Raw genomic sequence first — 57,671 nt, 5'->3', positions numbered from 1 at the left:
GACGGGTGATGACCGGATCGAGGTGCACTAGGGCGGCGATTTCACCCTTCTTGACGGCTGCCACAGCGCTGGCGCCGCCGCCGACACCGATGATTGACGCGTCATCAGCCGCCAGGCCGTTCTTAATCAATGCATATTGCAGGAACAGCGAGGTTGAAGACCCTGGTGCGGTCACCCCGACATTCTGTCCTTTGAGGTCGGCAATGGTTTTGATGTCGTTGGCGAGGTCCTTGCGCACCGCGATGCAGATGCCGGGAAACTGGCCAAGTTCGCAGATTGCCTTGATATCCTGGCCGCGATTTTGCATGCGAATTGTGTGTTCATAGGCGCCGGTAACCACATCGACCGAGCCACCGATCAGAGCCTGCAGTGATTTTGCACCGCCGCCAAAATCATTGACGGTGACCGAAAGCCCTTCCTCCTTGAAGAAGCCCTTGCGCTCGGCAATGGTCAGCGGCAGGTAGTAGAACAGCGGCTTGCCGCCGACGCCAAACATCAGTTCCGGCTTTTCCGGGGTTGCCGATGCGTCCTGGGCATAGGCGGGCAGACGGGTTGCGAGATTGGCTATTCCCATCGCTGCTGCGCCGAGCAACAGATCTCTGCGGGTAAAATTCATGGCCTTCCTCCTTAAAATATGTTGAAGCGCCCGATCTCAGGCGCCGTTCGCGCTGGCGGTCTTGGGCCGCCAGATGAGCAATCGTTCCTCGACCAGGGAAACCACCCAGTCGATCAACAACACAAAGGCCGTTAGCACGAACATGCCGGCAAAGACGCCGGTGACATCGAACACGCCTTCAGCCTGATGAATAAGGTAGCCCAGACCTGCCGAGGAGCCGAGATATTCACCGACCACCGCACCGACCACTGCAAATCCAACGGCTGTGTGCAGGCTGGAGAACATCCAGGACAGCGCGGAGGGCAAATAGACATTGCGCAACAGCTGACGTTCATTCATGCCGAGCATGCGCGCGTTCGACAAGACGGTCTGGTTCACTTCCTTGACGCCCTGATAGACATTGAAGAACACGATGAAGAATACCAGAGACACGCCAAGCGCGACCTTCGACCAGATGCCAAGGCCTAGCCACAGCGCAAAAATAGGTGCAAGAACCACGCGTGGCAGGGAATTGGCGGCCTTCACATAGGGGTCAAAGATGGCAGCCAGCACCGGTTTGCGGGCGAACCAGAAGCCAATCAGCACACCGCCGGCTGAACCGATAAAAAATGCCAGCATCGCTTCAAGCAAGGTGATGCCGAGATGATACCAGATGGTGCCTTCGACAAACCATTTATAGATGCGCGCGGCGACATCGACGGGCGTTGAAAAGAAGAACTGGCTTTTTGCAGGGTTACCCAACAGATGGGTTGCGGTAAACACGTGCCAGACCAGCAGCAGAATGACCGCAACGCTCAGCTGAGCCAGGAATAGTGCCGGCTTTTTCATGCTCTTGCTCCGCTTGTCTGCTGATAGGCTTTAAGCACTTCGTCCTTCAGAGCGTTCCAGATTTCGCGATGGATGTCATGGAACGCGTCGAGCAGGCGAATTTCCGAGATTTCGCGCGGGCGCTCGAGCGGGATCCTATATTCGGCCATGATGCGGGCACGCGGACCGGCCGACATGATGACGACCCGATCGGCCAGCGCGATGGCTTCCTCAAGATCATGGGTGACAAACATCACCGCCTTCTTGTCCTGCGACCACAGATCCAGCAGAAGATCGCCCATGATGACGCGGGTTTGCGCATCGAGCGGTCCGAAGGGTTCATCCATCAGCAGATATTTGGGATTGCGGATCAGCACCTGCGCCAAGCCAACGCGTTTGCGCTGGCCGCCGGACAACATGTGCGGATAGCGATCCCCGAAATTCGCAAGTCCGACCTTGGTTAACCATTGCTCGGCCTTAGCGCGCGCATCGGCCTTCGCCGTCCCGGCGACTTCGAGGCCGATCGCCACATTTTCGAGCACGGTTTTCCATGGCATCAGTGCATCTTGCTGAAACAGATAGCCGGCCTTGCGATTAAGACAGCGCAGCGGCTGGCCTTCGATTTCGACGCGGCCACTGGCCGGCACCAGCAGACCTGCAACGGCATTGAGCAAGGTTGACTTGCCACAGCCGGTCGGTCCGACAATGGCGACAAACTCATGATCGGCAACCTGCAGATTGCTTTCCGCGACTGCGTCGAAGCGCTGGCCATTGGCGAGGGCGAAGGAGATCTGCACATTGTTGAGATTGATCGCTGGTAAGGGCAGGATGGTTTGCTGGCTCGCAGAAGAACTCTTAACCATGGTGGCATGGGCCTGGCTGGATATTGGCGCGGCTGGGATTTTCTCTCATAAACACTCCTCCAGGCGCGCGAAGCGGGGGGACTGCAGGACCGTCATTGCTCCTTTGCCATTGTCGCGCGCACGGCATTGATCAAAGGCCTACCTATACTGATCCGGCAATAAACTGCAATGCATTGCAGGCGGAGCTTTTTACTTTTTCTCAAAAGTGACGTGGATGCGACACAAAATTGCGTAGCTGCTTCTTGCCCATGAGCGCTGGATGATGGTCCGGGCAGCAATGGAGGACCGCGGGCGTGTCGAAAAGAAGGTGAGGTTGGGACCGTTTAAAAACAGCCGCAGATCCGGTGCGATGGCAGGAGGGCTCGCTTGCGCGCTGCGGCATGGCGCAGTTGCGACGTGGAACCCTTTGTGGTTTGCGCAAGCGGGTCGATCGCTTCGCATTTTCAGCGGTCGGGTGCCGCTTGATCATGGTCGTTGAAAGGGCTTGAACGAAGGTTTTATCCTGCGATTGGAGAAAGCTGGCGGCAGAGCGGGCGAGGCGGTAAAAGCAAGCCGCATGTCAATCCGGGATCCGGAGCGCAGATTTTTTGCGCAGCAACCGGCTTGAAAGCAAAAGCGTCATCGCAAGGTTTCGCCTCGCCCGATCAGCAAGGATCGGGCGAGGCGTGATGAGGGCGCTGTGATGGTGCGGCGCGCTTAGTAGTGAACCGAAAGGGCGTCGAGCGGAGTGGTTTTTGGCGGCGCGAACTTTGTCAGATCGATGCCTTCGACTGCTGCCTTATATTCCTCGGCACTTGGGGTTCGACCGAGAATGGCCGAGAGCACCACGACCGGGGTCGAAGCAAGCAGAGACTCTCCCTTCTTTTCGGCAGAATCTTCAACGACGCGGCCCTGAAACAGGCGGGTTGAGGTCGCAAGAACGGTATCCCCCTTCTCAGCCTTTTCCTGATTGCCCATACAGAGATTGCAGCCTGGACGCTCAAGATAGAGAATATTTTCATATTCGGTGCGCGCGGCATTTTTTGGCATCAGGTCGTCAAATTCGAAGCCAGAATAGCGCTGGAGGATTTCCCAGTCGCCCTCTGCTTTGAGTTCGTCGATGATGTTGTAGGTCGGTGCGGCGACGACAAGCGGGGCCTTGAACGACACCTTGCCTTCGTTTTTCTCAATGTTCTTGAGCATTTGCGCGACGATCTTCATATCGCCCTTATGCACCATGCACGAACCGACAAAGCCAAGATCAACCTTTTTGGTGCCGCCGTAATAGGATACCGGACGAATGGTATCATGCGTATAGCGTTTGGAGACATCGGCATTGTTGACGTCGGGATCGGCGATCATCGGTTCATCGATCAGATCGAGATCGACGACCACCTCAGCGAAATAATGTGCATTGGCATCGGGAGCCAGGGCAGGTTTTTCGCCTGAACGGATTTCGGCAATGCGCGCATCCGCCTTGGCGATCAGGCCACGCAGCGTTCCGGCGGCGTTTTCCATGCCTTTTTCGATCATGATCTGAATGCGGGACTTGGCGATCTCGAGTGACTGGATCAGCGTCTCGTCCTCGGAGATGCAGATCGATGCCTTGGCCTTCATTTCAGCTGTCCAGTCGGTGAAGGTGAAAGCCTGGTCGGCAAGCAATGTGCCAATATGGACTTCGATGATCCGGCCCTGGAAGACGTTGTCACCGCATTGCTTGAGCATCTGCGCCTGGGTTGCGTGCACGACATCACGGAAGTCCATATGCGGCTGCATACTGCCCTTGAACGTCACCTTGACAGATTGCGGGATTGGCATCGTGGCTTCGCCGGTTGCCAGCGCCAGAGCGACCGTGCCCGAATCCGCGCCAAAGGCCACGCCTTTCGACATGCGGGTATGGCTGTCGCCGCCAATGATAATCGCCCAGTCATCGACGGTAATATCGTTGAGCACCTTATGGATGACGTCGGTCATGGAATGATAGACGCCTTTAGGATCACGGGCGGTGATGAGCCCGAAATTATTCATGAAACTCATCAGCTTGGGGATATTGGCCTGGGCTTTCTTGTCCCAGACCGAAGCCGTGTGGCAGCCCGACTGGTAGGCGCCATCCACTAAAGGCGAGATCACCGTCGCCGCCATGGCTTCGAGTTCCTGAGCGGTCATCAGGCCGGTTGTGTCCTGCGAGCCGACAATATTGACCTTGACGCGGACGTCGGAGCCAGCGTGCAGAACCTTGCCTGGGGTTACACCGACAGCATTGCGATTGAAGATTTTTTCAACGGCGGTCAGGCCCTGACCTTCAACCGTGATTTCCTTGTTGGCAGCAAATACCGGAGTGACTTCGACGCCAAGGGTCTGGGCAGCAAATGTCTGCAGTTTCTTGCCAAACACGATCGCGTAGGAACTGCCTGCTTTCATGAACTCCATTTTTTGCGGTGTGAAGGCCGAGGCGACATCCACCAGAACATTGCCTTGCTCGTCACAGAGCTGCTTGTTCTTGACATTTATCTTCAGCACCGTTCCGGTTTCGACCGAGAATTGCTGTTCGAGGATCGGATTGCCGTCATTATTGAGGATCGGCTTTCCATCGTCACCGGTCTTCTTGGTCCAGTTTTTCAGATTGATACCGATACCGCCCGTCACATCGACGGTGGTCGCGAAAATCGGCGAAATACCGTTGGTTCCGGCGACGATTGGGGCAAAATTGACAAAGGGCACATAGGGGCTTGCCTGTTTGCCGGTCCAAAGGGCGACATTGTTGACGCCGGACATACGCGACGAGCCGACGCCCATGGTTCCCTTTTCGGCGATCATCATCACCCGCTTGTCAGGGTGCTGCTTCTGGAGCGCAACGATTTCCTGCTGTGCTTCGGGCGTGATCATGCATTGGCCGTGCAGCTGACGATCCGAGCGCGAATGGGCCTGGTTACCCGGCGAAAGCAGATCGGTGGAAATATCACCCTCGGCAGCGATGAATGTCACCACCTTGATCTCGTCATCCACTTCGGGGAGCTTGGTGAAGAACTCGGCCTTCGCGTAGCTCTCAAGGACGTCTTTTGCAATGGCGTTGCCGGCTTGGAAGGCGTCGCGCAAGCGGAACATGTCGGCGTCGTAGAGAAAGACCTGCGTCTTGAGGACTTCGCCCGCCTTGACGGCCAGGACGGCATCATCGCCCAGAGTGATGTCGAGCAGCACTCGGATCGATGGGCCGCCCTTCATGTGGGAGAGCAGTTCAAGCGCGAAGTCCGGAGAAATCTCCGCAACGTTCTTTTCACCCTGAATGATCTGTTTGAGAAACGCTGCCTTGACCGCGGCTGCGGCCGTGGTTCCGGGTAGCGTATTGTAAATGAAGAATTTCAGGGCGTCGGCGCGCAGCGGGTTTTCGGTATCTTCGATCAGAGCAATGATTTCCGCAACGAGCCCGCCATCATCGATCGGCTTCGGATCAAGACCTTGCGGTTGTCTGCTTTTGATCTCAGCCAGGTAATCCATGTAAAGGGTCATTGTGATCTCGACGCTCTATTTGAAGGGGCGCGAAAAGACTGCGCACCGCGTGATTGTTGCAGGTTTGCGGTTTTCATAAGGCTTTGAGCCTTGGCAATCAACATTGTTGTTGTGCACAGCCATCGTAGCCATAGCGGTTGTGTTGTCGCAGCTGGCCCATTGCTGGCTCTGGCGACGGCCCGTTCGACGGGCGCGCGCAGGGAGCATGATCGAAAGGAAATCGATGTGCAGATTCAAAGAGGATAGGGGAAAGCTGATATGGGTCTTGATACGGCACTGCTGTTGCTAAGTGCGGGGAATATTGCAGTTGTGCGCTTGCAATCGGGGGTTCCGCGCCCTGCAAGGAATCCGTTCTGTCAGTTCCAATCCGGGAACGAAGGCAATCGAGGTTAAATGCACTGGCTGGCGCGATTGAGGCAAAGGGACCGGAGATTTTGTGGCGGTTCGTGAGGACAATGGCTGGATCATCCTGGCACAATGCGGTGCCACGGCCGTCGGCGGCGACGAAGGTCAAGTATAATGAAGTGTCGTCGAAATTCTGGAATGGGGTCCACAGAACGCTTTCTGGACAGGGAACGGCTGCGGAGAATCTCGAAATGCTTGAGGTCGAACTGACGGAACTCGAAGGATCCGGCTGGTAGCGACGCATCAAGCGGCGTTCGGGTTCCCCAAGCGATCCGAACGTTTTAATCGAGGAGCAAGCAGAGCCGGAGGACGAGAATGGCAGAGACTTCGATTGATGTTTCACCCGCACGCGCAATCGGCCCGCGGCATTCTGATTTGAAGCGGGCGCGCATCCGCGCGGCCTGGCTGTTCCTGGCGCCGACCTTGCTTGTGCTTGCGTTGGTGGCGGGCTGGCCGCTCATGAGAACCATTTGCTTCAGCTTCACGAATGCATCGCTGACCAATCTCGCGGGCGCGGAATTTGTCGGCTTCAAGAATTACCTGTCCTGGGTAACGCTGAAGAGCGGGCGCACGGTCTATCGCGGACTTCTGGCGGATCCGGCGTGGTGGGGTGCGGTGTGGAACACCATCAGTTTTACCTTTATTTCGGTTAGTCTCGAAACCATTTTCGGCTTGATCGTGGCGCTGGTTCTCAATGCGCGTTTTCCGGGACGCGGGCTTGTAAGGGCAGCTATTCTGATCCCCTGGGCGATACCGACCATCGTCTCGGGAAAAATGTGGGCATGGATGCTCAATGATCAGTTCGGCATCCTGAACCATATTCTGCTCGGCCTGGGTCTGATCAGTCAGAAAATCGCCTGGACCGCCAATCCGGACACTGCAATTATTGCCATTCTCATCGTGGATGTCTGGAAGACAACACCGTTCATGGCGCTGTTGATCCTTGCCGGTCTGCAGATGGTTCCATCCGATATTTATGAGGCAGCACGGGTCGATGGCGTGCATCCAATCAAGGTCTTCTGGCGCGTGACACTGCCGCTGATCCGGCCGGCCTTGATGGTTGCTGTGATCTTCCGGATGCTCGATGCCCTGCGGATTTTCGATTTAATCTATGTTCTGACCACCAACAATGCACAGACCAAGACAATGTCGGTGTTTGCGCGCGAAAATCTTTTCGACTTTGACACATTCGCCTATGGCGCGACGGCATCGACGATGTTGTTTGTGATCATCGCGGCCATCACCCTCATCTACATGTTTTTCGGGCGTGTAAGTATTGCCAGTCGGGGGGAATGAGGATGCGAGCGGTGAAGTTCCTGGGGTTTTATCTGGCTGTGGCGGTCATCATCGTGATCGCTGTGTTTCCATTTTATTACGCAATCCTGACCAGTTTCAAATCCGGCACCGCGCTTTTCGTGGTTGATTTCTGGCCTGGACATTTTTCGCTTCATAATTATGCAGCGGTGCTGGCAAAGGGTGGCTTCCTGCGCAGTCTGGCAAACTCGCTGCTGGTGGCGACAGTGTTGGTGGTCTTGTCGCTGCTGCTGGCTGTTTCAGCCGCCTATGCGCTGGCGCGGGTGCGTTTTCGCGGGCGTGGACTGTTATTGCTCACCATTCTGTCGGTCTCGATGTTTCCGCAGATTGCGGTTCTGGCCGGCTTGTTCGAGTTGATCCGCTTTCTGGGTATCTTCAACACGCCACTGGCGCTCATTTTCTCCTATATGATCTTTACGCTTCCCTTCACCGTCTGGGTCTTAACGACTTTCATGCGCGATTTGCCGGTGGAAATCGAGGAGGCAGCGATTGTTGACGGCGCGACACCGTTTGTCATCATTACAAGAGTGTTCATGCCGCTGATGTGGCCAGCGCTTGTGACAACAGGGCTGCTTGCGTTCATCTCCGCCTGGAATGAATTCCTGTTCGCGTTGACCTTCACGGCCTCTGCCGAGCAGCGCACGGTTCCGGTCGCGATTGCCTTGTTGTCGGGCAGTTCGCAGTTCGAAATCCCCTGGGGCAATATCATGGCGGCATCGGTGATTGTGACTGTGCCGCTTGTCATCCTTGTTCTCATCTTTCAGCGGCGGATCGTATCGGGTCTGACGGCCGGTGGCGTGAAAGTATAGGAAATTACTATGGCTGATCTGCAACTGCGCAATCTGCGCAAGTCATTCGGGACATTCGAGGTCATCAAAGGCGTGGACATGGATATCCGTGCTGGCGAATTCATGGTGTTCGTCGGTCCGTCGGGATGTGGCAAGTCGACCCTTTTGCGGTTGATCGCCGGGCTTGAAGATATCACCTCTGGCAGCCTTTTGATGGATGGTGTCGAGGTCAATGGCCTGAGCCCATCCAAACGCGGTGTCGCGATGGTGTTTCAATCCTATGCGCTTTATCCCCATATGACGGTCTATCAAAACATGGCGTTCGGAATGCAGCTTGCCGGCAGCAGCAGACAGGCTTGCAAGCATCGTATTGAGCAGGCTGCCGAGATGTTGCAGCTGACCCCCTATCTTGGCCGGTTGCCGCGCCAGCTTTCCGGTGGCCAAAGACAGCGGGTTGCAATCGGTCGCGCGATTGTCCGCGACCCGAAACTGTTTCTGTTTGATGAGCCGCTCTCCAATCTGGACGCCGGCTTGCGGGTTGCGACGCGGCTCGAAATCGCAAAGCTGCACCAGAGCATGACGGGAACCACGATGATCTATGTGACCCATGATCAGGTCGAGGCGATGACATTGGCCGACCGGATCTGTGTTTTGCGTGATGGGCGGGTTGAACAGATCGGAACGCCGCTTGAGCTCTATCAATATCCCAATTCGATCTTTGTCGCATCCTTCATTGGTTCGCCAAAGATGAACTTGCTCTCTGGCAAGCATGCAGCGCCGTTCGGAGCGCCGACGGTTGGGATAAGGCCCGAGCACTTGGTGTTTGTCGGGGAGGACGGTTGTTGGAGTGGTCGGGTCATTCATTCGGAAATTCTGGGTTCCGACAGCTTCGTCTATGTTGAGCTGGGGCTTGATGAGCCGGTTGTGGTTCGTGAAAGCGGCGTTTCGCAGCGAATGCCTGGAATGGCGGTGTCGATCAAACCAATGGCCGCGCATATGCACCGGTTTGATCAGGACGGCCGCGCCCTTGCCAATGCTGATGCACCGATGAATGAAAAAATTCAGGAACAATCCGCAGCAGGATTGGGTTTTCCTGTCTGAAGTCTTCTCCCGAACTCAAACGAAACGGCGACGATGGCGTCGCGATAAAAGGAGAAATCACGTGTCGATAAGGACGATCGTCTGGGGCGAGAATATACACGAGCAGGTCAATGAAACCGTGCGTCAACTTTATCCTGACGGGATGCATCACACGATCGCTGCGGCGTTGAATGAAGACAGCGCCATTGCGGCCTCGACTGCCACATTGCAGGAGGCGGACCATGGCTTAAGCGAAGAGCGGCTTGCTGAAACGGACGTTCTGGTCTGGTGGGGCCATCAGGACCATGGCGGTGTCAGGGATGATGTGGTGGAACGCGTCGCCCGCCGGGTTTTTGAAGGTATGGGGCTGATCGTGCTGCATTCCGGACATTTTTCGAAGATCTTCAAGCGTCTGATGGGGACGCCCTGCGCGCTGAAATGGCGGGAAGCCGGTGAGCGCGAGCGAGTGTGGGTGGTTAATAAAGGTCATCCGATCGCTCAGGGGCTTGACGACAATTTCGTGCTGGAAAACGAGGAAATGTATGGCGAGCAGTTTTCGGTTCCCGAGCCGCTGGAGACGGTGTTCATTTCCTGGTTCGCAGGCGGCGAAGTGTTCCGCTCCGGCATGACCTGGCGTCGGGGGGCGGGCAATGTGTTTTATTTCCGGCCCGGGCATGAAACCTACCCGACTTATCATGATGGCAATGTCCGACTGGTGCTGCGCAACGCCGTCAAATGGGCCTTCAACCCGCAGCCCGCTTTCACGGCCATTCATACTGCTCCAAATGTCGCGATCGAACAGGCTCTGGAACCAATCGTCGAGCGCGGGCCCAAGCTGCATAAGCCGGGCGAAGCCGGCTATCGTTGAGGTGAAGCATGCGTCTTCTCATTCTTGGAACAGGCGGGATGGCAAAAAACCATGTCGAGGCCTTTGCGGCGATCGATGGGGTTGAAGTTGTTGCGGCCTGCGATGTGTCGGCGGAGCGCGTCGATGCTTTCTCGGAAAATCACGGTATTCATAATCGTTTCACCCGGCTTGAAGATGCGCTTGACTGGGATCGATTTGACGCGGTCGCCAATGTCACGCCCGATGCCATCCATCACCCGACATCTATGGCGCTAACCGGCGCGGGAAAGCATATTTTCTGCGAGAAGCCGCTGGCGGAAAGCTATCAAAAGGCTGCGGAAATGGCGGATGCGGCCGAACAGGCATCCATCGTGAATATGGTTAACCTGACCTATCGCAACGTGGCGCCGTTGCAGAAGGCGCGACAACTCGTGATGGCGGGCGAGATCGGCCAGGTTCGCCATTTCGAAGCCTCTTATTTGCAAAGCTGGCTGGTCTCCAAGACGTGGGGAGACTGGAAGTCGGAAAGCAAATGGCTCTGGCGTCTTTCCACCCGGCATGGCTCCAATGGCGTGCTGGGTGATGTCGGCATCCATATCCTGGATTTCGCGTCCTATGCCATCGGTAGTGACGTTGAACGTGCCTCCGCGCGGCTGAAGACCTTTGACAAGGCGGAGAATGACCATATCGGTGAATATGTGCTCGATGCCAATGACAGCTTCGTCATGATGGCGGAATATGGCAATGGCGCGCTCGGTGTCATTCACGCCAGCCGCTGGGCGACCGGCCATCTCAATGAATTGCGGCTGCGCATCCATGGGGACAAGGGAGCACTGGAAGTCATTCACACCCCAATTGGCTCAAGCCTGCGCGGCTCGATCGGCGCTGATATTGAAATTCCATCCTGGCGCGCAATAGATGCGGAACCGGTGGAGACAAATTATCAGCGCTTTGCCCGCGCCGTCGCGGATGGTGTGGGATTGGAGCCGAATTTCCGGCATGCCGCCAATCTGCAGCGTGTGCTGGATCACGCTATGAGCCGAGATGCACCCTTGCCGACGGTTGCAGAAAATTGACATGGCGTGCCGTTGATGATCGACAAGGCTATTTTGACCGACTTACTATGCGCGCCGCGTGTGAATCCTGTCGCTGACTGCGCGCTTTCCGGGCAGGTCATGCTGTGATCCCGCAAAATTCATTGCCCATTTGCTGAGACCACGTGTTCGTGAGCGGCGGCAAGGTTGCGCCGTCTCCTTTCCCCTCGTGAAGCGGAAGGCCGAACTTGGCGTTGCCTGCAGGACAAACGTCGCTCAACCCGGCAATGAACCGGCTGACTTGAGAATAGGACGCAGCGGTTCTGGCGCAATGCTGAGATAGCCTGCCAGCAGTCGCGTCACATGTTCAACGGCATCCTCCTCCTCTGTCAACGAATGTCCGCAATCATTAATGACCAGTGCGTGGGTCAGAGCCTCGACTGTTGTCACGCAGATGAAGGCTGCTGCCTCGAGATCCGATACCAGGATTTCGTCCTGACATTGATGCATGAAACGCTTCACAAGGTCGAGCGTTTCTTTACGGATTGCTTCGACTTCAACAAGTTTGCCGATGCGGGGAACCTCCTCTTTGAAGATGCGGTGCAGCGCGGGATTGATCCGATGCGCGGCGAGCATGGCGCGGACAAGGTCACGCATGGCGTCGACGAGTTTGTCATGGACGCAGTGCTGCATCGCTTGTTCCAGCAGATCGAGGATTTCACGATTGTGCCGTGCAACTAGCGCTGCGATCAGTGCCTGTTTGTTGGGAAAATACTGATAGAGCGATCCAATGCTGACACCCGCCACTGCGGCAATGCGATTTGTACTGGCGCGCGCATAACCTTCCTTGGTCAAAATGCGAGCTGTGGCGTCAAGAATGGCTTCGACAGTGACGCGCGAACGTTGCTGAGAGGCAGATTTTCGGGGATTTGTCAGGATTTGCAGGGTCATCGAGGTGGATTCCAAAAGCGAGTAGACAATGTGAGTATACGCTCACATATTTAGTATAGTTCGTCAATAAGTAAAGTTTAAGACAAGAAATCTGCAATAATATTGCAGAACGTTAGTCTCGCTAATTAAAATAGAATCTAAGAGAACAGAAGCAAGTAATATGAATAAGCTTTCAAGTGCCGCAATGATGTCTCTTCTTTCCATGTCTATCTCTGCTTGTAGCATTGCACAGCCCGGATCACCCTTGGGAGCGGCGTCATGCAGTCAAAAAATCGAAAACTCGCCAGCTATACAACAATGCACGCAGCCTAAGCTCGGCTGGAAAGGGGCTGATGGCAGTGCCTATCAAATCGGTGGGTGATGGGATGGCGTTTTTTGTTGTCGTGGCTTCAGCGATTGCAAAGACGCCATTCGTTTGAGGTTTGCAGCCGCTCTGCGCGCGTGGGTTTGAAAGGCGGCGGTGGCTAACAATCGGGATCGGGGCCCGACAACTAGGCCAGTCAAAAAGCAAGATCGCTCGGATCGATGATCAAGACGCGGTTGCGACGGGTTCAACGGGGCGGCGGCGCATCGCTCGCGAATGTCTGGTTTTGGATCCGCTGCATTTCGTGGCTGCGACGGCGCCAGGGCGCATTGGCGTTGCATCCATTGGCTGCAAAGCTGGCGCAACAGAGCCGGTGGAACCTTTGTGATGATTTACTCTGTAAGAAGAATCATTTCTTTTGCGGTTTTTTGAAAGGAATTTTTCATTGAAGATTGAAGAACTGATTGGCGTTGAATGTTTGAAAGCAATCCTTGAATACAAGGGAAAAATCCTTCTGGAATTTGATTTTCCGGACGACATGGAGACAGGGCGGGTTCATATGTAGTTGGATTCCGATAATGCGCGCAAAGTCGCGCAGTTTTTGCTGCGCGCAGCCGATGGGATCGATGGGGTTATCAATCACACGCTAAACTGAGGGTTAGCAGAACCCGCCCTCGCGACCTCGCAAAACCCAGCTGCAGCCGGACGGGTTTGAGCTTGAGCGAATGGCGAGAGAGGGGCTCTCGCCATTCTTTGACTTAGTCGGTTGAGCTTGGGTATTGTGCAGTCAAAATTCGCGACACGCAGGCGGATTCCGCCGGATGTCTTGAACAAGGAATAGCTATGCTGATTTCGTCTCTCGTCCAAGTTTCGTACTGACGGCTCCTCGAAGCAAAAGCCGTTTCACCCACAAAACTGGCGATAGGACACCGTTTGGCCAGGAGAAACCGCACGATCGTCGTGTGGATCAAGGCGATCGGACCAAACCGAAGCAGGGACGATGATGATAAGCAAACAGCATACTTGTCCCCTTTACCAATCCGCTTTCTTATAATCGTCCGCAGCCTGTCCGGCTCAGATCGGTGTTGTCATTGCAGTGGCAGTTCGCGCGCACGCCATTGTGCAGGCGGAATTTCCGCCCCGATCGCGTAGCTAAATTGCGTGATCTGCATCGCTTTATCGTCAAGCTGGCAATCAAAATCGATCGCATACCAGCGCGCGCGGCTGCGAAACGCCCCATTGCGGACTGAAAAACTGTTTCCCGAAACCGTGCCGCCGCTGGGGGCCAGCATGTCCGGGAAGGTGTTGCGCCTTTGGTGACGCACCTGCTCCAGCGCTTCGATGCCACAGATTTGCAGCATTCGGTCTCGGTTGGGCAATTTTCCAAGAGCCTGTTTGATACGCGGATCAGCGAGCGTATCTTTCGCATAGATCTGTTGGGCGGGCTTCAGCTTTGCAGGCTTTTGCAGAGGCGTTGGAATGACCGCTTCGCTGTTGGCGCGTTGCGGATCAGCAGGTGCGCTCGTTGTCTCGGATTGCGATCGGGCGCTCAGAACAGGCTGCTGGCGTGGAAGGTTGACCTGGTCTGAGTCGTCCGTTGGCGTTGAAGGCGGACCGCGCCGGTGGTCATTGTCGTTTTTTTTGGGGTCGACTTCATTATCGCTCGCCTCTGTTGGCGTGGGCGGCGATTGCGTGGGTTCCATCTTTCTCACGTCTTGGCTGGCGCTTTCAAACGCCTGCGGTTGAGACTTCGGCGCTTCCTCCGGCTTGGGCTTGTCTGGCTCATGGACGGGCGGGTCAACCAGCTCGACATTAACGCTCGGATCGGGTTCTGGCAGGGGGATTGCAGGCAAGCGGTAGAACACAAGGACAGCCAGCGCCAGATGAAACAGAATGGAAACCGGTGCGCCCCAGCCCGGTTTCACAAAAATTCTTGTCAGAAATTGCTGCATGGGGTGAATGGCTCGTCCTGGAGGCGTTGACTTTAGAGAAGAATGCGGCGGGGAACAAGTCATGAGGACGAATTTGCTGTGGTTTACCAGCGAGCGGCCTATCCTCATTGCCGATTGGCTATCTGCGGCAAGGAGGAAGGAAACGGGCGGCGAGGGGAAAGCTTGCCCTTGGCGGCAATGAACTGATTTCTGAGGATAGAGGATAGAGGATAAAGGACTTTAACGCTGCGTACTAATCTGCAACACTTACGAAAGCATTTTTTTAGTCAACACAATGTCACTTTCTTATTTTGTATAATTTGCTAGTTGCCTTCCCAAAGCGGTCAGATGAGCCGCTGTGCACAGTCCGACGATAGATAATCCCTGCTTGATAGTCAGGTTTCTCACCTAACGCGAACAAATGCCCGGCGAAGCGCGACCTTTGGTCAGTGAGTGTAAAGAATGAGCCACGGTAGTCAGGGTGCTGAAACGAATAAGGTTTCAGCGACCGAGAATGTAAATGAGTTTGAACAGATGGTTGAGCCTGTTGCGGATGTGTCTTCAGCGCCGCATGGCGGCTTGCGATCACAGAGCCGACGCTTTGGTGAGGACGGCCAGCAGGTCCTATGTGGCGCGGATTTTCCGCAATCGGGCCAAGCCGGCGAACGGCTTGATATGTTCTTCGAGCAACTGGCGGATCAGTACCGTTCCTCCATAGCGGTCATTTCGGATGGTGACAGTCTGACCTATCAGGATCTCGACGAACGCTCCAATCAGTTCGCGCGCCTGCTCCAGGATCGTGGCGTTGCGCCGGGTGACCGGATTGGTCTGTTGCTCGACCGCTCTGCGGAGACCTATATCACGCTGCTTGCGGTGATGAAGGCAGGGGCTGCCTATGTCCCGCTGGCAACAGCGTTTCCGGAAGACCGGATGGCGCTGATCATCGAGGATGCCAATGTCAAGCTGGTGATTTCCCTGCGAGCCTATGCCGACCGGGTTGAGAAAATGCCGGTGCCGCATGTTTTGATTGACGATTGTGCTGCGGCCATTGCCGAACAATCCAAAGCCCGGTTCGAGACTGCGGCGAGAAGCGCCAATCCCGACGAGATCTGCTATATTCTCTACACATCGGGGACGACCGGCCGGCCGAAGGGCGTTGCCATCCGGCATCAGAGCTTCTGCAATTTTCTCCGCGTCGCTGCGACCGCTTATGGCTATCAGGCAAGTGACCGGGTTTATCACGGCATGACGATCGCCTTTGATTTTTCCGCCGAGGAATATTGGGTGCCGTTTGTGGCCGGTGCGACCGTCATACCGGCGCCGGGACCGCTGACACTTGTTGGCGAGGAACTGGCGGATTTTCTACGCGACAATGCGATCAATTGCATGGCCTGCAGCCCGACCTTGCTCTCCTCCATTGAGAGTGATGTGCCCAAGCTCCGCCTTTTGATGGTGGGCGGTGAGGCTAGTCCGCTCAATCTGGTTGCGCGCTGGACCAAACCCGGTCGTCTGTTGCTGAATACCTATGGCCCGACCGAGGCGACGGTCACGGCAACCATGGGTGTGTTGACGCCCGAAAAGCCAGTGACGATTGGTGCGCCTTTGCCGACCTATTCCATCGTCATCATTGATCCCAATGAACCCAAGCTCAGTGAAGCTGACGAACTGGGTGAGATTGGCATTGCCGGTATCGGCCTTGCGGTGGGCTATCTCAATCGGCAGGACCTGACTGACCAAAAGTTCATTCCCGATTTCATTGGTCTGCCGAACAATCCGTCCCGGCGGATTTACCGCACCGGTGATCTGGGCCGTATCAATGCACAGGGCGAGATCGAGTATCGCGGCCGCATTGATACCCAGGTCAAAATCCGCGGTTACCGGATTGAACTTGGTGAGATTGAAGCGGTGCTGTTGGATGAACCGGCCGTTGCCCAGGCCGCCGTCACCACCTGGGAAGTGGAACCAGGTCGTGTGGAGCTGGTTGCCTATTATGCTCCGAAATCCGGAATGCCGCCGATTCAGCGCGCCGATATTGCACGGGAGCTGAAACGGCGACTGCCGTCCTATATGGTTCCGGCCTATCTGGAAGAGCTCGATGCGATCCCGATGACGGTGTCCAACAAGGCAGATCTGCGGCAATTGCCCAAGCCAACCAATGTGCGGCTGTCGGCCGAGCGCGAACTGGTTGCAGCTGACAATGATGACGAACGCTTCATGGTGGAGGCGCTGGCTGAGATCCTCAATCTCGATGTGGTCTCGGTTGACGATCATTTCTTCGATGATCTGGGCGCCAACTCGCTGTTGATGGCGCGTTTCTGCGCGCGTCTGCGCACCGCCCAGGGTTGGGAAATGGCGTCGATGCGCGATATCTACCTGCACCCCACCATCAGCGGCCTTGCCCGCCATCTGCTGGTGCCGCAGCACACCGTCGCATCGGTGACTGAACAGAGCCTGACCCATAAGGCCTCCAATTTTGCCTATTGGGCTTGCGGCACCGCGCAACTCGCTTTTTACGCGCTCTACAGCTATGTCGGCCTGATGTTCTTCGACAAGGGGTTGGACTGGGTCTATTTGAAACTCGATGAACCGGTTCAACTCTACCTGCGCTGCGTTGTTTTGGCTGGCGCCAGCTTTTTCGGCATGACCGGCTTTGCGATCCTTGCCAAATGGCTGCTGATTGGTCGTTGGAAACAAGAGCGTTTTCCGATCTGGGGGCTGCGCTATTATCGTTTCTGGGTTGTCCAGACATTAATACGGACGGCGCCTGTTGTGCTGTTTCGGGGCAATCCGCTTTACAGCCTCTATCTTCGCCTGCTGGGCGCCAAGCTTGGCCGCAACACGGCGATTGAGTGTCGGGCGATTCCGGTCTGTACCGACCTGATTTCGATCGGCGAGAATTCCATTCTGCGCCGGGAGAGCAATATTCTGGGCTATCGCGCGGAGAGTGGCTATATCCATACCGGCTCGGTGATCATTGGCCGGGACGCCTTTGTCGGTGTTGGCTCAACACTCGATATTGATACCGGGATCGGTGACGGCGCGCAGCTCGGACATGCATCGTCGCTGCAACGCGGCCAGTTCATTCCCGATGGTGAACATTGGCATGGCTCGCCTGCGGCGCAGACAACGGCTGATTACTGCAAGGTGCGCAGCATCACGCTTTCAAAGACCCGCCGCGTGACTTTTGAACTGCTGCAGCTTATCGGCCTGTTTACGCTCGTCACTCCGTTTCCGCTGCTTTTTCATAGCTACTGGCAGAATGTGAGCGATGATTATCAGGAGACGATCGGCATTGTAGCGATCGGCACCACGGTCACGCTGTTTGGCGCGATCGCCGTTTCATTGCTTGCGGCGGTGGCTGTGCCGCGCATGGTCCGGCTTTTCCTTAAAGCCAACCGAACCTACACATTGTACGGTTTTCATTACTGGCTGCAATCGCTGGTCGAACTCAGCAGCAATTCGCGACTGCTCAATCTGTTGTTTGGCGACAGCTCGGCCATTGTTCACTATATGCGGGCGATTGGCTGGAACCTCAATGAGGTGATGCAGACAGGATCGAATTTCGGGACCAATCAGCAGCAGGAAAATCCGCTGCTCTGCGAGATCGGCTCGAAGACCATGGTGTCGGACGGGCTGTTCATGATCAATATGCACAAGTCCGCAGCCACCTTCAGGCTGGAGCACACGCGGATTGGCGAACGCAATTATTTCGGCAACAACATCTTTTATCCGCCTGATGGCAGGACCGGAGATAATTGCCTTTTGGGCACCAAGGTCATGGTGCCGATTGACGGGCCGTTACGGGAGAATGTGGGGCTGCTGGGATCGCCATCCTTTGAAATCCCGCGCATTGTCAATCGCGACAAGGAACTGATCGCCAATATCGAAGAGGCGGATCGTCTGGCGCGGCTGCGGCGCAAGAATTTCCACAATCTGCGCACCGGTCTGATGTTCCTCGCCGCGCAGTGGCTGATGCTGTTTGCGACGATTGCAATTTGGGACCGCGCGCTCAACTATTATGATGCCTGGACGCATAAGGCGTTGTTTGTCGCAGTCTTTCTAACCTCGGCGATCGCCATTCCTTTTTATATTCTGATCGAGCGTTTGTCGTTGGGCTTCAAAGGGCTCAAGCCACGCATGACCACCATCTACGACGCTGCGTTCTGGCGTCATGAGCGGCATTGGAAATTGTCGGATTCGCCGATTACCCGGTTATTCCCCGGCACGCCGTTCCGACCAATGATCCTAAGAATGCTCGGCGTGAAAGTTGGCAAGCGCGTCTATGATGGCGGTGCAAATCTCACCGAACGATCGCTGGTGATCATCGGTGACGATGCCACCCTGAATGAGGGATCGGTTATTCAGCCGCATTCGCTCGAGGAAGGCGCTTTCAAATCGGATTATATCACCATTGGTAGTGGCTGTACCTTGGGCCCCTCGGCGTTCATTCATTATGGGGTCGTCATGGGGGAAGGTTCGATCGTCGATGTGGATTCCTTTGTCATGAAGGGCGAAGTTCTTGAGCCTTATTCGGTGTGGCGTGGCAATCCGGCCAAGCTGAACCGGTTTGTGGTCCCTGTTGATCCGCAGGGTGTGGTGCTCGCCGATGTCAGCCATGCAGGCCGGCTCTATCCGAGGGGCACAACAGCGCCTGCGGCGCAGAAGGGTTGAGCATGACGAAGCCACAAACCCCGATCCACGTTGAACTCGTCGCGGTGACCGATGCGATCCGGTCCCGCGTCGCGGCTCTTGAACTGGCCGAGGGGCAGCAGGATCTGGTCGCCTGCAATCAGGACTCGCTTTTGGAGGCAGACGAGGATCCAGATGCAAGACCCACGGCCATTCTGATTGATGCCGATCTGGTCGGGTTCTTGATGTATGATGCAACCAGTGAACCGGCCACTGCACAGCTTTACCGGTTGATGATCGACCGCCGCTACCAGGGTCGCGGCTATGGTTTTGCTGCGTTGCAGACCTTTCTGGCGGAAATTCGATCGATCACTGCCATCAAACAGGTCAGCATCTGCTATGAGCCTGGAAATTTTGCCGCACGGCAATTATACGCGAAGGCCGGTTTTGTCGAGCAGGGCATTGACGCGGACGGCGAGATGATTGCTATCTTACCTTGCCGGACATGATCACCAATGATCGATGATTTCAAACGGCTCTGTCCGGAAGGCGTTTCGCTCGGCTATCGACGGGTCGAGGCGGGGGATGCGCGATTTTTATTGGCAGAGGAACAGCGCAGCCTGGTAACGAAGTCGTTGCCGCGCCGGGATCAGAGTGGGGCTGCGCGCTTTGTAGCGCGACAGCTGTTGGCGTCACGCGGTTGGCCAGATGCGGTGATCGGGCGCGCGTCATCGGGGGCGCCGGTCTGGCCCGATACCATTGTCGGATCTCTGGCCCATGATGATGAGGTGGCTGTCGCAGCGATTGGCTTCTCGTCTGATTATCGGGCGCTGGGCGTCGATGTGGAGCCTGCTTTGCGATTGCCTGAGGAAATCCGTGCGCTTGTCAGGCACGCCGATGATCGGACCCCGCAAGGCTTTGACGAGGCACTGATGGACAGGCTCTTGTTCTGCGCAAAGGAAGCTGTCTACAAGGCGGTCTTTCCGCTGGATTATGTGATGCTCGATTACGAGGATATCTGCGTCGATCTCGTCCAGGGTTTTGCGGAGACAAAGATGGGTCGGGGCGTGGAGCTTTTATACACGCTGAATTCTCGAATATCGGTGCTGGCCTATATCAAACAGCATAGGACTGCGTCATGCGTGAGCCCAGCGCTTGTTTGATCGACAGGTGTTATGTGGTGTGAGCAGGAAGGCTCAATGGGCAGCGCGCTGCCGCCGGTGCAAGGCTGTTGATCCTTAGCCTGCCAGCGCTTTCCGGGTTTTCGGGCTGAGCTTTTCGAGACCTTGGCCGCTGGACGATCAGCCCTGAAACCTGCGGCCAAGCCGTGCGATCGCCGCATCGATCCTCTCAGCATGTGTGGCAATGCGTTGCCAGAGCCAGATCATCAGGCAGATCATCAGGCCCCAGGCGATGACCACGTCCGATAGAAAATGCGCTCCAAACATCACCCGGTTGAAGGCGGTAAACAAGGCGACCGGCACCATGATCGTCAGGGCAGAAATCCGCCATTTTTTTGGAAAGAACACAATTACTGCCAGGCTTGCGGCGGCGGTTGCTGCTTCCCCGGATGGAAACGAGCAGTTGCGATTGCAATGGCCGGCAACCTGCCACAGGGGCGTGAACTCAGCCGATCCGCCAAATTCTATCAGGCTGCGCGGACGCGCGCGTCCGATAAAATGCTTAAGCGCCTGGACAGTTAAGAATGGTCCGAGCAGGAAGGTCAGCAACACAAAAAAGTTCTTGTGGGGCGGCAAATGGCGCAACCGGCGCGGGTTGATCGCATAGAGAAAAGTGAAGCCGATCATGCTTGAAAGCAGGTAGATCGTCGCCCGCCTGTTTACATCCCTTATTGCGAGCAACAGGCTGTTATCCGACAGAGGAAATGCGTGCCCACGCGCAAAAAAGCGACTGACAGCCAGATCGAAGGCAGGAAAAAGGATAAAAATAAAACTGGATACCAGAAGGATCGTGAGGACCTAGCTTGCCCAGATTGTTGATGGGCCATCATGGTGGATCCGATTGGAAGGGGAAGGGACGTGTGAAGCTGCGTCTTGCATGAAACCGGCCTTGAGAATTGACACGACCCCGATGTGATTGCTGATTGTCAAGAAACGATGGAGACTGCATCCGCGCTCTGTCGAACCCGGCCACCACAGCCTGTGCGGGAGTGGAAAACGGATGCTGAGAAATTGCCGACGGAGAGTTTCTGCGCCATAAGTTCGACGCGCACTGGGGCTTTCTATTTTTGTTACGGGACAAGGGGGAGGTGAGAATGGAGAACAGTCTTGTTCTGATTGTTGAGGACGAGCCGGACATTGCGCATATTCTCAGTGCCTATCTCGAACGCGAAGGCTATCGCACGGTTCGCGCTGGCGATGGCGAAACCGCCTTGCAGCACCACGCGTTTCTTTCACCCGACATTGTCTTGCTCGACGCGCGCCTACCAAAGCTGGATGGCTTTTCCGTGCTGGGGCGGTTGCGGCATACCCACAACACGCCGGTGATCATGATAACGGCTCTGGCTGAGGATCTCGATCGCTTGAGCGGGCTCAGGCTTGGCGCCGATGACTATATTGTCAAACCGTTCAATCCGCAGGAGGTGGTGGCGCGGGTCAAGGCAGTGCTGCGGCGGAGCCGGGGAGAAATGGATCAAACGACACGGCGGTTTGGCAATTTTGAAGTGGATTTCAAAGCCTATACGGCCTTTGTCCATCAACAGGAAGGCAGGGTTGCTTTACAATTGACTTTAAGCGAGTTCCGCATCCTCGCCTATATGATCCGCCGACCGACCCATGCCTTTGAAAGAGCGGATCTTTTGGATGCCTGTCTGCCGGAGAGTGAAGCATTGGCACGCACTGTCGATACCCATATTTCCAATCTCCGCCGCAAGGTCGAGGACCTGGGTCAGTTTGGTTTTTTCTGCGCGGTGCGCGGTGTGGGCTACAGGTTTTGTGAACCCAGATGAGGATCCCCACGCTTTCGCTTGCAACGCTGACCGCATTGATCATCACGGCGATGCTGCTGCTCAGTGTCGGTTTGGCCTATCTGGGTGTCAGCTGGTATTCAGCCTATCTTGAGGCGGAGCTTTTGCAGCAATTGCCTGCCGATGCCGCATCAGCCTATCGCGACATGAATGCCGGCATTGTCCCTGACACAAAGGCCCTGCAGGCCTTGTTTGATCAGCTTAACGGTCTTTCGGAGCCGCTGGACTGGCATCTTTATATGTCGGTGCTGGTTTCGGGACTGCTGTCGGCAATGATCTGCAGCGCGATTGGAATCTATCTCGTCCGCAAAATTGCCCGACCGCTCGAACAATTGACGCGGGCGGCACAGGCTTTGGAGGGTGGTGATTTTTCGGTCCGCATGCTGCGCTCGCATCGCGGCACGCGCGAGGTAAGAAGCCTGATTGAGAGTTTCAACGCGCTTGCAACCAGTCTTGAGACCATGGAGCAGCGGCTGCGCTTTAATACAATGGCTGTTGCGCATGAATTGCGAACACCGCTGACAATCTTGCAGGGAACCATGCAGGGCATGGTCGATGATGTCTTTCCGATGGAGAAAAAGGCGCTGGCCAGCCTGCTTCTGCAGGCGGAAGGCCTGTCGCGGATTGTTGAGGATCTCAGGACGCTGTCACTGGCGATCGGTCAGCAGCTTGTGACGCAGAAAGAGATGACTGATCTGGGAGGGCTGATTGATGCGGTGGTTACATCGGCCCGTCCGATGCTGGACGCCCAAAGCATAACGGTGGAAACTGCGCTTGCCGGGCATGCCGTATCGGTTGACGCACAACGCATCCGGCAGGCCATTCTGGCGCTGATAGAGAATGCCTGTCACTATGCGGCGTGTGGCGGCAGTTTGCGCTTTGAACTGGCGTTGGGAACAGGTGAGATCTGGCTGCGCGTCCTGGATCGCGGCCCGGGCTTCCCTTCGGATATCTGCGCTCGCGAGCCCAAGCCGTTTCTGCGCGGAGAGGCCTCGCGCTCACGCGCCACCGGTGGCACGGGATTGGGGCTCTCGGTGGTTCAGGCGATCGCTGTCGCGCATGGGGGACGTTTGCAATTGTCAAACAGGCCGGGCGGGGGTGCCTGCGCAGCGCTGGTCATCCCGGCACCTCGACCGGGCTAAGTTTGCTTTCAGCTTTCGTTTGAACGCTATGCGGCTTCGATGTCGCGAACCGGCGGGTTTCCGTAAAGGCGGCTATATTCGCGGCTAAACTGCGAAGGGCTTTGATAGCCGACGCGATGGCCGGCCGTTCCCGCATCCAGCCGTTCGACAAGCATCAGGCGTCGAGCTTCGGTGAGACGCAGTTGCTTTTGATATTGCAACGGGGTCATGGCGGTAATGGCTTTGAAATGGTGGTGAAAGGATGAGGCGCTCATATGCACGTATTCCGCAAGATGTTCGACGCGGAGCGGCATCGCGAAATTCTGTCTTAACCAACCGATGGAGCGGGCGATGCGGTTGGCGTGGCTGTCAACGGTTGCAATATTGATGAGGCGCTCTCCATCGGAACCTGAAAGAAGGCGATAGAGGATCTCCTGTTCGATGAGCGGTGCCATCACCGGAATTTCCGAAGGCGTATCAAGAAGGCGCAGCAAGCGGATTGTTGCATCAAGCAGTTCAGCAGGCGCTGCATTGACCGCGATGCCAGTTTTGTCCGCCGAGCTGTCGGGTTTTCGGCGCAGATCCATGCGCCCAAGCACATCAACCAGTTTCTCGCTGTCAATTGCCAGCGACAGGCAGAAATGCGGTGCCTCGACACTGGCCTGAGACACCCGCCATGTCACCGGCAGGTCGAGAGAGGTGACAAGATATTCGCCGGTTGCGTAATGAATGGTTTCAGTCCCCAGCTGCAAGGATTTTGCCCCCTGGAGGACCATGGCAAGACAAGGCCGGTAGCTTCCATGACAGGGCGTGCTGGGTTCTGAGCGCCGGCTGAGCGAGAGACCATCGATCGCCGTACGGATTTCTCCGTCTGCCTCGATGTGCCGTGCAGCCAGCAAAGCGAGTTCGCGATAGGCTTGTGCTGAAGATGTCATGACGGCCTCTTGATTGCTTGTTCCATGCAAATCTATAGTGGATGCGGGCAGTCTGCGAGCAGCATAGAGCAATTTTTGCAGGATCGTGCAAGAAGCTTGCAGGATCGATCTACCTGCTTGCCGGTTTAATCCGCATAGTGCAGCGTCCCTTTCCGATGCCCATCCCTATTTTATGATTGGAGTTTATTATGGCTATTGCAAGAGGCTATGCTGCAACCGATGCCGATCAGCCGCTGGTTCCGTTCACCTTTGAACGCCGTGAGCCCAATGCGGATGATGTTGTCATTGCGATCCAGTATTGTGGCGTTTGCCATTCTGATATTCATACGGTGCGTAATGAGTGGAGAAACGCCGTCTATCCGATCGTGCCCGGCCACGAGATTGTTGGTGTGGTAACCGCAATTGGCGCCAATGTCAGCAAGTTCAAGATTGGTGATAAGGTTGGGGTTGGCTGCTTTGTCGATTCATGTGTTGGCTGCGCGACGCGCGATCTTGAGAATGAACATTATCTTCCGGGTCTGGTCCAGACCTATAACACCTTTGATCGTGATGGTGTGACACGGACCCAGGGTGGCTATTCTGACCAGATCGTGGTCAAGGAGGGCTATGTCCTGTCAATGCCGGACAATCTGCCACTGAATGCCTCGGCGCCGTTACTTTGCGCCGGCATCACGCTCTATTCACCGTTGCGACACTGGCAGGCGGGGCCCGGCAAGAAGGTGGCGATCGTCGGAATGGGTGGTCTTGGCCATATGGGCGTCAAGTTGGCCACGGCGATGGGTGCAGATGTCACCGTGCTTAGTCAGTCGCTTTCCAAGAAGGAAGATGGGCTGAAGCTTGGTGCCAAGGAATATTACGCCACCAGCGATCAGGAAACCTTCAAGTCGCTGGCCGGAACATTTGATCTCATCATCTGCACGGTCGGTGTGGCGATTGACTGGAACGCTTATCTGGGCCTGCTCAAGATCAACGGCACCATGGTGGTTGTCGGTGTGCCCGAAGATATGGTTCCGGTTCATGCCTTCTCGCTTGTACCCGGACGCAAGACACTGGCGGGGTCAATGATCGGTTCGATCAAGGAGACCCAGGAAATGCTCGACTTCTGCGGCAAGCACAATATTGTTTCGGAAATCGAGATGATTGCGATGAAGGACATCAATGAAGCCTATGAACGTGTGTTGAAGAGCGACGTCCGCTATCGCTTTGTCATTGACATGGCTTCGCTTGACGCGTGAGTTTTCAAGGGCGGCCGTAACGGCCGCCTTTTCTCGAAGGTACCGGCTTAATGCGTTCCGACGGCTTTTCCATAGACGCGGATAACGTTTCTGACGGCTTCGACCATCAGTGCATGTGGCGTGGCCTCCACCTTGCCGGCTGCAACAGCCGGATAAAGTGTTCCGAGATACTGGCTGATCAGCGTTTCTGGAATTTTGCGACCTTCAAGACGCTTGAGCAGCGAATTGACGGCTGCTGTGGCTTCCGGATGTGGCCAGTAATAGCGAATGCGGTCGCTATAGGAGAAATGGCGCTGAAGACGTAGCTCTTCCGCATCGCCATGATAATATTTCTCCCAGTTCTTGGGTTCGTTGAGAAGCAACTTCTCAAGCTTGCCGCGAACGGTCTCTTCTTCCGGCAGTTTATCGAGGAAAGCTGCAATCTGATCAAGGCCATAAAGTGCTTCACGCAGTGCGAACGTCAGGCCCGGCCCGACCTTCAGAATGGCAAAACCATCATGAACCAGCGCCGACAGCGCCTCAACCGGCTGATAGTCGGTCGAATGGGCTTCAAAGACGAATTGCGGTGTCTGGTTGAGAACGCCGCTTAAAGCGGTCGCCTTGTTGCTATCGTAATAGACAACGTTTTCATTGCCGAATTCCACGCCCGGCTGCACAACAACGCCGATGGCGCGCGAGAATGCATCTTCTAACCCAAGAGCTGCAAAAGCCTTGCGGTGAATGGCAATGGTTTCAAGGGCTGCATCTGGCTTGGTCAGTTCCAGATCTTCGATTTCTTCCATTGCGCCGCCCGGGATCGGAACTTCCGTGCCGACAATATAGACAGGCAGATCGAAGCCGGATTCAGCGGCTGCTTTTTCTGCAACTTTGGCAAGACGTGCTGCACGTTCAGCGGTCACGGCATCAGGCAACGCAACCGGCTCTCCAGCACAGCCCATCGAGGTGTCGAGGTGAATTTTGGTGAAGCCTGCACGCACAAAGCCATCCATCATCACTTCGGACTTGGCCATGGCTTCTTCAGCCGACAAGTGCTTCCACGGATTGGGGCCGAGGTGATCACCGCCCAGAATAAGGTGCTTGGTGTCAAAGCCGAGACGGGCTGCGATGTCTTCGACAAAACGGCGGAAATCGGCCGGTGTCATGCCGGTATAGCCGCCATCCTGATTGACCTGATTGCAGGTGGCTTCGATCAGAACGTCGGTCTTGGTTGCAATGCCTTCAAGAAGAGCTGCTTCGATAACCAGTGGATGTGCCGAGCAGATCGAGGTGATGCCTCCGCGCGCACCGCTCGCGTAGCGGGCGGGAAGTTTGCTCAAGGTCTGAGTGCTGCTCATAACGGGACTCCGTTTTTTGCGATGAATGCATTGATTTCATCCATCGTTGACGTGCCTTCCATCGGCCCTTTGACACCGACCGCGCGCGCGCCTGTCGCGTTGGCTATCGTCAAAGCTTCCTTTGCTGCGATACCGCGCAACCAGCACGTGACGAAGGCTGCGCCAAAGCTGTCACCTGCGCCGGTTGGATCAATTTCATCCACCTTGAATGCTGGTGCTGTGACGTCGCCAGACTGGTCGAAATAGCTTGCGCCTTCAGCGCCACGCTTAATGACAATTGCCTTGATGCCACGAGCGAGTAGCTCCTCGATGGCTGCCTTTTCGTCCAAAGCCTTGGTGAAAAGGAAGATTTCAGGCCCGCTCGGCATGAACAAATCGGTATGTTCGAGTGCGTGTACGAGGGCGTCGCGCATACCTGGAAGATCAAGCATTTCCTTGCGGATATTCGGATCAAATGAGACCGTGCCGCCTTTCGCTTTGATGCGCATCGTTGCCTCGTGGATAGCCGTGACAATGCTCTCCGAGAAAAGCGCTGAGCCCATGATATGAAGATGATCAGCGGTCTCTATCAACTTTTCTGCTTCAGGTGTCAGCGCAATCGCGCTGCATGCACTGTGCTTGATGTTGAAGATGAAATCGCGATTTCCATCGGGGCGATAACGCACGAAAGCGCTGCCAGTGGCAGCTGTTGGATGCACGCTGATTGCTGAAACATCGACGCCATCTGTTTGCAAACGTTCGATGTTGAGGGTGCCAAAGTCGTCATTGCCAACGGCACTGACAATGCCACAGGGTTGCCCCATCTTGGCTGCCTGGTCAATGAATATCGCCGGTGCGCCGGAGGCAAAAGGGCCAATCAGCGGGATGGCGCTTTTGAAGCCGTTGCCGGTTTCGATAGCCATGATCTCAACGACGATTTCGCCGATGGTGATGATCTTTTTCATAGGAGCACCAAGTTATGTTCTGACGGATTTCGAGCGGACATCAAGCCAGACGGCGACGAGAATGACCACGCCCTTAACGATGAGCTGATAAAAATATGGCACTGACAGCATGTTCATGCCGTTGTTGATGACGCCGATGATCAGTGCGCCAAGGATTGTGCCAACCATGGTGCCGACACCGCCGGCAAGCGATGTGCCACCCAGAACCACAGCTGCAATCGCATCAAGCTCGTAGCCCATACCAGCATTGGTCTGCGCCGATGATAAACGTGATGAGAGCAGAATACCGCTGATCGCGGCCATGACACCCGAGAGCATGAAGACGAGGATCTTGATGCGATCGACCCGAATGCCGGAATAGATCGCTGCTTCCTTGTTGCCACCCGCCAGATAGATGCGTCGGCCAAAAACTGTTTTGGAGAGCAGAACATAGTTGACGAGAAATAGAACGCCGACGATCCAGATGATGATTGGCAGACCGAGCCAGCTCTCAGAACCGATTGCGAGCCAGGTTTCATTCTCGATAATTTCCGGCGCACCGTTGGTGGGCAGGCTGACCATGCCGCGATAGATGCCCATTGTTGCGACTGTCACAATGAAGGACGGAAGCATGAGCTTTGCGGAGAGCACACCGTTCAGTCCGCCCATGATGGCGCCGGCCGCGAGAGTGAAGATAACCGTTGGCGCAAAACCGAATCCCATGGAAAATGCCTGTGCCGCCACCATGCCAGCGACTGCAATGATTGAGCCGATGGAGAGGTCAATTTCACCGAGCAGGATCACATAGGTCATGCCGTAGGCCGCAACAGCGATGACCGCCACCTGCTGCATGATGTTCATGACGTTGTTGAACGCGACAAAGCGAGGGTTCAACATTGCAAAAACAATGCAGAGAACGGCCAGGGAAATGACAATGCCGCCATATTGACGGATCATTGGAGAAGAGAAAAGCGAACGACGAATTTCTGCATCTGTGGCTTTTTTCTGAATATCTTGTGGGTTGCTCATTGATGCATTCCTGCTGCGTAGCTCATGACGGTTTCTGGTGTGAGGCCATCTGCGTTGAGTGTTGCGGCGACATGCTTGTTATGCATGACAACAACGCGATCACTCAGTCCCAAAACTTCTGGTAACTCGGACGAAACCATCAGGATTGCCGCACCATGGGCGGCAAGTTCACGGATGATGCGATAGATTTCAAATTTTGCGCCGACATCGACGCCACGGGTCGGCTCATCCAGGATGAGGATTTTGGGCTTCATCTGAAGCCACTTCGCCAGCACAATCTTCTGCTGATTGCCACCACTAAGCGAACCCGCAGCTGTATCAATGGAAGCGGTCTTGATCGCCAGCCTTAGCACTTCAGCTTTTGCGCTCGAGCGTTCAGCGGCGGAGCGCATCATGCCAAAAGGTCCAGCGAGTTGCCCGAGAGCAACCATGTTGATGTTGCGTTCAACGCTCTGCGGCAGAACAAGGCCTTCTTCCTTGCGGTTCTCGGTCACAAAAGCGATGCCATTGGCAATCGCTTGTGCTGGAGAGGCAAGAGTGATTGATTTTCCATCCAATAAGATCTCGCCGGTTGGATGGAGCATCCCGAAGAGTGCCTTCATCACATCCGAACGGCCAGAGCCGACAAGACCAAAAAGCCCTAGGACTTCGCCCGGTTTCACTTCAATTGATACATTGTTGAATTTGCCCGGAACGGAAAGCTGGTTGGTTTTCAGGATGGGAGGAATGATTTTTGACGGCGGCGGGGCTTCACGAGGGGGGTAGATGTCGTTCATCTCGCGACCGACCATCAAGGCAATCAGTTTTTCAATGCTGGTCTGGCTTTTTTCAGTCGTTGTTACATATTCACCATCGCGCACGACTGTAATGTCGTCGGACAGTCGCATGATTTCTTCCATGCGGTGGGAAATGTAGATGACGGCTGTACCGCGCGCTTTGAGCCGTTCAATGATGGTGAAAAGAATCTCGGCTTCGCTGTCAGAGAGCGATGATGTCGGTTCGTCTAGAATGACGACGTCAGCCGGTTGGCTCAACCCCTTGGCGATTTCAACCAACTGTCGCTGCGCAATCGATAGATCGCCGACTTTGGCACGCGCGTCTACGGGCAGACCGAGTTCTGCAATGAGCTTGCTGGCTTCGGCGTTGAGTTCTCGATCTCGGATAAAGCCAAAGCGGCTAGGCTCATTGTTTGCCAGAATGTTCTCGGCGACCGATAGGTTGCGAGACAGGCTTAGCTCTTGGAAAACGATTGAAATGCCACTGGTGCGTGCGCCGCGCGGGTTCTTGGGCGCGTAAGGGACGCCCTTGAGCACAATCGTGCCTGATGTTGGTTTAAAGACACCGGCAAGGATTTTCATCAGGGTGGATTTGCCGGCACCGTTTTCGCCTAGCAATGTATGCACGCGCCCGCGCCGAACAGTCAGGTTCATGCGCTTGAGTGCAACAACAGGGCCAAATGTCTTGGCGACATTGCTGATTTCAAGCACAATATCCTGATTGGTCGCGGTCGCAGAATCGATAGCGGTCATCGGAATCTCCGCTCTCCATTTGAGGTCTGTATTTGTTACGCTTGAAAATGCCCAACAGACAGCCTTGTATCGATCATGTGCTGCGGCGGCACGGACGCGTGATGAGCGTCGTGCCGCCGCGCACGAAAGCGAAATGACGACTGGGAGGAGATGCCGTCATTTCACGCGGTTTTACTTGGTTTCGCCGTCCTTGGTGACAACGCCCGGTACGATTGGCTGCTTTGCAGGAACCTCTTCGCCCTTGATCACCTTGACTGCGGTTTCAACGGCAACCTTGCCCATTTCTTCGGGATACTGCGCAATCACCCCGACCATGATCGGGTCGTTTTTAACCGCGTTGCGGGCTTCTTCCATACCATCAAAGCCGATAACCTTGACCTGCTTTTCGAGCTTTGCAGCTTTTACAGCGGAAGCGGCTGCGAGAGCGGCGTCATCGCCAAAGCCAAAGATACCTACAATGTCTGGATTGGCTTGAATGATGTTCTGTGCTGCTGCCAAGGCTTCCGAACGGGTGATACCAGGCTGGATCGATACGATCTTGATGTCTGGATGATTTGCGATTGCCTTTTTGAAGCCTTCGACGCGGTCCACCACCGATTGAACAGTCGGGTATTCAATCACAGCAACATTGCCTTTGTCGCCAATCGATGTTGCCATTAATTCGCCAGCCTTTTCCCCGCCAGCAAAATTGTCGGTACCAACAAAGGAGGTCACATCAATATTGTTGGCTGGTACGTCAACTGTAATGACCTTGATACCCGCTTTCTGTGCCTTGGTAATGGCCGAGCGGACGCCCTTGCTGTCGACGGGCGAAATGATGATCACATCGACGCCCTTGGTAATGAAATCCTCGACATCCGCCAGCTGCTTGCTCAGGTCCTGATTGGCAATGGAGACTTCCAGCGCAACGCCCTCTGTGGTGGCCTGCTTCTTCATCGCCTCGGCGAGGGAAATGTAGAAGGGATGCTGCTGGGTGAGTAGCGATGCTCCAATGCCTTCGGCGGCGGCGATACCGCTGAGCATTGCCAAGGCAACGCCAGAGAACAGAATACGGGCGAGCGACTTACGAAACATGATTTCCTCCGACGAGAACCGGGCTGTCCGGCTCCTCCTGATGATTGGGACCTCCGCGCAATCCGTGCGGCGTGGGCACCGGACCGGTGACCAGGTCGTGTGGAAGGCAGGCTCCGTGCGTGGCTCACGCGAGCCGAATATAGACATGCGTAAGCTTGTTCCGGGAGTCAATATAAAAATTGTCGCGTGTAAAAAAGTGGTTGATTTTTTCGCGGGATTTCACAGCGAGATCACGGTGTTTCTGGCAGGGTTATGCGGTGATTGCCGGGCAGACATCACAAACGCGGTTGCTTCTGTGTCAAAAAAATTTTACGCATAGAAAGAAATATGCCGCTGGAACAATGACTCGAGCGGATCGGGAAGAATGCGCAATGGGTGGTCACAAGATCCGGACGATGGAGGAATTCGCGGCGGCCAGTGGGCTTTCGCGGCCAACCGTTTCGAAATATTTCGACAATCCCGAAAGTGTCAAGGCCTCGACCCGCGCCCGCATTGAACAGGCGCTTAAGGACCATAATTACCAGCCCAATATATTTGCGGTCAGCCTCAATCGGAAAAAGCCCAAGAATATCGGGGTGATTGTTCCGCACATCTCCGATCCCTTCTACGCTGAAATCATCCGTCAGATCGAGATGCGCTGCCTTTCCGAAGGTTATTGGACGATTGTTCTGTCATCGCATGGTGACCGCAAGCTGGAAGCGCGGGCAATGCGCACATTAATGTCGCTGAAAATTGCCGGCGTGCTGATGGCGCCGCTCGGATTTGATACCGACACCAAGCTGCTGGCCAGTCTGTCCAACGCCATGCCGATGGTGTTTCTGGACAATCGGATTGGCGAGGATCAGCCGTTTGTCGGCACCGATAATCGCCAGAGCATTGGCAATATAACCGAATATTTGTGTCGGACGGGCGAACATCCGTGCTTTTTGGAAATGCCAGCTGTCAATCAGAATGCATTGGACCGGCGTTCTGCTTATATTGCGACGATGGAGCATCTGGGCGTCGAGCCGATCGTGCTGCCGATGGCGGCCCGCAACTGGAATTTCGAAGAGCTCGGCTATTGCGAGGCCGGGCGAATTCTTGATCGCGGTGGCTTTCCGACGCGCACGGTGCTTTGTGCCAATGACCGGCTGGCATTCGGTGTCATCGCGGCGGCCTTTGAAAGACGCCGTCATGTCGGCCGCGAGGCCGGTTGCGATCTGCGGGTCGCAGGCCATGATGATCATCCGCTCAGTCGCTTCACCTGTCCGCCTCTGACCACGGTGGCGCAGGATTATCGCAATATCGCGCAATTGGGGCTCGATATGCTGTTTTCGCGTATTCATGCGCAGGAGAGTGGTGCGGCGGTGGAGACCGAGCTGCGCAGGCTCGACAGTCATCTGATCATGCGTGGCTCGGCCTGATCGGTTCTATGGATGTCTTGATCTGATGGTGTCGCGGGATGCAGTCTTTCAAGGCGTATTTCTCAACCAGGCCACCTCCAAGAATTTTCTTATTGAAACATCGTTTTTGCTGTTAGCATTGTGAGAAGGCAGGCAAGAGAAAGCCTCGCTTGACAAGCCGCATGGGACTGTTCATAAATTTTACACATGTAAGAAATTTGCTATGCATTCGTAAAGGAGGAGACGAAATGCGAACCAAATCTTATCGTGCAGGACTGATTGCATCGGTGGCAATATTGGCCATTGGATGTGGAGCGGCGAGTGCTGAGGAACTCACCATCGCCACAGTCAACAATGCTGACATGATCATCATGCAGAAGCTGTCGTCGGAATGGGAGAAGGAAACCGGCAACAAGCTCAATTGGGTGGTTTTGGAAGAAAACGTGTTGCGTCAACGCGTGACCACCGACATTGCCACCAAGAGTGGACAGTTCGATATCATGACCATCGGTGGCTACGAGGCGCCGATCTGGGGCAAGGCAGGCTGGCTGCTTGAGGTCGGCGATCTTGGTGATGATTATGATTATGATGATCTGATCAAGCCGGTGCGCGCGGGTCTCACCGTGGATGACAAGCTTTACGCCGTGCCCTTCTATGCTGAAAGCTCGTTTACCCTTTACCGCAAGGATCTGTTTGAAGCGGCTGGTCTGACCATGCCTGAGGCGCCGACCTATGCGCAGATCAAGGAATTTGCCACCAAGCTGACCGACAAGTCGAAGGAACAATATGGCCTCTGCCTGCGTGGCAAGCCGGGCTGGGGCGAAAACATGGCCTATCTTGGCACGCTGGTGAACACCTATGGTGGTCGCTGGTTTGACGAGCAATGGAAGCCACAGATCAATTCGGATGAATGGAAGAAGGCGATCAATTTCTACGTTGATCTGATGAAGGAAGCAGGCCCTCCCGGAATTACCTCCAATGGTTTCAACGAAAACCAGGCTTTGTTCTCGACGGGACATTGCGCGATGTGGATTGACGCGACCTCTGCTGCTGGGCGCATCTATGACAAGACCCAGAGCCAGGTTGCCGATAAGGTCGCCTTTACCAAGGCGCCCGTTGAAGTGACGCCGAACGGTTCCGCCTGGGCATGGTCATGGAACCTTGCAATCCCGGCCTCGACCAGCAAGGCGGAAGCGGCAAAGTCGTTCCTCAAATGGGCCACCTCGAAGAAATATGTCGAACTGGTCGGCGAGAAGGAAGGCTGGGTCGCGGTTCCCCCGGGCACCCGTCAATCGACCTATGCCAATGAGAACTATAAAAAGGCGGCGCCGTTTGCCGAGACCGTTCTCAAGGCGATCGAGTCTGCTGATCCAACCAAGCCGACCAAGGACCCGGTTCCCTATACAGGGATCCAGTTCGTAGCGATCCCGGAATTTCAGGCGATCGGCACCATTGTCGGTCAGGCGATCTCCTCGGCTGTTGCGGGTCAGCAAACTGTTGATGCCGCACTTGATGGCGCCCAGCGTCAGGCAGAGCAGATGATGACGCAGGCCGGTTACATCAAGTAAACCGGTCCCGCACCCCGATCCTGCCGCTTGACTTCAAATCGGGCGGCAGGTCGTTGTACCGCAAGGCTCATGAGCATGGGGAACAGGATTGTCAAACGGTTCTGCCTCCCAAAATGCTCAGAAGGCAACCGAAGAGCGGCCCGACGATGCCGCTTAACCGTCACTGCTCTTGGTGGAGTGAGAGCAAGAACGGGAAGGGAGGGGCATTTCATGCCATCTAGCAATGTGGCCGTTGCCGGCACCAAGTCTCGTTTTGCATCCAGATCACGCCGGACCATTCGGACCGGCCCTCTGCTTGCGCCTGCTGTTATCCTGCTGCTTTTATGGATGATTGTCCCACTGGCGATGACGCTGTGGTTTTCATTCCAATATTACAATCTGATCAATCCCTTCGTGACAGGCTTTGCCGGTGTCTCGAATTACGCTTTCCTCCTCTCCGACCCCGGACTGTGGTCGGCAATTGCCAACACTTTGATCCTGCTGGGATCTGTGCTGGCAATATCCATCATCCTGGGCGTGTTGTTTGCCGTCATTTTTGACCAGGATTTCTTTGGCAAGAACATTGCGCGGCTGCTGGTTATCGCGCCGTTCTTCGTGATGCCGACCGTCTCGGCCCTGATCTGGAAAAACCTGTTGATGCATCCGGTCAATGGCTTCTTCGCCTTCATTTCGCGCAGTCTTGGCCTGCCGGTGGTGGACTGGTTTTCGCAGTTCCCGATGGCGTCCATCATCATGATCGTATCCTGGCAATGGGTGCCATTTGCGACGCTCATTCTGATGACGGCCATGCAGTCGCTCGATCGCGAGCAGATGGAGGCGGCGCGGCTGGATGGCGCGAAAGGTCCGGCGATGTTTTATTACATCATTCTGCCGCATCTTCTGCGTCCGATCTCCGTTGTCATCATGATCGAGACGATCTTTCTTCTGTCGATTTTCGCAGAAATTCTTGTCACCACCTCGGGCGGTCCTGGCATTGCCACCACGACGCTGACCTATTTCATCTATCTTAAAGCGCTGTTGCAATGGGACATTGGCGGAGCATCGGCGGCGGGCGTCATTGCCATTGTGCTTGCCAATATTGTTGCCTTTTTTCTCATTCGCACCGTTGCGCGCAACCTGGATAGTTAGGAGGCTGCGATGGCTCAAAAAAGACGTAAATTCAACAAGGCCACTGTCGCAGCCGGGATCATCGGCTGGGTGGTTGCGCTGCTGATGTTCTTTCCGATCCTGTGGATGCTGATGGCGGCGTTTAAGACCGAGATTGATGCGGTGGCTCCGCCAAAGCTGTTGTTCTCGCCAACGCTTGAAAACTTTGCAGCGGTCAATCAGCGGGCTGATTATCTCCGCTATGCGATGAACAGCGTGGTTGAAAGCCTGGGCGCGACCATTCTGTCGCTGATCATCGCGGTGCCTGCGGCTTATGCAGCGGCGTTCTTTCCGGGAAAGCGCACCAAGGATCTGCTGCTGTGGATGCTGTCGACCAAGATGCTTCCCGCGGTTGGTGTGCTGGTGCCGATCTATCTTCTGGCGCGCGACAGCGGCATGCTGGATACCCGCACCGGTCTGATCCTCATCTTCACGCTGTCCAATCTGCCGATTGTCGTCTGGATGCTTTATTCCTTCTTCAAGGAGGTGCCGCACGAGATCCTGGAAGCCAGCCGCATGGATGGCGCCAAGGTCGGACAGCAGATCCGCTATCTGTTGCTGCCGCTCAGTCTGCCGGGCATTGCGTCGACCGCGCTGCTTTCCATCATTTTATGCTGGAACGAAGCCTTCTGGAGTCTCAATCTGACGGCGTCTCAAGCCGGGCCCCTGACGGCGTTCATTGCGTCCTTTTCGTCGCCGGAAGGGCTCTTCTGGGCAAAACTCTCGGCGGCGTCCACGCTCGCCATCGCGCCAATTCTTGTCTTTGGTTGGATTACGCAGCGCCAGCTGGTGCGCGGTCTCACCTTCGGCGCCGTGAAGTAAAGGGAACCAAATGGCTACGCTTTCTTTTCATAACGCGACAAAATCCTATGGCAATGTCGATGTCATCCAGGGCGTCGATCTCAATATTGAAGACCGGGAATTCGTGGTCTTTGTCGGTCCGTCCGGCTCGGGAAAATCAACGCTGCTGCGGATGATCGCCGGCTTGGAGGAAATCACCGGCGGTGATCTGACGATTGACGGCCAAAACTGCAATGATGTGCCACCTGACGAACGCGGCCTGGCGATGGTTTTCCAGACCTATGCTTTGTATCCCCATATGAATGTGCGCGACAATATGGGTTTTGCCCTCAAGCTTGCAGGGGTGTCCAAGACCGAACGCGAGCGCAAGGTCGAGGAGGTGGCAAGGACGCTTCAGCTCGACAAGCTTCTCGATCGCAAGCCGCGCCAGCTCTCCGGTGGTCAGCGTCAGCGTGTTGCCATAGGCCGCGCAATGGTGCGCGAGCCTAAAATCTTCCTGTTTGATGAGCCATTGTCCAACCTCGATGCTGCGTTGCGCGTTCAGATGCGCATCGAGCTTGCGCGTCTGCATGACCGTTTGAACGCAACCATGATCTATGTGACGCATGATCAGGTCGAGGCGATGACGCTCGCAGACAAGATCGTGGTGCTGCGCGATGGCCGGGTTGAACAGATGGGGTCGCCGCTCGAACTTTATCATCATCCGGTCAATCGCTTTGTGGCCGGGTTTATCGGCTCACCGACGATGAATTTCATCGATGTGAAGGTTAAGTCCACCGGCAGCGACGGGGTGACGGTTGAACTGAGCAATGGCAATACCGTCACGGTTCCGGTTACGGCCGCTGGGATGGAACCGGGTGGCGCGCTGGTTCTGGGGGTTCGCCCGGAGCATCTTCATCCGGCGGATGACGGCATTCTGGATGGTGAAATCATGGTGGTGGAGCGGCTGGGCGGGGAGACCTATCTTTACGTCCAGAACTCTGCAGCCAAGGAGCTGATTGTCGCTGAAGCCGGTGGCAGCAGCACGGCGCGCACGCATGAGACCGCCCGACTTGGTTTCAATCCAGCGGATGCACATCTCTTCAAATCGGATGGTCTGGCATTGGAGCGTCGAGAGCGGCATCCGCTTCTGTTGTCTGAAAAGAAAACGCATCGTTAGAGCGTGTCATGCGCTGATTTCGATCCCGCGCATCCAGTCCGAAGGCCTGTTGGCACTGGCGGGATGCGCTTTGACTGCACGCAATAATTTTCCGGAGAATTCTCATGAGACTGAAAGATAAGGTTGCCCTCATCACAGGCGCTGCACGCGGTATTGGTCTTGGCTTTGCTGAAGCCTATGCGCGTGAGGGGGCCAGGGTGATCATCGCCGATATCAACATCGAACGCGCAGAGGAAGCGGCGAAAAGCCTGGGTGATGGGGTGACAGCGGTGAAGCTTGATGTCACCAACCTTGCAGATATTGAAAAGGTGGTGGCCGCAGTCGACAAGGAATATGGTGGCATCGATATTCTGGTCAATAATGCTGCGATTTTCGATATGGCGCCCATCAATGCCATTACCGAAGAGAGCTATGAGCGTGTTCTTGGCATCAACCTCAAAGGCCCGCTGTTCATGATGAAAGCGGTGTCGAATGTGATGATCGCGCGGGGTCGTGGTGGCAAGATCATCAATATGGCAAGCCAGGCAGGGCGCCGCGGAGAGGGGCTGGTGACGCTTTATTGTCTGTCAAAAGCAGCAATCATCTCGGCTACACAATCGGCCGCCCTTGCACTGGTCAAACACAATATCCAGGTCAATGCGATTGCACCCGGCGTCGTGGATGGCGAGCATTGGGATGTGGTTGATGCGAATTTTGCCAAGTGGGAGGGCTTGAAGCCGGGCGAAAAGAAGGCTTCAGTTGCGAAGTCTGTTCCGATTGGCCGCTTTGCAGACCCGGAAGACATTACCGGCATGGCGATTTTCCTGGCTTCTTCGGAAAGCAATTACATCCTCGCCCAGACATTTGGTGTCGATGGCGGAAACTGGATGGCTTGAGCCATTTTTAGGTGCAGAAATGAAAGCCATTTATTTTACCGGTCATGGGATCGCGGCGCTTGCCCAGCTCCCTGACCCAGAGCTCAAGCCCGGACATGCCTTGATTGATGTCAAGGCTTCAGGTCTGTGCCACACCGATATCGACGTGTTGCATGGCCGTTATGGATCAAGCGCGTTTCCGCTTGTGCCGGGGCATGAATATGCAGGTGTGGTGATTGCGGTCGCGGAAGACGTGACCAATGTGAAGCCGGGCGATCGGGTGGCCGTCGACCCGAATATTCCCTGCGGTCACTGTCGGGCTTGCCGCAAGGGACTGACCAATCTATGTGCTGAGCTGAAAGCCTATGGCGTCACCCATAATGGGGGCTTTGCCGATAAAAGCCTTGTGCATGCGCAGCATCTTCACCCGATTGGCAACTTGCCATTTGATGTCGCGGCCCTTGCTGAGCCGCTGGCCTGCGTTCTCAACGGGCTTGGCGCGGCGGGGTTGAAAACGGGTCCGCAAGGCTCTGAAACGGCACTGGTTTTCGGGGCAGGACCAATCGGTCTGCTGCTTGCGCTGTCTCTCAAAGCGCAAGGCGTTGAAAAAGTCGCTGTGGCGGACATCAACGAACATCGTCTGGCTTTTAGTGAAAGCCTCGGCCTTGAGCCGGTTGTGTCAGGCTCCGCTGAACTTGACGCCCGCAAGAAGAGCTTTGATTTTGTGGCTGACGCGACGGGCATTGCGAAAGTCGTGGAAGGCATGGTCAGCTTTACGGCCGATGGTGGTACGGTGCTGGTGTTTGGCGTCTGCGCGCCCGATGCGCGTATCTCGGTGCCGCCATTTGAAATCTTCCGGCGTCAGATCCGTGTTGCTGGTTCGCATTCGCTTAATCGCAATATTCCGCAGGCGCTTGAAATCCTTCAAAAGGACAAAGGTGAAATGGCGCGCCTCATTTCACATCGCCTTCCGATTGAGGAAATGCTGCCTTTCTTCACAAAACAGGGTGGTGATCCTGCGACGATGAAGGTTCAGTTTTTTGCTGATTGAAAGCACTGATTTTTAAGATTGGTGTCAGAAGGGTGCGGCCTAGCTGTGCCCTTCCTGGTTTTCAGGGCCATAAATAATCTCTTCACAGAGGTTGATAACTGATAGTGCGATCTGTAACCGATCCCACCCGGCATTTTCGGCCTCATCAACCAATTTTTGAAAGGCTGGTTCAAGCGCGAAGTCGCATTCGAACCGATACTTGCTTTCACCCATTGCGGTTGTCGGTGCATTGATCGGACGCACCATTCAAGATTTCCTCGCATAGATCGATTGCATTGCGAACCAGTTCCTTCAGTTAATTCAAACGCGCCGTAAAAATGTGCTTTCTGGCACGCTCCAGTACATTAAAATAACAGGCTTCTCATTCCTAGCCGGATCGCTCGAGCCAATGTTTGCCTGTGCCTGATGTTTCTTCATATTCAAACATTACCGGGTTTATACAAAGTCTATATGAAGTTCTGCTCATATTATCTATCAGGCAAATGACGTATTTCCGCCCTTTCTAAAAAAAAAGGCCAGATACGAGATCTGGCCCTGAAAATGCGATGATCAACGTTGTGCGACAGGTCGAACCAACGGTGTGACACGTCGGATCGTCACGCGTCTGTTTTCCTGTTCCGCTGCCTGGGTGCGGATTTTCAGAAAGCGCTCGCCATAACCTTGTGTGACCAGATTTTCTGCCGGGATGTCGTAAACCTCGGTCAGGAGGTTTGCGACCGATTCCGCGCGCCGATCTGAGAGAACCAGGTTGGAACGATCAGAGCCGACAGCATCTGTATGGCCTTCAATGAAGAAGGTTTCGCCAGGATCCTTGGCCAAGACCTTTTGAATGGCATTGGCGACCTTTCGCAGTGTCTTGGCCTGTGACAAGGACACCTCGGCACTGCCGGTGGCGAAATGGATTGTATCGAGATCGATGCGGCGCACTTTATCCCGCAGGCGTGCGGAGTGCCGCACCTCATCGATGGTATAGACGCGTTCAACACGCTCCACAGGTGGCATTGCCAAAAAGTCGTAGAAGTCGCGCTCCGGATCCTGCGCCACATCGATAATGTAGTCGTTGACCGGAATTGTCAGTCGCATCGGAGGCAGATCATAGCCGACGTCGAATATTGCCGCACGCGGGCTATCGTCATACTCAGGCGCATAAATCATCAGATATTCATTTCCATCGCGGTCAATGCGAGAGCGCTGCAGGATATCGCCATAACGGTCATAAACCGTTACGATTTCATGCCCGCCAGGGCGCACAATCGTCTCGCGCAAGCGCCCACGGGGCAGCTCATCATAATAGGTGTTCTCGGCATTGCGGCGCAGGCGAGGACGATCATCGCCACGCACAAAGATGCGATCGCCGGCATCCAGAATGACCCGGTTATCGATCTGCTCGATGATCTTCACATTCGTCACATTGTCGTTGATAGTCGTGTTGTTGACTGTCGTGTTGTTGATGACAGTGTTGTTAACGACCGTGTTATTGACGATGTTTGTCGTCTCAGGAACCATGAAAGCCGGCGCGTCTTTGACGCGTGTGCCTTCCTCTTTGAGGTTTGCCTCAATTTTTTGCGGTAGTGCGGCCTTCAGATTATCTGGAATTTCGACCTGAGCTGCAGCGTCATCAACTGGGGGCGGCAGCTTCTGCTCCTCTGTCGCACGCTGCTGCTCCCGCAATTTGCGGCGCTCTTCCCGCGATTGTTTACCGCCGAAATTGTCAGCATCTTTGTCGCTATCGAGAATGGCAGCCCCGTTTTCGACCGGCAGCACGACGGTCTCGTCCGTGCTGGCTGGATCGCGAGCAATCTGCTCCTTGAGTTCCGGCGTGCGTTCGTCGATGATTTCAGAAGGCGGATTCTGTGCGGCATTTTCCGGCGGCACAACTTGCGGCTTCTCACCTTCAGGTTGCTCTTGCGGCATGGCGCCGCTATCGGTGTCGGAGCTTGCCGGAGCGCCCGTATCTGCGGGCGCCTGAGGATTGTCGGGCAGTGCGGGCGCGTCAGATCGTTGTGGCCGCGCGGCGGGTTGTTCGGGATCCGGCTCAGGCGCTTGTGGTTGCGCTTGTGGCTGCGCTTGGGGTTGCGGCGCTACAGGCGGCTGCGGATCGGCCTGGGGCGGCTGTTCCTGCGGTGTTGGCGCGGGTTGGGCATTGTCCTGCGCGGGTGCGGGTTCTGTCGCTTCGCGTGCCTTTCTTTTGGCTTCGTCCTCTATCGTCTTTTGCTGCTCAATGCTCGGCTGCTGTTCTGCCGCTTCGCGACGAGCCTTCTCCTCTGCCTGTCTTTGCTCTTCAGCCTGACGCTGCGCTTGCTCATCAGCGGCTTTTTGTTGCTGCTCGGCTTCACGTTTTGCCTGTTCTTCGGCCGCTTTTTGTTGCAGGGCGGCCTGACGGGCCGCATCCTCAGCCTGTTTGCGACGTGCTTCCTCTTCAATGGCATTTTGTTCGTCTGCCGCGCGTTGCTGCTCTGCGGCTTCACGTTGCGCTTGTTCAGCAGCGCGCTGCTGTTGCTCGGCCTGTCGGTCCGCTTCTTGCTGTGCTGCACGCTGTTGTTCTTCAGCGTTGCGTCGTGTTTCTTCTTCTGCGGCGCGCTGCTGTTCGGCTGCCTCCCTTTGAGCCTCCTCGGCTGCCCGCTGCATTTCTTCGGCCTGTTGCTGCCTTAGCGTTTCGGCGTCTGAGTCCTGCTCACCGCTATCCTGCGCAAGCAGGATGGCCGGCTCGCTGAGCAGCTGTGCGTTGACCGGCTGCATCATCATGGAGGCAGAGAGTGCCGGCAGCACTACGGTTGCGAGAAGCTTGGAACGAATTTTCATAATCCCTCTCCTTAAGGACGGCAGACGTCGATGTGACCGACGGACGAGCGGCTTATATCGGACCGTCTCGCGCTATTAATCCGCATTGCTTGAGCGCAAATTCCGGCAAGATCACGACTTTGTTAGCGAAAACTTGATGAATAAAAGCTGAATAACTCTCTAACGGCCGTGTTTGCGGCGGCGGCTGCTGCAAATGCCCGAAATGGCCGTGCCAATCTATTCCGCTTTACCCTTTTGCTTGCAGGCAATATGAAAGTGACGGTGTTTTCAAAGTGCAAGATGGAGCGGCACTCAGCACAGTGTTGCGCTGCGGCCATGCTTGCCGTGTCTGAATAAACGAGAAGGGCAAGGGGGCAGGGTGGACGCAAAATCTGTTTATTTAACCGTCACGATGATCATCCTTGCCAATGGCGCGATGCTCAGTGCGATCAACCGCGATTTCCCCGTCTCGCTGCGCCCAGCTGCCATGAACTGGGTGTGGGCGACGCTTGTCGTTGCGGCGGGCTGCGTGACCTTTGCAGTGGGTGGCTGGCTGCCCCGTACCCTGTCGGTGCTGGTCGCCAATAGTTGTCTTTTTGCAGGGCTCTGCCTTTATTACCGGGCGATCAGAACGTTCCAGAATCTCGGCGGCAATCTGTTTCCATGGCTTGTCTTCGGTCTTGGCATGGCGGTTTTCCTGTATTTTCTGGCCATTGTTCCCGACACGCTGGCGCGGATCGTGGTGGTTTCGGTTGTCTGGATCTGGCTGATGGCAGCCAGTATCCGGCTGCTTGCCGACAAGCGCCACCGTGATGGTTCCCGCAGCCGCATCATGCTGATCTCGCTTTACTGTGCGGCGTTGGTTTTAACAGCACTGAGAGCTTTGTTCTATATTGCAACAGAGGCCGGTGCACAGCTCGACATTGCGGACAACAGCAACTGGATGAATACCATCACCCCGGTATTTCTGGCTATCCTGCCGATTATCGGTACCACGGCTTTCATTTTGATGTGTACAGATCAGGTGCGTCGTCGCTGGGAACGCGTCGCATCAAAGGATTATCTCACCGGATTGCCCAATCGCCGGACATTGAATGATGTGGGGACGGAGCGATTTGAGCGGGTCAGGCATTTACCGGTGCCGCATGTGGTGGCTGTCCTTGATATTGATGACTTCAAGCGGATCAATGACAATCATGGCCATGAGGTCGGTGATCAGGTGCTCAAACATGTCGCAGCATGCCTGCAGGCGAGCATGCAGGCGGATGATTTTGTTGCCCGCTCGGGTGGCGAGGAATTTGTCATCATCTTTGGCGAACGCAACAGTGAATTGCCGCTGATCGCGACAGAAGCCATCCGTCGGACCATCGCCGAGAGCCCGTTCGTAGTAGGGGAGAACGCATTGCCGGTGACAGTATCGATCGGCGTGGCTCAAAAAAGGGCGACCTCATCGAGCTTCGAAAGTCTTCTGCGCAAGGCGGATCGGGCGCTTTATCAAGCCAAGTCGAACGGCAAGAACCGGGTGGAGATTGCCGCGCAGTCGTCCGAAGCTAAGCCAGAATCTGGGTGACGGAGCGGGTTGCCGAAATCATCATCGGCACAAATTGCCGAACGAGCGTGTCTTCATTGTAGCGAAGATTGGAGGCAGCAAGGACTGCCGCCGCGGTTGTGTATCCGTCCGGCAGATAGATGGGAGCTGCCAGCGCGATGTCGTTGGTATAGACCTGTTCCTCGGCAATGGCAAAACCGCGCTGTCTTGTCTCTGAGATGCGTCGCCAGATCTTTTCGGGATCAAAGACGGTTTTCGGCGTATAGGCACGCAGGTCACTGCGCGCCAGAATATCGTGAATTTTAGCATCTTCCAGTCCGGCAAGAAAGACCAGGCCGGCTGCCGAACAATAGGCGGGAAGCCTGCTGCCGACAATGACATCATTGTCGAGCGTATTGGCAGAGAGATAGCGGGCGAGATAGATAATATCGGTGTCGTCAAGCAGCGTGAGCGAGATGGTTTCACCGGTGCTGCGGTTGAGATGAAGCAGATAGGGATGCGCTCTTTGCACCAGCAGGCTTGAACGTGTGTAGCGATAGGCCATGTTCAATGACTTGGCTGCTAGCTCATAGGTCTTGCTGCCGGGTACCTTTTGGAGATAGCCCAGATGCAGCAGCGTATGGGCAAAGCGCTGCGCGGCGGAGCGATCGATTCCTGCTCTTTGCGCGAGTTGGGTCAACGTCTGGCGCGGATGCAGTGGGTCGAACGCTTCCAGAACACGGAAGGCCTTTTCGACCGCCCGGACCATCATCGGGTCATCATGCTCGTCTTCGGTCAGTCCCATACATGCCTGTCCTCTGGCTGCGATGGCATTGCCGATGCCATTCTCACGTCAATCTTTTACCCTGTGTTCCTGAAGAGCGAAGAGACTTTTTTGGCGTCTCCACAATCAAAAGCTGCAGGATGCGGCAATCAGGAAGATGCCGCGCTGCGGCACCTTCCGTGATGGTGTCAGAAACGGATGTTCTGGAGCGTTGTGACATCCATGCCCGCATCTTTGAAACCTTCGAGAAGCAGGGGCACGATTGTTTGCTTGCTGCGGTTCTCGTCAGCCCATGTTTGCAGGAATTGCTGAACGCGGCCATCCTCGTCCTTGCGGGTTGCGGCGGAGACTGGAATGCCGTGGACGGGTTCTGGCAAGGTGTAGCTTGAGAACGCGCCGCGCGCGCTTTCGAAGGTCTTCATGCAGATTGGAAGTTCCTGCAGCATATAGTCTGCCCGACCTGACTGCACGGCCATGATGGCTTCGCTCATCTCCTTCAGGCTCATGATCTTGGCGTCAGGCATGTTTTTCTTGATGAAGGCGGTTTGTGCTGCGCCGGTCACCATGGCAAAGGTGACATTGGGAGAATTATACTCGGCCCATGTTTTCATCGGTTCCTTGCCTTTGGCACCGATCACGCAGTCGGACATCTGCCAGACCGGGCCAGCCATCGCGAGCGCTTTCTTGCGTTCTTCGGTTGCGGTCATACCGGGAAAGATGTCGAGACGACCCGATTGAAGGTCGAGCACAATGCTCTGCCAGGTCACTTCACGCCATTTCAGCTTGAGATCTTTGCCCATTGCCTTGCCCAGATCGGCTGCCATCTGACGACAGACCCGCGGACCATAGCCAGCATATTCGAGTTCGCCGCCGACGTGGAACGAGGTGGGCGGATAGTTTCTGACCCCGCCGCACACAACTTCTCCGGTCCGCTCGATCTTGTCCCATACGGATTCGGCGTTCGCCGGTGCGGCGATTGTGATGCCGACGAAGCTCAAAAGCGCTGCGGTGAGTGTTTTCATCATTGTATTCATTCCCTTCAACTGCCCTTCTGTGGAGGACTTGATAAGACCAGATCCACCTTGTGGTCATTGCGTGTTCCGCGACAAGGGAAAAATCATTTCGCAGCGCTTCTTCTCGCTAAAACAGCAAGAAAAAGCAAATATTGATAAAAAAAAATTTCACAGCGATTAAATGTAATCGCAGAACGATTAAAAAGGTATTTTTGTGTAAAAAACCTTGGTGGTTATCTCGAATCAAGCTAGCTGCCAGAAAGAGGCTGCCTGATCCGGATAGGGTGCCGCCGCAAAAATGGGAGTGCATTCGGATGTATCAATTTGACTGGTCCGTTATTCAGGACGGACAATTGTGGCTCAATGCGATCGGTGTGACGGTCGCCTATGCAGCCGTCACCTCCTTGGCTGGTCTGTTGATCGGCGTGTTTCTGGGGCTCGCTCTGGTGGCGCGGATTCCGGTGCTGACCTTGCTCATCAACGCCTATATCCATTTGTTTCGTTGCACGCCGCTCTTGGTGCAGATTGTCTGGTTCTTTTACGCGCTGCCGATGCTGACCGGCTATACTTTGCCGGACTGGTTTGCGGCAGGGCTCGGCTTGACCTTGTATATGGCGGCATTTTCGGCGGAGATATTTCGAGCCGGTGTCATTTCCATCGACCGGGGCCAGTGGGAAGCTTCGACTGTCTTGGGGTTCTCGTACTTTACCAAAATGCGTCATATCATTTTGCCGCAAGCAACACGACGCATGATCCCCCCGATTGTCAGTCAGACCATTTTGCAGCTGAAAAACACATCGCTTCTTTCGGTCGTTGCTGTTCCCGACCTTATGTATGCGGCTGGCAGCCTGACGATGGAAACCTACCGCCCGCTTGAAGTCTACACCTTTGCGGCGCTGCTCTATCTGGCGATCCTCACACCTGTGACGCTGATTGCGAACCGTTTCGAAATCAAACATTGAAGGTGGCTGCGATGATCAGAGTTCAGAATCTGCGCAAGACATTTGGCACGCATGAGGTGCTGCGCGGTATCGACCTTGTCGTGGAGCGCGGCGATGTCGCAGTGCTCATCGGCCCGTCGGGCTGCGGGAAATCAACCCTGCTTCGTTGTCTTGATCTGCTTGAACAACCGACGGAGGGCCTGATCGAGGTGGCCGGCAACCGCCTTGAATTCAATCCAAACAGCAAATATCCGGAGCGGGTGAAAGCGCATTTCCGTATGAAGACGGGGATGGTGTTTCAAGGCTTCAATCTTTTTCCCCATATGACGGTGCTGCAGAACGTCATGTCAGGCCCATTGCTCAACAAACTCAAGAGCAAGGACGAGGCGCGCGACCTGGCACTCAAACTGCTCAAGCGGGTGGGATTGTCAGACAAGGTTGATCTTTATCCGCGCCAGATTTCGGGTGGTCAGGCGCAGCGTGTGGCGATCGCTCGTGCTCTGGCACTGGAGCCGGAGGTGATGCTTTTTGACGAGCCGACATCAGCGCTCGATCCGGAACTGGTCGGCGAGGTTCTCGACGTGATGCAGGGGCTGGCTGCGGAGGGAACCACGATGATTGTGGTGACCCATGAGATGAGCTTTGCCCGCAATGTCGCATCCAAGGTCATTTTCATGGAGGCCGGGCATGTTGTGGAAACCGGGGCACCTGACCGTGTCCTCAAGCACCCCGAAACCGAACGTCTCAAGAGTTTCCTTTCCAAGGTTGAGCATTAATCATCTGACCAGACGGTGGATCATCGACAATGAAGCATTTTGATCTCGTGGGCATGTTTCCCGCCATTCCGACACCATTGACCGCAGACGGTGCGCTTGATGTTGCAGCGCTTAAAACCCTTATCGAGGCCAATCTTGCCGGTGGCGCAAAGGGCCTGGCACCGGTCGGTGGTACCGGAGAGTTTACCGCGCTTTCAATGCAGACGCGTGTCGCGATGGTTCGCGAAACAGTGCGGATCGTCAACGGCCGCGTTCCGGTGGTTGCCGGCGTTGTTTCTCCAGGCTGGGCAGAGGCAGTTGAACATGGACAAGCTTTTAAGGAGGTCGGTGCCGACGCCTTGCTTCTGGTGACGCCTTTTTATGTGATACCGAGCCAGCAAGGTGTGATTGATTATTTCCGCACCTACCGCAGCACGGTCGATTTGCCGCTTGTCTATTATGACGTTCCGGCGCGCACCAGCTTTGTCACGGCAGTCGATACGCTAAAGACCTTAGGTGAGGACGGCACCATTATCGGTGCCAAGATCTGCAATACGGATGCCTATTACTTCCAACGTCTTTCGGCGGCAATCGGCGGTCGTATTGCGCTTTTGTCTGGCGACGACATGATGTACGCGATCCATATCATGCATGGGGCAACGGGTGGTATTCTGGCCAGCGCACCGATGTTGCCGGCCTATTGGACCCAGATCCACGATACACTTGCCTCAGGCAGGCTTGCTGAGGGGATCGCACTGCATCAAAAGCTTCTGCCGAGCTTTGCTGCACTGTTCAATGAGGTCAATCCGGGCCCGCTCAAAACCATGATGGCGCATCTGGGACTGCCGGTTGGGCCGGTGTCATTGCCGTTGAAAGCCCCGAGCACGGCGACACAGCAACTCATCAATGAGGCCATTGAGGGTTTGCGGGTCCAGGGGATCGCTTAAACCATGGCAGGCGGGGCGCAATTTCTAGATTATGCAGAGGCGCGGGAACAGGCGAAACGCTTTCTTCCCCTCGCTCTGTTTGATTATATCGATCGCGGAACGGAGGCGGAAACGGCATTGCAAGCGCTGCATCATGGCTTTGCCACCCGCCGGATCGTGCCCCGTGTCTTGCGCTCGGTCTCAGCGCCGGATGTTTCGGTGCAATATCTGGGTGCTACGCACAAATGTCCTTTTGTGATTGCGCCAACTGCACTCGCTGGAATGGTGCGCCATGATGGAGAAGTGTTGATGGCGCGTGCGGCGCAGCAGGCAGGCCTACCCTTTGTCGTGGCAACGCAATCATCAACAAGTATCGAACAGATCTCGGCAAACGCTCCTGACAGTGAATTGTGGTTTCAGCTTTATGTTTGGCGCGACCGTTCTGAAACATGGAAACTCCTGGAACGCGCCAGAGCCTGTGGTGTTGAAACATTGGTTCTGACTGTTGATACGCCCGCCTCGCCGAAAAAAATTCATAACCGCCGCAATGGATTTGGCGTTCCACTAGAGCCCTCGATAACGCTTGCCCTGGACCTTATGCTGCATCCGCGTTGGACATTGGGTGTCATGGGAAGCTATGTGATGCGTAACGGATTTCCGTCCTATGCGCATTATCCTGGCGATGTTGCCAAGGCTGTCACCAGTTCCATTCGCAATCCACGCTTTGCACTCGACACGGTTCTTGATCAGGACTTTCTCAAGGAACTACGTCAGCGCTGGCCGCACAAACTGCTCATCAAGGGGGTACTTTGTGCCGCCGATGCAGTCGAGATTTTCAATTCAGGCTGCGATGGCGTGGTGGTATCGACGCATGGCGGTCGCAATCTTGACAGTGCCGTTCGACCGCTGGATGTGTTGCCACGGATACGAGAGGCGGTCGGCCCCGACAAGACGCTTTTTGCTGATAGCGGTGTGAGGCGTGGTTCGGACGCAGCGAAACTTTTGGCTGCGGGCGCTGACGGTGTCTTCCTGGGGCGTGGGCCGCTTTATGGATTGGCGGCAAGTGGCGTTCAGGGTGTGGTGGAGATAATCGAGCAATTCAGGGATGAACTTCGCTTGTTCCTGGCGTTTTCAGGTGCTGAGGATATCTCGGCACTTGGTCAGGCCGAGTGGATCATTGAGAGCGCATTGAGAGAAGTCTGATCTCCCTTCGATCAGACAAAGATACATAGGCAAAAAGAGAGTGAGAGCGCCGATCTGATCCAAACAGATCAAAACGCGTTCTCATCGGAAATGCCCCAATTTTCTTTAGAATTCACAGGTAAGAAAATGCTGTCCAAGCCAAGCTGCAACGATGTTTTCCTGCACGACCTTCGCCAGGCGATTGGAAGCCAATATGTGCTGACAGAAGCCCATGACAAGGAACCTTATCTGACGGACTGGCGCGGCTATGAAAAGGGCGAAGCACTGGCAGTTGTCTTGCCTGCAACGACCGCTGAGGTCTCAGCCCTGATGAAGCTCTCTGCTAAACACGCCTGCAAGATTGTTCCGCAGGGGGGAAATACCGGGTTGTGTCAGGGCGCGGTGCCATCGGGGTCAGAGCGCACAATTGTCATGGCTTTGCGTCGCTTGGATGCGATCCGCGAGATCGACAAAGCGTCAAATGTCATTGTCGCCGATGCCGGTTTGACACTGACTGCGGCTCATGATGCCGTTGCAGCCTTAGACCGCCGCATTCCATTGCATCTTGGCAGTGAGGGGAGCGCTCAATTGGGCGGCCTTGCCTCCACCAACGCAGGGGGGACCAGCGCGCTTCGCTATGGCCCAATTCGTGATCTTATTTGCGGCATTGAAGTCGTGTTACCGGATGGTCGCATTTTGAGTGATTTGCAGGCGCTTCGCAAAAACAACACGGGCTATGATCTGAAAAACCTGTTCATTGGTGCCGAAGGGACTCTGGGTATTATCACCGCGACGGCGTTGCGTTTGCAGCCAATGTTGCGTTCTGCGGGTCATGCCTGGATCGCGCTTCCCGATCTTGACGCTGCTGTGACCCTGTTGATGGGGCTGCAGGATCGCTTTGATACGGCGGTGCAGGCGGCAGAGCTTTTGTCAGGCAATCAGGTTGATCTGGTTCTTCAGCATATCCCTCGTGCAAGACATCCGCTGGACAGCCGCCCGGAATGGTCATTGCTGGTGGAGCTCGGCAGTGCAGACACAACAGCCCAGTTGCATCAAGCACTCGAAGAGTGGCTATCCGAGCAGTTCGAAGCTGGACTGGTTGTCGATGCCTTCATCGCACAGAGCCAGGCCCAGGCTGAAGACATCTGGCATTTAAGACATTCCGTTTCGGAAGCCAACAAGCTGCATGGCCATAGTCTCTCGCATGATATCGCGGTTCGAACGACGCTTGTTCCTGATCTGATCAAGCGGGCGAGTGCAGCGGTGCATGAAATCTATCCCCAGGCAGAGATTCTCATTGTTTCGCATATCGGGGATGGAAACATTCATTTCATTGCGCACTTCACCCATCAGCAGTGGTCCTGCATTGAGGATCACACTGCGGTCACCACAGAGATTATGAAGCGCGTCCATGATGTCGTCGATGAACTGAATGGTACGTTTTCGGCAGAACACGGGATTGGTCGAAAACTCGTCAAAGAACTCGCGACCCGCTCGGACCCTGTTCGGATGACTTTGATGCAATCTCTTCGCGATCTTATTGATCCTGATCGGCAAATGAATCCTGGAAGCGTGCTTGCAATCGAGCCGTAGCTTAAACGAGCAGCGTGGTATTGAAACGGCAAACTTTATCGGGACAGCCTGTTCTCATCATCGATCAGGACAAGGCGGGAAGGCGCTGATGAGCCCCACCGCCACAACACGACATTGAGATCATCCAGGCCTGCGCCGTTAGCAAAGCTCCGCACCAACAAGCCGTTATAGCCTGCAGCGATGAGGCGCCGCGCAAAAATTTGCGATGTTGCCTCTCCCTTCAAACGCATTTGATCGCGCCAGCCATGGTTGCTGAGCAATAACGCATCCAGTCCCATCTTCTTTAATGCAGATTCATCGCGGCAATCGAATAAAGTATCGATATCTGCCTCATAGGCGACGAGTGTTGTGGGTTGCAGGCTGCCAACCTGGTTAGCTTCACGAAGCGCGGTCATTATACTGACAGAGGAATAAAGCGCCGGAATGCCTTTTGGGTTGAAACGGCCTCCAAAAAGCGCGGCGCCGCGCCCAGAAAGGGGGTCGCGCGCATAAACTGGATTTAATGCCCGATAGAGTTTGTCACGATAAACAAGCGACACGGTTAGGCATGAACTCCGGCATCAACGGCATCGATATAGTCGAGAACCTCACTTGCTCTTCCGGTGAGAACCAATTGCATAGCCGTTTGGCCAGAAAAACCGGCCAATGGTTCGGAACGATACCAGGCATAAGCCATGAGTGCCGAACCGAAACGTGGTTCGACCTTGTTCAGGATTTCTACCATTTCCCGCAGTCGTTTTTGTGTTTTGTCGGATTGCACGCGGTCTTTGCGTTGCACAGCATCGCGACCCAAACCTGCGGAGCGTGCGACTTCATCACTTGTCGTACGCAGCGTATCTGCGATTTTGCGCGGTGCAAACAGACCATTATCTGAATATTGTGCGAGTCCCATATACAGACCCCTTGAAACAAAGCCATTTATTTTGACGCAATATAACGTCATTTTCGGTGGCATTCAAGGGATTTGGCCACGTCCGGCGTTAGATTTGGAAGCTAACTGAGCTCACGATCAATATCACGGCGTAAAACGATCGCTGTTGTGAGGTCCTCAACGATAGCGTGGCCTGCAATCAGATCGCGCACCCGATTAAGACCGTCAATCGAGCCGGTTTCAAGTTCAACGATAAGGTCAAGCTGACCGCTCACTGACGAAACGCGTCGCACCTCTGGATGACGGGCCAGGATATCGAGCAATTCATGGGCTGGCGTTCGGCGCAGGTTGATCAACAATGCCGCTCGAATGACATTTGCATCGATCTCACCGATATCCGCCCGGTATCCTCTGATGACGCCGCTTCGCTCGAGATTGGTGACGCGTTCGCTCGTGGCACTTCGCGACAATCCAATACGCCCAGCCAGCGTTTTCAGCGCGATACGCGCTTCCTTTGACAGGATTGCCAGTATTTCACGATCTTTCGCATCAAGTTCACGCATCATCATCCTGTTCGTCACCGGACATATGCCGGTTCATTCCGACAATGTGCCGGTTATCCCGACAGGATACTTGATGCCCGAAAATCCTTTGCATGCCAAGCTGCGGACAAGAAATGTAACCTGGAAAAATATTGGCTATGACTGATCTCTCTCACCCCGCGCCTCAGTTTTCAGTGATTGACGCAGAACAACTGGCAAAAGACGTTTTTGGCGTTGATGCAACGGCCTCTCAACTCGACAGCGAGCGTGATTGTAATTTTCGTCTCAAAACCGGCACGGATGCTGACTGGATACTGAAAATCGTCAATGCCAGTGAACCAAAGCTGGAAAGCGAGTTCCAGACGGCGCTGCTTCATCATCTTTCTGCAGCGCAATCCCGTCTCGCCGTTCCTCATTTAAAGCCAAGTGTTTCAGGAAATGTGCTGGCCTCGACAACCGGCAAAAGTGGCGAAAAACATGCTCTACGTCTTGTGGGCTGGTTGCCGGGAACCCCGCTGGCCGAAGTCAACAGAACGTTCGAACTGATGCGCAATCTGGGGCGTTCGCTGGGCGAACTCGACCAGGCGCTGCAGGGCTTCATCCATGTGGGTGCATTGCGTGATCTCGATTGGGATTTGCGCCATGCAGGCCGCGCGCGCGACCGTCTGCATTATATTGACGATGCTGATAAGAAAGCATTGCTTGAGCGCTTCATAACCCGCTTTGAAAACTTGGTCGCTCCCAAGCTTGCAGGCTTGCGTGCGCAGGTTATCCATAATGATGCCAATGATTGGAATGTTCTTGTCGATAACGACAATCATGAAAAAATCGCCGGCCTGATCGATTTTGGTGATGCTGTTCATACAGTGTTGATTTCAGAAGTCGCAATAGCCTGCGCCTATGCGGCCCTTGATACGCAAGATCCAATTGGCGCTGCTGCAGCCCTGGCTGAAGGATTTCATGAGCGTTATCCGCTCAAGGCCGAAGAAATTGATCTTCTCTTCGATCTGATTGCCATGCGCCTTGTCACAAGTGTTACATTCTCTGCATCTCGCCGCGAAAAGACCGATGACAATCCATATCTTGCGATCAGCGAAGCACCGGCATGGCGTCTTCTGGAAAAAATGGATGCGATGAACCCGCGCTTTGCCACCGCGATTTTGCGCAAGGCATGCGGCTTTGATGCAATCGATGGAGCAGCGGCCATCCGCAAGTGGGTGTCGGGTAATGCGAAAACATTCGCTCCTATCGTTCGCCCTGCGCCGGCGACGTTGAAAAAGGCGATTGTTCCCTATGGTGATGCTTCGCATTTCATGACGGTGGCCTCGGCGGAGCAACGCGCAACAGAAGCGACACAATGGTGGGACGATTTTTGTGCGGAACATGATATTGAGCTCGGAATAGGTTCCTGGGGTGAGAAACGCACGGTCTATACCGACAAAGCATTTCAATCCCGGTTCATTGAAGGACAGCGCCGCATTCATCATCTTGGCGTTGATTTGTTCATGCCAGCAGGAACACCGCTCTACACGCCACTGGCGGCAACGGTCTTAAGTGTTGAAATCGAGCATGAGCCGCTTGGGTATGGTGGTCTCGTCAAGCTCGAGCATCACCCTGAAAACTGCCCGCCATTTGTCACACTCTGGGGGCATATGGCGCATGAGGCGCTCGGCAGGCTGAAGCCGGGCCAGAAGCTGCAACCCGGTGACCTTGTTGGCCATATGGGTGATATTGATGAGAATGGCGGATGGACCCCGCATCTGCATTTTGAGATGACCACAGATGTGAATCTGACCGCAACTGAAATTTTGGGCGTTGGTGAAGCAGCATATCTTGACGTCTGGGCTGATTTATTTCCGGATGTTGCGGATCTGGCTGGCATTCCGCCAGAAACCTTTGCTCAAGATGGCAGAACCCGCGCTGAAATCATCGAAAAGCGCAAAGAAATACTGTTGCCAAACCTCTCGATCTCCTATTCCGAGCCGATCAAGTTCGTGCGTGGAGAAGGTACCTGGCTGATCGATGACCGGGGCCGTGCTTATCTCGATTGCTTCAACAATGTCTGCCACATCGGACATGCCCATGCAGAGGTGGTAGAGGCAATTGCCCGTCAGGCGGCCTTGCTGAATACCAATACCCGTTACCTGCATGACAACATTGTCGAATATGCAGAGCGGCTGACTGCCACATTGCCTGAGGGGCTGACTGTCGCATCCTTCGCGTGCTCAGGAAGTGAGGCGAATAGTCTGGCTTTGCGGATGGCACGCAATCATACCGGTCGCAATGAAGCCATCGTCCTTGACTGGGCTTATCATGGTACTACGCAGGAGCTCATTGATCTTAGCCCCTACAAGTATAAGCGCAAGGGTGGCAAGGGACGGCCCGAGCATGTGTATGAAGGCAGGATTCCTGATAGCTATCGCGCTCCGCAAGATTGGGCTTTCGAGGAGCATGGCAAAAGATTTGCTGAGGATATCGCCGAGAAAATTGATAGCATGCGCCTCCAGGGAAAAGCCCCTTCTTTCTTTATGGCAGAATCCATTCCAAGCGTTGCCGGTCAGGTGTTCCTGCCCGAAGGCTACCTGAAAGAAGTCTATGCAATGGTGCGTGCTGCGGGCGGTGTTTGCATCGCTGATGAAGTGCAGGTCGGGTTCGGTCGCGTTGGCAGTCACTGGTGGGCATTCGAGCTGCAGGATGTCGTGCCTGATATTGTCACGATGGGCAAGCCGATCGGCAATGGTCATCCAATGTCGGCCGTGGTGACCACGCGGGAGATCGCTGATAGTTTCAACAATGGTATGGAGTATTTCAATACATTTGGCGGCAATCCGGTGTCCTGCGCTGCGGGTCTTGCCGTCCTCAATGTCATCGAGCGTGATGGGTTGCGTGAAAATGCACTGGAAGTCGGCAACTATCTGATCGATGGCTTTCGCGAAATGCAAAACCGTTTCGAAATTATCGGCGATGTGCGTGGCCAGGGTCTGTTTCTGGGTATTGAACTGGTCACGGATCGCCAGACCAAGGCACCGGCGACTGATTTAGCGCGGCGCATCAATGATGGAGCACGCCAGCGCGGTATTCTGATGGGCACTGAAGGCCCTCATGACAACGTGCTGAAAATGCGGCCGTCGATGGTGTTCAGCCGCCAGAATGCTGACCATCTGCTTGATGTGCTAAATGACAGTTTTGTATCTGCGCTGAAATAGACGCAGCAAGGGTTGTCTGACCAAAGGCCCTCACCGCCTGGCTTGTTCCGGAGCGGTGAGGGCTTTTTTGTGTTTGAAGCGACGCTCACAGCTTTGCGTGAACCGCCTCCGCCCCCAGGGCGGTGCGAATTTGCGGCTCTGCGGAGCGCCGACAATATGCCGGTAGATTCCGGCAATGTGTCGGGCCCGCAGACATATTGCAGGATGCTTGCAAACGGAGCCTGTGCCAAGCTCATTCTCGAAGGTTAATGACAAACCATAACCCCAAAACAAAAAGACAAATCCAGAGGAAACTCAAAATCATGCGTTCCAAGTTCAATAGCCTGTTTGCTGTCGCCGCCTTAGCAATCGCGGTCGGATTTTCGAGTGCCCCCGCCCAGGCGGACGAGCTGGAAAAGCTCAAGGCCGCCGGTGAAATGCGGATTGCAATGAGCGGCCAGTATCCGCCATTCAGCTTCACCAATGAAAAGAATGAGGTGGTCGGTTTTGATGCATCGATCGGCTCGGAAATCGCCAAGCGGATGGGGCTGAAGGCCAACATCGTCACCACTCCTTTCGACGGGATCATCGCCGGGCTGCTGGCCAAAAAATATGATGCGGTCGTAGCTTCCATGACCATCACACCGGAACGCGAGAAGGCCGTGGATTTTGTGGGACCCTACTATCATGCCGGACGCACGATCGTTGTCAAGGAGAGTTCCTCCATTCAGAAACTGGAGGATCTCAATGGCAAGACTGTTGGCGTAACCATGGGTGACGCCCATGAAAAATGGGCCAAGGCGCAAGGGGATTTGAGCGTGCGGACCTATAAGGGCCTCCCTGAAATGCTCATTGATCTGGATGCAGGTCGGCTGGATGCCCTGGTCATGGACAGCATTCCGGTGATGATTGCGGTGAAGGAGACCGGGCAGAAAGTCCGTATTCTTGATACGCCTGACATCGAAGGGGGGCGGGTGGCGCTCGGTATCGCAATCCGCAAGAACAATCCCGAACTCAAAGCGGAAATGCAAAAGACCCTGGAGGCCATGCTGGCTGATGGCGGCTACGAAAAAATTTCAATGGAATGGATCGGCAGCGACATTCGCTGATTGGATTACAGTCCGGCCCGAAGCAGTTCGGGCCGGTTCCCTTGACGTTTCGGAGTATGCTTATGGATCTTGCTTTGATGCAGCGGGTCCTCCCGTTCTTTCTGGAGGCTGCGTGGGTCACCGTGCAGATTTCTGTCCTTGCGCTTGCGCTGGGCTTTGCCATCGCCACCGTTCTTGTTCTGGCGCGCCTGTCAAACAGCGCGCTGCTGCGCCTGTTATCAGGGGCCTATATCAGCGTATTTCGCGGCACGCCCTGTCTGGTGCAGTTGTTTGTGCTGTATTTTGGCGGCCCGCAGATCGGGCTGGAGCTTGAACCCTATGCCGCCGGCGTGATTGGGCTTGGACTGAATATCGGCGCTTACATGGCGGAATCCATTCGTGGTGCCATTGCCGGCGTTGACAGGGGGCAAGCAGAAGCGGCCCGATCGATTGGTTTTGACCGCGGCCGGACGCTCAGGCTGATCATTCTGCCACAGGCGGCTCGACTGATGATCCGTCCCCTCGGCGTCAATGCAGTGGCTTTGGTTAAAGGATCGGCACTGGTGTCCACGATTTCGGTGGTCGAACTCACCTATACCGCGCAACGCTTCATCAGTTCCACCTATAAGCCATTGGAGATATTCGCGGTTGCGGCGGTTCTCTACATGATCATTGTTTATGTTGTCGTCACGATCGTTGATCTGCTCGACAAGCGCTTCGCGCCGCGTTGAGAGGCAACTTAATGCCAGCACTTGATTTCAGTATTGTCGCCCCCTATGCCGATATCCTTCTCACCGGACTTGGCTGGACCCTGGTTCTCGCGATTGCCTCCAGTGTTCTTAGTTTTGTCTTTGGCATCCTGTTTGCGCTGATTGTTCTTTATGCGCCCGCACTGCTCGCAATTCCGGTCCGCTTCTTCATGTGGTTGTTCATGGGAACGCCACTGCTGTTGCAGCTTTATCTGATCTATTATGGTCTTGTGCAGATCGGCATTGATATTCCTGCGTTGTTTGCAGGCATCATCGGACTGAGCCTGCATTTCGCCGTCTATAATGCTGATGTTCTGCGTGCCGGAATTGTGTCGGTCGACCCGGGACAGACCGAAGGCGCGCGCTCCATTGGGCTTAGTCGGGGTCAGGCGTTACGCTATGTGATCATCCCGCAGGCCATCCGCAACACGATCCCCCCCATTGGCAACAACATGATCGTGCTGCTCAAGGATACTTCTCTCGTTTCCATTATCGGCATTGCCGAACTGGTACATAGTGCGCAGATCGCGATCAGCGAGACATACAGTCCG

General features: G+C 55.2%; 48 protein-coding genes and 1 pseudogene (2 of these 49 cut by a window edge). 29 read left to right on the top strand and 20 right to left on the bottom strand.

Annotation, left to right across the window (positions count from 1 at the left end; all coding sequences use genetic code 11):
* From CEV34_RS16710 to CEV34_RS16685, 4 genes are all read right to left on the bottom strand, one after another.
* Nucleotides 1-616: the 5' portion of an ABC transporter substrate-binding protein gene (locus CEV34_RS16710; protein WP_007881185.1), read on the bottom strand. The gene continues 425 nt to the left of window position 1, outside the view; the window shows 616 of its 1,041 coding nt (coding positions 1-616); it begins with the start codon at nucleotides 614-616; its stop codon lies beyond the left edge, outside the window.
* A 36-nt stretch (nucleotides 617-652) separates the two neighbouring features.
* Entirely contained in the window at nucleotides 653-1,444 is a 792-nt protein-coding gene (locus CEV34_RS16705) for an ABC transporter permease (protein ID WP_007881184.1), read from the bottom strand.
* On the bottom strand, nucleotides 1,441-2,286 hold the full coding sequence (locus CEV34_RS16700) for an ABC transporter ATP-binding protein (RefSeq protein WP_094544060.1): 846 nt from the start codon (nucleotides 2,284-2,286) through the stop codon (nucleotides 1,441-1,443). Before CEV34_RS16700 ends, CEV34_RS16705 begins: the two co-directional genes overlap by 4 nt.
* Before the next feature lie 696 nt (nucleotides 2,287-2,982).
* Entirely contained in the window at nucleotides 2,983-5,772 is a 2,790-nt protein-coding gene (locus tag CEV34_RS16685; RefSeq protein ID WP_094544058.1) for a bifunctional aconitate hydratase 2/2-methylisocitrate dehydratase, read from the bottom strand.
* 470 nt (nucleotides 5,773-6,242) lie between these two features.
* Here CEV34_RS16685 and CEV34_RS16675 point away from each other — a divergent pair.
* From CEV34_RS16675 to CEV34_RS16650, 6 genes and pseudogenes are all read left to right on the top strand, one after another.
* Nucleotides 6,243-6,413, top strand: a pseudogene (locus CEV34_RS16675) (ABC transporter substrate-binding protein); the annotation flags it as partial.
* 79 nt (nucleotides 6,414-6,492) lie between these two features.
* The gene (locus CEV34_RS16670) at nucleotides 6,493-7,473 is read left to right on the top strand and encodes a carbohydrate ABC transporter permease (RefSeq protein ID WP_094544056.1); all 981 of its coding nucleotides are present in this window, start codon (nucleotides 6,493-6,495) and stop codon (nucleotides 7,471-7,473) included.
* A 2-nt stretch (nucleotides 7,474-7,475) separates the two neighbouring features.
* The gene (locus tag CEV34_RS16665; RefSeq protein ID WP_179253566.1) at nucleotides 7,476-8,300 is read left to right on the top strand and encodes a carbohydrate ABC transporter permease; all 825 of its coding nucleotides are present in this window, start codon (nucleotides 7,476-7,478) and stop codon (nucleotides 8,298-8,300) included.
* Between the two features lie 9 nt (nucleotides 8,301-8,309).
* Complete coding sequence (locus tag CEV34_RS16660; protein WP_094544054.1) at nucleotides 8,310-9,380, top strand: ABC transporter ATP-binding protein; 1,071 nt, start codon at nucleotides 8,310-8,312, stop codon at nucleotides 9,378-9,380.
* A 61-nt stretch (nucleotides 9,381-9,441) separates the two neighbouring features.
* Nucleotides 9,442-10,227: a ThuA domain-containing protein gene (locus CEV34_RS16655; RefSeq protein WP_007881162.1), complete on the top strand. Its 786-nt coding sequence runs from the start codon at nucleotides 9,442-9,444 to the stop codon at nucleotides 10,225-10,227.
* A gap of 8 nt (nucleotides 10,228-10,235) precedes the next feature.
* Nucleotides 10,236-11,282, top strand: a complete 1,047-nt coding sequence (locus tag CEV34_RS16650; RefSeq protein ID WP_007881161.1) for a Gfo/Idh/MocA family protein — start codon at nucleotides 10,236-10,238, stop codon at nucleotides 11,280-11,282.
* A gap of 234 nt (nucleotides 11,283-11,516) precedes the next feature.
* Here the strand turns inward: CEV34_RS16650 and CEV34_RS16645 are convergent, their stop codons facing one another.
* Complete coding sequence (locus tag CEV34_RS16645; RefSeq protein WP_094544053.1) at nucleotides 11,517-12,191, bottom strand: TetR/AcrR family transcriptional regulator; 675 nt, start codon at nucleotides 12,189-12,191, stop codon at nucleotides 11,517-11,519.
* 1,392 nt (nucleotides 12,192-13,583) lie between these two features.
* Complete coding sequence (locus CEV34_RS16635; RefSeq protein WP_162699537.1) at nucleotides 13,584-14,447, bottom strand: DUF930 domain-containing protein; 864 nt, start codon at nucleotides 14,445-14,447, stop codon at nucleotides 13,584-13,586.
* Nucleotides 14,448-14,888: 441 nt separating this feature from the next.
* On the opposite strand from CEV34_RS16635, the gene CEV34_RS16630 reads away from it, so the two are divergent.
* From CEV34_RS16630 to CEV34_RS16620, 3 genes are read left to right on the top strand one after another with little or no spacing between them, the layout of a single operon-like run.
* Nucleotides 14,889-19,097, top strand: a complete 4,209-nt coding sequence (locus tag CEV34_RS16630) for a Pls/PosA family non-ribosomal peptide synthetase (RefSeq protein WP_094544051.1) — start codon at nucleotides 14,889-14,891, stop codon at nucleotides 19,095-19,097.
* Between the two features lie 2 nt (nucleotides 19,098-19,099).
* Nucleotides 19,100-19,564, top strand: coding sequence for a GNAT family N-acetyltransferase (locus CEV34_RS16625; protein ID WP_064323141.1), 465 nt, complete (start codon nucleotides 19,100-19,102; stop codon nucleotides 19,562-19,564).
* Nucleotides 19,565-19,570: 6 nt separating this feature from the next.
* Nucleotides 19,571-20,218 carry a 4'-phosphopantetheinyl transferase family protein gene (locus CEV34_RS16620; RefSeq protein ID WP_007881151.1) on the top strand — a complete coding sequence of 216 codons (648 nt, stop codon included), beginning with the start codon at nucleotides 19,571-19,573 and terminating at the stop codon, nucleotides 20,216-20,218.
* A 138-nt stretch (nucleotides 20,219-20,356) separates the two neighbouring features.
* Here CEV34_RS16620 and CEV34_RS16615 read toward each other — a convergent pair whose 3' ends face one another.
* Nucleotides 20,357-20,917 (bottom strand): phosphatase PAP2 family protein, encoded by a 561-nt coding sequence (locus tag CEV34_RS16615; protein WP_143853407.1) that lies wholly within the window; start codon nucleotides 20,915-20,917, stop codon nucleotides 20,357-20,359.
* A 413-nt stretch (nucleotides 20,918-21,330) separates the two neighbouring features.
* Between CEV34_RS16615 and CEV34_RS16610 the strand changes: the two genes are divergently transcribed.
* Nucleotides 21,331-22,023 carry a response regulator gene (locus CEV34_RS16610; protein ID WP_007881147.1) on the top strand — a complete coding sequence of 231 codons (693 nt, stop codon included), beginning with the start codon at nucleotides 21,331-21,333 and terminating at the stop codon, nucleotides 22,021-22,023.
* A complete protein-coding gene (locus CEV34_RS16605) occupies nucleotides 22,020-23,183 on the top strand; it encodes a sensor histidine kinase (RefSeq protein WP_007881146.1) in 1,164 nt (387 codons plus the stop codon). Before CEV34_RS16610 ends, CEV34_RS16605 begins: the two co-directional genes overlap by 4 nt.
* Nucleotides 23,184-23,209: 26 nt before the next feature.
* Here the strand turns inward: CEV34_RS16605 and CEV34_RS16600 are convergent, their stop codons facing one another.
* Nucleotides 23,210-24,097, bottom strand: a complete 888-nt coding sequence (locus CEV34_RS16600; RefSeq protein ID WP_007881145.1) for an AraC family transcriptional regulator — start codon at nucleotides 24,095-24,097, stop codon at nucleotides 23,210-23,212.
* A gap of 188 nt (nucleotides 24,098-24,285) precedes the next feature.
* Here CEV34_RS16600 and CEV34_RS16595 point away from each other — a divergent pair, with 188 nt between their 5' ends.
* Nucleotides 24,286-25,332, top strand: coding sequence for an NAD(P)-dependent alcohol dehydrogenase (locus CEV34_RS16595; protein ID WP_064323144.1), 1,047 nt, complete (start codon nucleotides 24,286-24,288; stop codon nucleotides 25,330-25,332).
* Between the two features lie 47 nt (nucleotides 25,333-25,379).
* Here the strand turns inward: CEV34_RS16595 and CEV34_RS16590 are convergent, their stop codons facing one another.
* The 5 genes from CEV34_RS16590 to CEV34_RS16570 all read right to left on the bottom strand — a co-directional run bounded on the left by CEV34_RS16590 (nucleotide 25,380) and on the right by CEV34_RS16570 (nucleotide 31,221).
* Nucleotides 25,380-26,666, bottom strand: coding sequence for a D-tagatose-bisphosphate aldolase, class II, non-catalytic subunit (locus CEV34_RS16590; RefSeq protein ID WP_007881143.1), 1,287 nt, complete (start codon nucleotides 26,664-26,666; stop codon nucleotides 25,380-25,382).
* The gene (locus CEV34_RS16585; protein ID WP_094544049.1) at nucleotides 26,663-27,610 is read right to left on the bottom strand and encodes a tagatose kinase; all 948 of its coding nucleotides are present in this window, start codon (nucleotides 27,608-27,610) and stop codon (nucleotides 26,663-26,665) included. The genes CEV34_RS16590 and CEV34_RS16585 overlap by 4 nt, the downstream gene beginning before the upstream one ends.
* A gap of 12 nt (nucleotides 27,611-27,622) precedes the next feature.
* Entirely contained in the window at nucleotides 27,623-28,546 is a 924-nt protein-coding gene (locus CEV34_RS16580; RefSeq protein WP_094544181.1) for an ABC transporter permease, read from the bottom strand.
* Between the two features lie 68 nt (nucleotides 28,547-28,614).
* A complete protein-coding gene (locus tag CEV34_RS16575; protein WP_094544048.1) occupies nucleotides 28,615-30,147 on the bottom strand; it encodes a sugar ABC transporter ATP-binding protein in 1,533 nt (510 codons plus the stop codon).
* Between the two features lie 171 nt (nucleotides 30,148-30,318).
* The gene (locus tag CEV34_RS16570) at nucleotides 30,319-31,221 is read right to left on the bottom strand and encodes a substrate-binding domain-containing protein (RefSeq protein ID WP_007881138.1); all 903 of its coding nucleotides are present in this window, start codon (nucleotides 31,219-31,221) and stop codon (nucleotides 30,319-30,321) included.
* Nucleotides 31,222-31,592: 371 nt separating this feature from the next.
* On the opposite strand from CEV34_RS16570, the gene CEV34_RS16560 reads away from it, so the two are divergent.
* From CEV34_RS16560 to CEV34_RS16530, 7 genes are all read left to right on the top strand, one after another.
* Complete coding sequence (locus CEV34_RS16560) at nucleotides 31,593-32,624, top strand: LacI family DNA-binding transcriptional regulator (protein ID WP_007881134.1); 1,032 nt, start codon at nucleotides 31,593-31,595, stop codon at nucleotides 32,622-32,624.
* Between the two features lie 227 nt (nucleotides 32,625-32,851).
* On the top strand, nucleotides 32,852-34,171 hold the full coding sequence (locus tag CEV34_RS16555; RefSeq protein ID WP_007881132.1) for an ABC transporter substrate-binding protein: 1,320 nt from the start codon (nucleotides 32,852-32,854) through the stop codon (nucleotides 34,169-34,171).
* Nucleotides 34,172-34,381: 210 nt separating this feature from the next.
* Nucleotides 34,382-35,299 carry a carbohydrate ABC transporter permease gene (locus tag CEV34_RS16550; protein ID WP_007881130.1) on the top strand — a complete coding sequence of 306 codons (918 nt, stop codon included), beginning with the start codon at nucleotides 34,382-34,384 and terminating at the stop codon, nucleotides 35,297-35,299.
* Nucleotides 35,300-35,308: 9 nt separating this feature from the next.
* Nucleotides 35,309-36,139 carry a carbohydrate ABC transporter permease gene (locus CEV34_RS16545; protein WP_007881128.1) on the top strand — a complete coding sequence of 277 codons (831 nt, stop codon included), beginning with the start codon at nucleotides 35,309-35,311 and terminating at the stop codon, nucleotides 36,137-36,139.
* A 10-nt stretch (nucleotides 36,140-36,149) separates the two neighbouring features.
* Complete coding sequence (locus tag CEV34_RS16540; protein WP_064323147.1) at nucleotides 36,150-37,277, top strand: ABC transporter ATP-binding protein; 1,128 nt, start codon at nucleotides 36,150-36,152, stop codon at nucleotides 37,275-37,277.
* 104 nt (nucleotides 37,278-37,381) lie between these two features.
* Nucleotides 37,382-38,152 carry an L-iditol 2-dehydrogenase gene (locus CEV34_RS16535; RefSeq protein ID WP_094544047.1) on the top strand — a complete coding sequence of 257 codons (771 nt, stop codon included), beginning with the start codon at nucleotides 37,382-37,384 and terminating at the stop codon, nucleotides 38,150-38,152.
* Nucleotides 38,153-38,171: 19 nt separating this feature from the next.
* Complete coding sequence (locus CEV34_RS16530; protein ID WP_039861166.1) at nucleotides 38,172-39,182, top strand: zinc-dependent alcohol dehydrogenase family protein; 1,011 nt, start codon at nucleotides 38,172-38,174, stop codon at nucleotides 39,180-39,182.
* A gap of 39 nt (nucleotides 39,183-39,221) precedes the next feature.
* Here the strand turns inward: CEV34_RS16530 and CEV34_RS16525 are convergent, their stop codons facing one another.
* Entirely contained in the window at nucleotides 39,222-39,428 is a 207-nt protein-coding gene (locus tag CEV34_RS16525; protein ID WP_007881103.1) for a hypothetical protein, read from the bottom strand.
* A 303-nt stretch (nucleotides 39,429-39,731) separates the two neighbouring features.
* A complete protein-coding gene (locus CEV34_RS16520) occupies nucleotides 39,732-41,984 on the bottom strand; it encodes an OmpA family protein (RefSeq protein WP_094544046.1) in 2,253 nt (750 codons plus the stop codon).
* Nucleotides 41,985-42,342: 358 nt separating this feature from the next.
* Here CEV34_RS16520 and CEV34_RS16515 point away from each other — a divergent pair, with 358 nt between their 5' ends.
* Nucleotides 42,343-43,533: a GGDEF domain-containing protein gene (locus CEV34_RS16515; protein ID WP_143853405.1), complete on the top strand. Its 1,191-nt coding sequence runs from the start codon at nucleotides 42,343-42,345 to the stop codon at nucleotides 43,531-43,533.
* Here CEV34_RS16515 and CEV34_RS16510 read toward each other — a convergent pair.
* Together CEV34_RS16510 and CEV34_RS16500 are read right to left on the bottom strand one after the other, a co-directional pair.
* Entirely contained in the window at nucleotides 43,514-44,296 is a 783-nt protein-coding gene (locus tag CEV34_RS16510) for an IclR family transcriptional regulator (protein WP_007881094.1), read from the bottom strand. The genes CEV34_RS16515 and CEV34_RS16510 overlap by 20 nt on opposite strands.
* A gap of 167 nt (nucleotides 44,297-44,463) precedes the next feature.
* On the bottom strand, nucleotides 44,464-45,300 hold the full coding sequence (locus CEV34_RS16500) for a transporter substrate-binding domain-containing protein (RefSeq protein ID WP_007881093.1): 837 nt from the start codon (nucleotides 45,298-45,300) through the stop codon (nucleotides 44,464-44,466).
* Nucleotides 45,301-45,602: 302 nt separating this feature from the next.
* Between CEV34_RS16500 and CEV34_RS16495 the strand changes: the two genes are divergently transcribed.
* The 5 genes from CEV34_RS16495 (at nucleotide 45,603) to CEV34_RS16475 (ending at nucleotide 50,685) form a co-directional block, all read left to right on the top strand.
* Nucleotides 45,603-46,250, top strand: coding sequence for an amino acid ABC transporter permease (locus CEV34_RS16495; protein ID WP_007881092.1), 648 nt, complete (start codon nucleotides 45,603-45,605; stop codon nucleotides 46,248-46,250).
* Between the two features lie 11 nt (nucleotides 46,251-46,261).
* On the top strand, nucleotides 46,262-47,005 hold the full coding sequence (locus CEV34_RS16490; RefSeq protein WP_007881087.1) for an amino acid ABC transporter ATP-binding protein: 744 nt from the start codon (nucleotides 46,262-46,264) through the stop codon (nucleotides 47,003-47,005).
* A gap of 29 nt (nucleotides 47,006-47,034) precedes the next feature.
* Nucleotides 47,035-47,931: a dihydrodipicolinate synthase family protein gene (locus CEV34_RS16485; protein ID WP_007881081.1), complete on the top strand. Its 897-nt coding sequence runs from the start codon at nucleotides 47,035-47,037 to the stop codon at nucleotides 47,929-47,931.
* Nucleotides 47,932-47,934: 3 nt separating this feature from the next.
* Nucleotides 47,935-49,113: an alpha-hydroxy acid oxidase gene (locus tag CEV34_RS16480; protein WP_064323154.1), complete on the top strand. Its 1,179-nt coding sequence runs from the start codon at nucleotides 47,935-47,937 to the stop codon at nucleotides 49,111-49,113.
* A 126-nt stretch (nucleotides 49,114-49,239) separates the two neighbouring features.
* Entirely contained in the window at nucleotides 49,240-50,685 is a 1,446-nt protein-coding gene (locus CEV34_RS16475) for an FAD-binding oxidoreductase (protein WP_007881078.1), read from the top strand.
* 35 nt (nucleotides 50,686-50,720) lie between these two features.
* On the opposite strand, the gene CEV34_RS16470 is transcribed toward CEV34_RS16475, so the two are convergent.
* From CEV34_RS16470 to CEV34_RS16460, 3 genes are all read right to left on the bottom strand, one after another.
* On the bottom strand, nucleotides 50,721-51,224 hold the full coding sequence (locus CEV34_RS16470; protein WP_007881077.1) for an RES family NAD+ phosphorylase: 504 nt from the start codon (nucleotides 51,222-51,224) through the stop codon (nucleotides 50,721-50,723).
* 2 nt (nucleotides 51,225-51,226) lie between these two features.
* Nucleotides 51,227-51,577 carry an MbcA/ParS/Xre antitoxin family protein gene (locus tag CEV34_RS16465; protein ID WP_007881076.1) on the bottom strand — a complete coding sequence of 117 codons (351 nt, stop codon included), beginning with the start codon at nucleotides 51,575-51,577 and terminating at the stop codon, nucleotides 51,227-51,229.
* Nucleotides 51,578-51,678: 101 nt separating this feature from the next.
* Nucleotides 51,679-52,119: an Lrp/AsnC family transcriptional regulator gene (locus CEV34_RS16460; protein ID WP_007881075.1), complete on the bottom strand. Its 441-nt coding sequence runs from the start codon at nucleotides 52,117-52,119 to the stop codon at nucleotides 51,679-51,681.
* A 137-nt stretch (nucleotides 52,120-52,256) separates the two neighbouring features.
* Here CEV34_RS16460 and CEV34_RS16455 point away from each other — a divergent pair, with 137 nt between their 5' ends.
* From CEV34_RS16455 to CEV34_RS16435, 4 genes are all read left to right on the top strand, one after another.
* The gene (locus CEV34_RS16455; RefSeq protein WP_007881074.1) at nucleotides 52,257-55,304 is read left to right on the top strand and encodes an aminotransferase class III-fold pyridoxal phosphate-dependent enzyme; all 3,048 of its coding nucleotides are present in this window, start codon (nucleotides 52,257-52,259) and stop codon (nucleotides 55,302-55,304) included.
* A 302-nt stretch (nucleotides 55,305-55,606) separates the two neighbouring features.
* Nucleotides 55,607-56,392, top strand: coding sequence for an ABC transporter substrate-binding protein (locus CEV34_RS16445; protein ID WP_007881073.1), 786 nt, complete (start codon nucleotides 55,607-55,609; stop codon nucleotides 56,390-56,392).
* A gap of 62 nt (nucleotides 56,393-56,454) precedes the next feature.
* Nucleotides 56,455-57,102 carry an amino acid ABC transporter permease gene (locus tag CEV34_RS16440; RefSeq protein WP_007881072.1) on the top strand — a complete coding sequence of 216 codons (648 nt, stop codon included), beginning with the start codon at nucleotides 56,455-56,457 and terminating at the stop codon, nucleotides 57,100-57,102.
* A gap of 11 nt (nucleotides 57,103-57,113) precedes the next feature.
* A protein-coding gene (locus tag CEV34_RS16435; RefSeq protein ID WP_007881071.1) for an amino acid ABC transporter permease crosses the window boundary here: on the top strand, nucleotides 57,114-57,671 show its 5' portion. The gene runs 102 nt beyond the window's last position; only the first 558 of its 660 coding nucleotides appear in the window; the start codon lies at nucleotides 57,114-57,116; its stop codon lies off the right edge, out of view.

It is taken from the genome of Brucella pseudogrignonensis (assembly GCF_002252525.1).
In the GTDB taxonomy this organism is placed as follows: Bacteria; Pseudomonadota; Alphaproteobacteria; order Rhizobiales; family Rhizobiaceae; genus Brucella; species Brucella pseudogrignonensis.
The sequence above is the reverse complement of the archived record's forward strand: the minus strand, read 5'-3'. Positions and strand labels throughout refer to the sequence as shown.

Excerpts from the sequence above, each read along its gene's own strand:
- CEV34_RS16705 (WP_007881184.1), bottom strand. The coding sequence starts at position 1,444 with ATGAAAAAGCCGGCACTATTCCTGGCTCAGCTGAGCGTTGCGGTCATT.
- CEV34_RS16700 (WP_094544060.1), bottom strand. The coding sequence starts at position 2,286 with ATGGTTAAGAGTTCTTCTGCGAGCCAGCAAACCATCCTGCCCTTACCA.
- CEV34_RS16685 (WP_094544058.1), bottom strand. The coding sequence starts at position 5,772 with ATGACCCTTTACATGGATTACCTGGCTGAGATCAAAAGCAGACAACCG.
- CEV34_RS16670 (WP_094544056.1), top strand. The coding sequence starts at position 6,493 with ATGGCAGAGACTTCGATTGATGTTTCACCCGCACGCGCAATCGGCCCG.
- CEV34_RS16665 (WP_179253566.1), top strand. The coding sequence starts at position 7,476 with ATGCGAGCGGTGAAGTTCCTGGGGTTTTATCTGGCTGTGGCGGTCATC.
- CEV34_RS16660 (WP_094544054.1), top strand. The coding sequence starts at position 8,310 with ATGGCTGATCTGCAACTGCGCAATCTGCGCAAGTCATTCGGGACATTC.
- CEV34_RS16650 (WP_007881161.1), top strand. The coding sequence starts at position 10,236 with ATGCGTCTTCTCATTCTTGGAACAGGCGGGATGGCAAAAAACCATGTC.
- CEV34_RS16645 (WP_094544053.1), bottom strand. The coding sequence starts at position 12,191 with ATGACCCTGCAAATCCTGACAAATCCCCGAAAATCTGCCTCTCAGCAA.
- CEV34_RS16635 (WP_162699537.1), bottom strand. The coding sequence starts at position 14,447 with ATGCAGCAATTTCTGACAAGAATTTTTGTGAAACCGGGCTGGGGCGCA.
- CEV34_RS16630 (WP_094544051.1), top strand. The coding sequence starts at position 14,889 with ATGAGCCACGGTAGTCAGGGTGCTGAAACGAATAAGGTTTCAGCGACC.
- CEV34_RS16625 (WP_064323141.1), top strand. The coding sequence starts at position 19,100 with ATGACGAAGCCACAAACCCCGATCCACGTTGAACTCGTCGCGGTGACC.
- CEV34_RS16620 (WP_007881151.1), top strand. The coding sequence starts at position 19,571 with ATGATCGATGATTTCAAACGGCTCTGTCCGGAAGGCGTTTCGCTCGGC.
- CEV34_RS16610 (WP_007881147.1), top strand. The coding sequence starts at position 21,331 with ATGGAGAACAGTCTTGTTCTGATTGTTGAGGACGAGCCGGACATTGCG.
- CEV34_RS16605 (WP_007881146.1), top strand. The coding sequence starts at position 22,020 with ATGAGGATCCCCACGCTTTCGCTTGCAACGCTGACCGCATTGATCATC.
- CEV34_RS16600 (WP_007881145.1), bottom strand. The coding sequence starts at position 24,097 with ATGACATCTTCAGCACAAGCCTATCGCGAACTCGCTTTGCTGGCTGCA.
- CEV34_RS16595 (WP_064323144.1), top strand. The coding sequence starts at position 24,286 with ATGGCTATTGCAAGAGGCTATGCTGCAACCGATGCCGATCAGCCGCTG.
- CEV34_RS16590 (WP_007881143.1), bottom strand. The coding sequence starts at position 26,666 with ATGAGCAGCACTCAGACCTTGAGCAAACTTCCCGCCCGCTACGCGAGC.
- CEV34_RS16585 (WP_094544049.1), bottom strand. The coding sequence starts at position 27,610 with ATGAAAAAGATCATCACCATCGGCGAAATCGTCGTTGAGATCATGGCT.
- CEV34_RS16580 (WP_094544181.1), bottom strand. The coding sequence starts at position 28,546 with ATGATCCGTCAATATGGCGGCATTGTCATTTCCCTGGCCGTTCTCTGC.
- CEV34_RS16575 (WP_094544048.1), bottom strand. The coding sequence starts at position 30,147 with ATGACCGCTATCGATTCTGCGACCGCGACCAATCAGGATATTGTGCTT.
- CEV34_RS16570 (WP_007881138.1), bottom strand. The coding sequence starts at position 31,221 with ATGTTTCGTAAGTCGCTCGCCCGTATTCTGTTCTCTGGCGTTGCCTTG.
- CEV34_RS16560 (WP_007881134.1), top strand. The coding sequence starts at position 31,593 with ATGGGTGGTCACAAGATCCGGACGATGGAGGAATTCGCGGCGGCCAGT.
- CEV34_RS16555 (WP_007881132.1), top strand. The coding sequence starts at position 32,852 with ATGCGAACCAAATCTTATCGTGCAGGACTGATTGCATCGGTGGCAATA.
- CEV34_RS16550 (WP_007881130.1), top strand. The coding sequence starts at position 34,382 with ATGCCATCTAGCAATGTGGCCGTTGCCGGCACCAAGTCTCGTTTTGCA.
- CEV34_RS16545 (WP_007881128.1), top strand. The coding sequence starts at position 35,309 with ATGGCTCAAAAAAGACGTAAATTCAACAAGGCCACTGTCGCAGCCGGG.
- CEV34_RS16540 (WP_064323147.1), top strand. The coding sequence starts at position 36,150 with ATGGCTACGCTTTCTTTTCATAACGCGACAAAATCCTATGGCAATGTC.
- CEV34_RS16535 (WP_094544047.1), top strand. The coding sequence starts at position 37,382 with ATGAGACTGAAAGATAAGGTTGCCCTCATCACAGGCGCTGCACGCGGT.
- CEV34_RS16530 (WP_039861166.1), top strand. The coding sequence starts at position 38,172 with ATGAAAGCCATTTATTTTACCGGTCATGGGATCGCGGCGCTTGCCCAG.
- CEV34_RS16525 (WP_007881103.1), bottom strand. The coding sequence starts at position 39,428 with ATGGTGCGTCCGATCAATGCACCGACAACCGCAATGGGTGAAAGCAAG.
- CEV34_RS16520 (WP_094544046.1), bottom strand. The coding sequence starts at position 41,984 with ATGAAAATTCGTTCCAAGCTTCTCGCAACCGTAGTGCTGCCGGCACTC.
- CEV34_RS16510 (WP_007881094.1), bottom strand. The coding sequence starts at position 44,296 with ATGGGACTGACCGAAGACGAGCATGATGACCCGATGATGGTCCGGGCG.
- CEV34_RS16500 (WP_007881093.1), bottom strand. The coding sequence starts at position 45,300 with ATGATGAAAACACTCACCGCAGCGCTTTTGAGCTTCGTCGGCATCACA.
- CEV34_RS16495 (WP_007881092.1), top strand. The coding sequence starts at position 45,603 with ATGTATCAATTTGACTGGTCCGTTATTCAGGACGGACAATTGTGGCTC.
- CEV34_RS16490 (WP_007881087.1), top strand. The coding sequence starts at position 46,262 with ATGATCAGAGTTCAGAATCTGCGCAAGACATTTGGCACGCATGAGGTG.
- CEV34_RS16485 (WP_007881081.1), top strand. The coding sequence starts at position 47,035 with ATGAAGCATTTTGATCTCGTGGGCATGTTTCCCGCCATTCCGACACCA.
- CEV34_RS16480 (WP_064323154.1), top strand. The coding sequence starts at position 47,935 with ATGGCAGGCGGGGCGCAATTTCTAGATTATGCAGAGGCGCGGGAACAG.
- CEV34_RS16475 (WP_007881078.1), top strand. The coding sequence starts at position 49,240 with ATGCTGTCCAAGCCAAGCTGCAACGATGTTTTCCTGCACGACCTTCGC.
- CEV34_RS16465 (WP_007881076.1), bottom strand. The coding sequence starts at position 51,577 with ATGGGACTCGCACAATATTCAGATAATGGTCTGTTTGCACCGCGCAAA.
- CEV34_RS16460 (WP_007881075.1), bottom strand. The coding sequence starts at position 52,119 with ATGCGTGAACTTGATGCGAAAGATCGTGAAATACTGGCAATCCTGTCA.
- CEV34_RS16455 (WP_007881074.1), top strand. The coding sequence starts at position 52,257 with ATGACTGATCTCTCTCACCCCGCGCCTCAGTTTTCAGTGATTGACGCA.
- CEV34_RS16445 (WP_007881073.1), top strand. The coding sequence starts at position 55,607 with ATGCGTTCCAAGTTCAATAGCCTGTTTGCTGTCGCCGCCTTAGCAATC.
- CEV34_RS16440 (WP_007881072.1), top strand. The coding sequence starts at position 56,455 with ATGGATCTTGCTTTGATGCAGCGGGTCCTCCCGTTCTTTCTGGAGGCT.